The following is a 56,778-nucleotide window of genomic DNA, read 5'->3' on the forward strand; positions in this document are numbered from 1 at the left end:
GGACGAATTACTCCCATGGAACTGGATCGCCCCGAGCGCGCAAGAAGTCTGACGGTTCCGCAAGCAGCTCCATATGACGTCAGTAACGACGCCAATAATGACATAGCTTAAGACATCAGGCCCAACTCAGGCAGGCGGTCCCAATGGAGCCGTTACCTTTGAGCGATTGCAAGACTTATATAAAACGCAACTTCAATACAAAGCGCCGGTCCAACTGTGGGAGCGCAGGTCGGAGAAACACAAACAGAATGCCGATACCTCTTTCAAATTGTTTGTAGGATTGTCTGTCGTAATCATTTTTCTGGCAGCAGTGGTCCCATTCTTTGCCGGGACGTATATAGCTGACAGCTTCTATCAGGTCGTTTGTAGTGGGCCTGACGGCACTGAGTGCAGCCGCGAATTTTCTGCAAGAGGCCCCATAACGGTGTCTGGCTTGCTGATGATTTTTTCCTTGAGTCTGTGGGTTGTCCGACTGCAATACCGTGTCTTTCTAAGTGAACGACACCTCTCACTCGACGCTAGCGAGAAGAAAGCTTTTGCGGAGACGTTCTTGGCCATGAAAGAGGATGCCGATGTCGATGGGGCCAACGAGGCGATTGTACTCGCATCACTATTCCGGCCTACGCAGGATGGTATCATCAAAGACGATGAGAATACTCTGGACCTCTCTGCCGCGGCGATCTTGGCGAAGCAGTTTGGACGGTCCTAACAGGCTGCCTAGACTGCTCTAAATCGACGACTTTCTGAGGAGGCAAGTTGGAGAATCTAACGCGGTTAGATTCTCAGGTTTATTCCTTAAGTGTCTAATAAATATGAATAAATGGAGGCGATGTGCGCCTCCTTTCACTTGCCCTTGGCTACACGCCAAAATCGTCTAATTTGAGTGCACACTTTGTACGAAATTTGTACGAAGCAAATTTCGATCCGCTAAGTCACTGAAAATAAAGAATAATTTTGGAGGCGAGTACCGGAATCGAACCGGTGTACACGGATTTGCAATCCGCTGCGTCACCACTCCGCCAACTCGCCGCCGTGGTGTGGTTCGCGCTGATTAGACGATCCATTCGGGGGGCGCAAGCCCTCATGTTCGATGAAACGACGATACAACCGTTGCCGTGCCTGTGGTAATGTGGCATGACCCCAAAGACCTCACTGAACGAAAGAGTTTAGTCCATGACTGATTTCGCAAATCGCCGCACAATGATGGTGGATACGCAGGTCCGCCCCTCGGACGTGACCAAGTTTAACGTGATCGAAGCGATGCTGGCAGTTCCCCGCGAAGTCTACGTCCCCGAAGCGCGTAAAGAAGCCGCTTATATGGGGGAAAACATTGAACTGGCGGCGGACCGTGTTGTTCTGGAGCCCCGCACAACAGGCAAACTGCTGGACGCGCTAGATATCCAGCCCGATGAACTGGTGCTCGATCTGGGCTGCGCGTATGGCTATTCTGCTGCGGTCATTGCCCATCTGGCCGAGGCTGTTATCGCTGTTGAAACCGAAGATTTCGCCAAAGAAGCCGAAGCCAACCTGAGCCAGAACGGCGTCGATAACGTCGCTGTCGTCGAAGGTGAGTTGGCTGCAGGAGCGGCCAAGCACGGTCCTTATGATGTCATCGTTATCGAAGGCGGCGTCGAAGAGTTGCCGACCGCCATCGCAGATCAGTTGAAAGAGGGCGGTCGAATCGGCTGCATCCTTCAAGAGGGCGCATTAGGCACTGTTAAAATCGGTTACAAACTGGATGGCCTGATCAATTGGCGCTATTCGTTCAATGCCGGCGCTCCGGTGTTAAAAGGATTTGCAAAACAGCCAAGCTTTGCGCTCTGAACCTTGCGGCATGGGTGTTGATTTTTAAAGATGTCCCATGCGTTAGGGGCGAAGGAGTTTGTAAATGGCGGATTTTAAGAAGTACCTGCGGGGCGGCGTAGCGGCTCTCGCGCTCTCGGTTGCGGCAGTACTACCTGCAAGCGCAGATACCCTGGGAGACGCCCTGGTCAAAGCCTACAAGAATAGCGGTCTGCTGGAACAAAACCGTGCGCTGCTGCGCGCGGCGGACGAGGATGTGGCCGGCGCGGTCGCTGAACTGCGTCCCATTCTTGGATATTCGGCTGGCATTACCTCCAGCCGTGATTTCACCGTTACCGGCACAAGCACGAACCGGATTGAGACCGGCGTCGACGAGACCACGCTTGGAACGCTGGGGCTGACCGCGAGCTTGCTCCTTTACGACGGCGGCGCGTCTCGCATGGGGATTGATGTGGCCAAGGAAGCCGTCCTTGCGACCCGTCAAACACTTCGCGCGGCAGAGCAGACGGTTCTGCTAAACGCAGTGGCCGCCTACATGAACGTTCTGGCGTCTGGCCAGATCGTTACCCTGCAGCAAAACAACCTGCGTGTGCTGAGCGAACAGCTTCGCGCTGCACGTGAACGCTTTGACGTGGGCGAAATCACTCGTACTGATGTGGCGCTGTCCGAAGCGGCGCGCGCGAGCTCGAACAGCGATCTCGTGGCAGCACAGGGCGACTTGGCCGACTCGCGCGCCGGTTACATCACCGCCGTGGGCGAGGGCGCAGGCTCCGTGAGCACGCCCGGTGCATTTCCTGTCGCCGTGGACACAGTCGAAGAAGCCCTGCGCATTGCGATGCGCAGCCATCCGACGCTTCTTGCGGCGCAGCACGCAGTCACTCAGGCTGAACTTGGCGTGAAGATTGCTCAGGCGGCACGAAAGCCGGAGGTGACGCTTGGCGCGGAATTGGGACATACGCGTTTCTTGGCAGAAGACACGGATCGCTCCGAGGGGAACTACACAAATAGTGCTTCGGTCGGTTTAAACGTCACTGGCCCCATCTATTATGGCGGCGCAATCAGCTCTGCTGTGCGCCAAGCAATGGCGCGTCGCGATTCGGCGCGCTCTGAACTGTTGCAAACGAAACTGTCGGTCGAAGAGGCCGTGCGTGTCGCGTACTCGGCGCTGACCCAAGCCCGCGCTGCCCGCGACGCGGCCGAAGAATCGATCCGTGCGAATACTGTGGCGTATCGCGGTGTCCGGGAAGAGGCTTCGCTCGGCGCGCGGACCACTCTGGACGTTCTGGATGCAGAGCAGGACCTGCTGGATGCACGTGCATCGAGCATTACTGCGGCTGCCAATGAATATATCGCGGCCTACTCGCTGCTATCCGCTATGGGTCTGCTAAACGTGGAGTATCTGAAGCTCAACGTGCCCACCTATGATCCCGAAGCCTACTACAACACGGTCAAGAACGCGCCTGCGATGATCAACACCCGTGGTGAGAAGCTGGACGACGTCCTGCGCGCGATCGGCAAAAAGTAACAGATCTGCTGGCAAACGGTTGTGAGATCGCGTGCCAGCGGCTACCCTTACCCCAGTGTTTCGTGAGGGTTTCATGTCAGAACCAACCACCAGCGTAGATATCGAGGATGTCCTCACGTCGATCCGGCGGCTTGTGTCGGAAGAGGCGCATGATGCTGTTCTAGATCAAGTGAAGCCTCAGCGTTCTGCAGATCGGCTGGTCTTGACACCTGCGCTGCGGATTGCAGACGCAGAGACGCCGCCCGAGCCTGCTGAGGCCACTGATGACAGCGGACCGGACGTACCCCCAGCCGAGCATGAAAATGTCGCTGAGGCGCCGCTCCTGCTCAATCGTGGGCCCTCTGACAATCTGTCGATCAATCACAAGATTTCGTCACTCAGCGCTGCGGTCAGCCGAGCCGCTGAGGAGTACGAGCCCGAAGAGGGCGACATGTTTGGGGGACTGTCCAAAACACCGTTGCCGTGGGCCGAAACACATCCCAACGACCCGCTGTCCGGCAGGGCCGAAGGAGAAGACGCCTCTAACATGGATGGCGATGCATTTGAGGACGAGACGATCGACGAACATGACGACACGGCGAGCGGCAGTCTCGTTGGCCTGAACGAGGATATGCTGCGCGCTATGGTGGCCCAGATTGTCCGCGAAGAACTGCAGGGCGAGATGGGCGAGCGTATCACGCGCAACGTCCGCAAGTTGATCCGACGCGAAATCAACCGTGCGCTGGCGATACAAGACCTCGCCTGAAGTGACCTGAATTAAAAAAAACGAGAGCGCTCCGGCGCTCTTTTTTTATGGCGTAGATCTTTCAAGGCGGAGCAGGGCGGAACAAAAAAGGGTGCGCCCGGTGCGCACCCTTTTTTTAACGGGGATATCAGAAAGCCGGAGTTATGCGGCGTCCAGATGCATTACGGCAGCGTTGCGACGCTCGCTCTCTTCACGCGACAGCGCGACAGAGGTGCGAACACCCTTGGCAACGAATTCCATCAGTCCAGAGACAACGCGTTCGCTGGGATCGATGCCTGCGCAGGACAACACTTCGCGCCCATCACGCGAACGTGCCCAACGTGCGATTTGCTCGGGCCCATTGCCGTATTTTTTATCATCGGCGATGGCATCATCTAGAGCCGCCAACACAACAGCGGCAAAAAGTTTGCGTGCACGGTTGCCCTGTTCATTACTGTAGGCCGTGCCGTCAACGAAATCTTTCATGATTCGTCCTTGTTGTTTCGATCTTGCGTCTTGGGGCGTGGCGCGCTTTATGACGTAATTATGTCGATTCTGGCAACCTGTTTTTGAATGCCTGCTATGCATTTAATGCATAGCTTCAACATGGGTATTGCGCTGCTACTACGCTTGCTTTGGTCTTGAGCCCCAGATATAGGGATCGAAATCCTAATATCAACCGTCCTGCAAGGTAGTCTTATGCCCAAGATCAACGGTAACGAAATCCGTCCCGGCTATGTTCTGGAACACAATGGCGGCCTCTGGGGCGCTGTCAAAGTCGATCACGTCAAACCCGGCAAGGGCGGCGCATTCGCTCAGGTCGAGATGAAGAACCTGCGCAACGGTTCCAAGCTGAACGAACGTTTCCGCAGCGCCGACAAGGTCGAGCGCGTGCGTCTGGAGCAGAAAGACCAGCAGTTCTTGTATGAGTCCGACGGCATGCTGGTGTTCATGGACGCCGAGACCTATGACCAGATTGAACTACCCGCAGACCTGCTGGGGGACCGTCGTCCCTTCCTTCAGGATGGCATGACCATCGTTGTAGAATTCTACGAAAGCGAAGCGCTGAACGCGACTGTGCCACAGAAGGTCCAGTGCAAAATCGTCGAGACCGAGCCGGTCGTCAAAGGCCAGACGGCAGCGAACAGCTTCAAGCCTGCGATCCTCGACAATGGCGTCAAGGTAATGGTGCCCCCCTTCGTTGGTCAGGACGAAGACATCATCGTCAACACCGAGACCTTTGAATACGTCGAACGCGCATAAGAAAAGCGGCCTGTTTCGGGGCCGCTCTGAACGCATTTAGATAAATGAGGCCCGCCTGAATTGCTCAGGCGGGTCTTTCTTATTTCATCAGCACGATTGGCACTTTGCAGCTGCGGATCATTTCAGTGGTGGTCGAGCCGATGATCATGCTGCGAATGCGCGAGTGGCCATAGGCGCCCATAACCAGCAGGTCGTAGCCTTCGTGGTCGGTCATATCGCCAAGCACGTGGTCAGGGCTGCCCTGTACAATCTTGGTGGTCGCTGTGTGGCCGCCAGCGGCCAGTGTTGCCGCAGCGCTGTCGAGATCGGCGCGCAGGCTATCGCTCTCGGTGCCGACAGTCACGACGGTCACGTCTAGGCCCGCAAACAGTGGGTCGCGCGCAACTGTGTCGATTGCCTTCATCGAGGACACGCCACCATCATAGGCGATCAGGACCTTCTTGGGCTCTGAGTAGGCGCGGTTGGCAACGAAAACTGGCTTCGATGTCGCACGCACGATCCGCTCTAGGTTCGAGCCAAGGTGCAGTTTGGCGAAATCCGCCGCCTCTCCGCGTTTGCCGATTGCCAGCATCGAGGCGCTGGCCTCGCGTTCTGACACGGTATCGATCAGGTCACCGCTACGTAGGCGGGTGCTGACCGTGATCTCTCCGTGCTGTTCCACGATGGCTTTGCCGTCTTCTAAGATGGCGCGGCCCGTGGCTTGTGCCAGCTTGTTGCGCTGCGCGTCCAGCGAGCTCAGCTCTTCGAGCAGGGCAGTGCGGGCCCCCAGACGGATCGAGCCGGACAGGTCCTGCTCGGCGCCGCCCTCGCGGCGGCCAAGCACGTGTGTCAGTTCGACCGAGGCCGCGCTGCGGGCTGCGATCCAACCCACATAGTGGCACAGGCTTTCCGAATAGGCCGAGCCGTCGATCAGGGCGAGGATGTTTGAATTGCTCATCTGGTCCGCTCCTTAGTGCGACATCAACTTGTCCATGCCGCCCGGTTTGTCGTGCAGCGCCAGACGGTCAACGATGGTTTGCGAGGCGTCATTCAGGCCAAGGATTTCGACCTCTGCCCCCTCACGGCGGAACTTGAGCACAGCCATGTCCAGCACCGCAACCGACGAAATGTCCCAGATGTGGGCATGAGTAACGTCGATGGTGACTTTTTCCAGTGCTTCGCGGAAGTCGAACGCCTTCATGAAGTCTTCGGCAGAGGCAAAGAACAGCTGTCCTTCGACGTGGTAGGTGCGGGCGCGGCCATCTGCGGATAGCTCGGAGCGAACGCGGAACAGCTGCGAAATCTTCCACGCAAAGAAGATGCCCGACAGCAGCACACCGGTCAGCACGCCAATCGCCAAGTTGTGGGTCCAGACCACGACAACGACGGTCGCGACCATAACGATCGAGGATGAAGCAGGGTGTTCCCGCAGATCCTTGATCGAGGACCAGCTGAACGTACCAACCGACACCATGATCATGATCGCGACAAGTGCGGGCATCGGAATTAGGCCGACCCAGTCTCCAAGCACCACACAGAAGATCAGCAGCATCACACCGGCGAAGGCACAGGACAGACGGCCACGGCCACCGGATTTGACGTTGATCATTGACTGGCCGATCATCGCACACCCTGCCATGCCGCCGATAAAGCCGGTGCAGAAGTTCGCGACGCCTTGGCCGATGCATTCCTGATTGCGGTCCGAGGTGGTGTCGGTCAGATCGTCCACCAAGTTCTGGGTCATGAGCGATTCCAGCAGGCCCACAGCGGCCACCGCGGCAGCGTAGGGGAATACTATCTGCAAAGTCTCTAGGTTCAGCGGAACATCAGGCAGCAGGAACACGGGCAGGGTGTCGGGCAGAGCGCCCATGTCGGACACGGTACGCACGTCCCAGCCAAAGAGGATCGCGGCTGCTGTCAGAACCAAAATGTTCACCAGCGGCGACGGCACCGCTTTGGTTACATACGGGAACAGGTAGATGATCGCGAGGCCCGCAACGACCAGCGGGAAGGTCAGGAAGGGCACGTTGGACGGATCCAACTCGGGCAACTGCGCGAGGAAGATCAGGATCGCCAGCGCGTTCACAAAGCCCGTCATCACAGATCGCGACACAAACCGCATCACAAAACCCAGCCGGGCAAAGCCTGCGATCACCTGCAGCACACCGGCCAAGATTGTTGCGGCCAGCAGGTACTCAAGACCGTGATCGCGGACCAGCGTAACCATCAGAACCGCAGTCGCGGCGGTGGCGGCGCTGATCATGCCGGGGCGTCCGCCGACGATGGCGGTCAGAACGGCGATCGAGAAAGAGGCATAGAGACCCACCTTGGGGTCGACGCCTGCGATAATGGAAAATGCGATGGCTTCGGGGATCAGCGCAAGGGCAACGACAAGGCCCGACAAAAGGTCGGCGCGCACATTGCCGAACCATTGCTGGCGATAGGCGGTCAAGTTCATCTCGTGTCCGATTGTTCTGGTCCGGCCCCGCTGCGGGGGCCAGAACGGTGGCAGTTGATTGGCGCTAACGGGCCAAGGCACTTGCCGCGCGTTATAGAGACTTAAGACAAAGGAACAACCGCCCCGAACTTTATCCCACGGACTGTGGCATAGAAATCCGTGCAGAGTTGGCGCTCAAGGCGCCATTTGCACGGTCAAAGCGCAGATATGCGATGGCTTGGCTGCCTGACTGGGTAAACAGCGTGCCCGCTGTTTTGCCGTCCTCGGTTTTGATTTCGGAGCCAACAGGGGCGCTGCCGTCGACGTCCACGGTCACCAGACCTTTGCGCAGTTCTGTTTTGTGCTTCATGCGGGCGGTGACCTCTTGGCCCACATAGCATCCCTTTTTGAAGTCGACGCCGTTCAGACGCTCGAAACCCGCTTCGAGGATAAAGGTATCGCCAGTCAGTTCGATCCCGCTCTCCGGGATGCAGTGCGCCACGCGGATTGCGTCCCAGTCCGAGCCATCGTCGCCATCGGTCTCGTTATAGAGACGCCAGCCAAGAGCAGGGTGGCGGGGATCCTCGACGGCGCCCTCTGGCGCGTCGCCAGTGCCACGCTGTACCTTGAGAGGGCTCTCGCTGATCTGCGCATCGGCCCGCAGTTTGTACATGTTCAGTCGCTGAACCAAGCCCGCCGCCAGAGGCTCTGCCACGTCGAGCAGGATCGCGTCGCCGTGGGCCACCAGCAGGAAGTCGGCCAGATATTTCCCCTGCGGGGTCAGAATAGCTGTGTACATCGCACCGTCCTTTAGCCGGGCCATGTCATTGGTCACAATGTTCTGCAGAAAATCGCGGGCGTCGGGGCCGGTGATCTCGTAAATCTTGCGGGCGTGCTCTGGCATGGGAACTCCTTTGCGCCAGAGGTAGGCGCAAAGATGCCCGAGTAAAAGACCTTAGCGCTCGAACATTGGCGTTGCGTTGAACTTCTTTTGCAAGCCTTTGTAGTCGTAGTCCGTCTGCACCCACTCGCGGAAGGGGATTTGCCCTTTGGTGTTGATCCGCTCTTCGTAAGCGTCCAGCACGTGATCCAGGATGCCGGTCTTGGTGTAGCGCTGGTGGAAGTACTTCCACGCCAGCATCTTCTTGGCTTCGGCGACAGGCGCGTTTTCCTGATCCAGTAGGTAGATCGCACTGGCAAAGCCTGCGCGGTCTGCACCGGATTTGCAGTGCATCACGAAAGGCTTTTCGATCGTATCAAACGTTTCCAGCACTTCCATGATCCGCTCGGGGCGCGGGGCCTTGCGGGCATAGAGTTTGCGGTCGATCAGAGTCATCCCCAGTGCGTCGGTCGCTTCTTTCTCAAAGAGGTAGTGGGCATAGGTGTCCACCCCGCGCAGGTTCAGGACCGTATTGATGCCGCGTTTCTTGAACTTCTTCAGGCGGTAGGGGTCCGGTTGGTTAGAACGCCACACGCCGGGCGCGATTTCGAACTCGTTGGTCCACAGGTAGCGCAGGAACATATGGTCGATGAACTGCAGGTGCATGTGCGCCGTGAACCGCTTGTACGGCGTCGAGATGTCGTCCCCGAAGGAATTGCGGAACCGCACTTCGAGGTCGAAGATCCAGTCTTTGATCTTTTTCAACATTCTTTACCGTCCTGAATTTCAAGCCACGTTGCCCTACCGCCTAACATGTGTCGAGGCAAGAGGTTGGGGGGAATTGACGTTGCCGCGACTGAGACTAAGGTCGCGGGACAATATAAACGGAGCCTGTCATGAGTCTTGCGAACGGTCGTTCCCACCTTGCTATCCCTGGTCCTTCGATCATGCCGGACCGTGTGTTGCAGGCGATGCACCAACCAGCTCCGAATATTTACGAAGGCGCGCTGGTCGAACTGACCGCCGGATTGGTCCCCGATCTGAAGTGGGTCGCCGGCACCGAGCACCACGTTGCCATGTATATATGTAACGGTCATGGCGTTTGGGAGGCCGCGCTCGCGAATACTGTCGCACCGGGGGAAAAGGTGCTGGTGCCGTCCTGCGGACGCTTTGGTCACGGTTGGGCAGAATTCGCGACGCGCATGGGGATTGAGGTCGAATTGATCGATTTCGGCAAACGCGCGCCTATGGACCTAGAGGTCGTGGGCCGCGCGCTCGAAGCGGACAAGGATCACAAGATCAAAGCCGTTCTCGCGACCCACGTTGATACTTCGTCCTCTGTGCTGAATGATATTCCGGCTCTGCGCAAACTGATGGACGATCTGAGCCATCCGGCGATGCTTTGGGCTGACTGTGTCGCGTCTATGGGTTGTGACCGTTTCGAGATGGACGCATGGGGCGTCGATCTGGCCATCACCGCCAGCCAGAAGGGCCTGATGACCCCGCCGGGTATGGCTTTCATCTTCTTCTCGCCCAAGGCGCAGGCCGCCCGCGAGGGGATGAAGATGGTCTCGCCCCATTGGGACTGGAACGCACGCGCCTTCCCGCAGATGTTCTACGAATTCTTTGGGGGCACCGCGCCGACCCATCACTTGTTCGCCCTGCGAGAAGCCCTGAACATGATGCGCGAGGAAGGGCTCGAGTCGATTTGGAAGCGTCACGACGTTCTGGCTCGCGCCCTTTGGGCCGCTGCGGACGTCTGGGGGCAGGATGGTCCGATGGAGTTGAACATCGCCGATCCCGCCTGCCGGAGCCGCGCGGTGACCTCTTTGCGTCTGGAAAGCCCGAACGCGACTGCGTTGCGCGACTGGGTCTCCGCGAACGCGGGTGTGACGCTTGGGATCGGCCTTGGGATGGTCGAGATGGGCGATCCGGCGTGGCACGGGTTCTTCCGCGTCGGCCACATGGGTCACCTGAACGCCCACGGGATGATGGGTGTGATCGGCGTGATGGAAGCAGGCCTTCAGGCCCTACAAATTCCGCACACTGGCGGGGCCGTGGCCGCCGCCGCGGGCGTCATCGCCAAAGGATAAAGGAGTGGGTTATTCCCACTCCATCTCCTCATAGACGCGGCCCGCGTTCTTGGTGGCCAGCTCTTCGAACGTGTCGAGGTGCTTCCACCGCTCTTGATCCACGTAGTAGGCGCCCGCCAAATCGCCGCCCTCATCAATATGCGCACCGATCTTGTCCCGCAGGTCGACCAGATAATTGCGGGTGTAGCGGCGCACTTGGTCAAAGTTGGTCGGGTGCCCATGACCCGGGATCACGTAGGTCGGCGCCAGTGGCTCTAGCTTTTCGTCCCACGTTTCGATCCAGCATTTGGTGCAAGTGCCTTGGAAAATCGGCAGCATGCGCTCATGGAACGCGATGTCGCCCGCGATTATTATGCCCCACTGAGGAATCCAAACCTGCGTATCGCCCGGATCGTGTGAGGGGCCAAGGTGCAGAACCTCAATATCGACACCGCCCAAAGACACGACTTCACGGTCAGTGAAGCTGCGCGTGGGCAGGGCGATGGTGGTGCCTTCGGCCTTGTCCCGATTATACCGCTGCATTCCCTGAAGAATGAAATCGGCCTCCTCCTCAAACGCTGCAATCGCGTCCACGTGGGCTAAAATCTCGATGCCTTGCTCCGCCCAATAGGAATTGCCGAGCATCGCGTGCCCTTGGCCATTCTCGTTGATCACCAGTACAACAGGTTGGTCCGTAACGGCCCTGATTTCTTCGTGCAGGGCTGCCGCCAGTCGATAGGACGCGCCACCATTGATCACCACCACGCCTTCGTATGTCACAATGAAAGACAGATTATTATTGTGGCCGGAGTTTTCGTAGGTCGGTGGCGCGGTCGCGCCGATGGCGGAAAAGACATGTGGGATGACTTCGACCGGTTTGGCGTAGAGTTCGGATTGCGGATATTGGTCCGGGATGTCTTCGCTTGCGGTGGCAAAGGTTGCGCTCACACTTAGAAGCGCGGCGATGAAAAATCTGGTCATGTGAAATCCTCCCGAGACAAATAAATACATATGAATGTATATCGGTAAAGCCGAGAATGTTCTGTACCTGTCAGAAAGGGGTTGCCGAGTTAAGTGAACATCTGTTCAATTAAGGCGATCCGGACCGCTCGGGGAGGGGCAGTATGGAACAGGTAGAGATTTTTGAGGTCGGTCCAAGGGACGGTCTGCAAAACGAAAAGCGATTGATCCCAACCGCTGACAAAGTGGCATTGGTCGATCTGCTAAGCACAGCAGGCTTCCGGCGGATTGAGGTCGCCAGCTTTGTGAGCCCTAAATGGGTTCCGCAGATGGCAGATAGTGCCGTAGTGTTGGGGGGGATCAGGCGAGGGCAGGGGATTTCCTATGCCGCATTGACCCCGAACATGCGGGGATTAGAAGGTGCGATCGCAGCCAAAGCAGATGAGATCGCGATTTTCGCCTCGGCATCCGAGGGGTTTTCCAAGGCCAACCTGAATTGCACCATCGACGAAAGCTTTGACCGCTTTGCCCCCGTTGCGGAGGCCGCGCGGGAGGCCGGTCTGCCGGTACGAGGCTATGTCAGCTGCGTGACTGACTGCCCTTATGACGGACAAATTGACCCTGCCGATGCAGCGCGGGTGGTCGAGCGGCTTGTGACCTTGGGCTGTTACGAGGTGTCCTTGGGCGACACGATTGGTCAAGCGCAGCCAGAGAGATTGGCAACCATGCTGGACGCAGTCTTGGCCGTGATACCCGCCGGCAAACTGGCGGGCCATTATCATGACACCGCCGGTAGGGCGCTGAGGAACATCGAGGTCTCCTTGGACAAAGGTCTGCGGGTTTTCGATGCCGCCGTCGGTGGATTGGGGGGCTGCCCTTATGCGCCCGGCGCAGCTGGCAACGTCGCAACAGAGGCTGTCCACCGGCGATTGACACAGTTGGGGCTGAGCACTGGCCTCGACCCTGACATTCTTGACAAAGCGGCGGCACTTGCTCGCCAGATCAGAGGGGCGAACGATGCCTGATACCATCCGCATTGACCAGGACGACCGCGGTGTCGCAACCCTTTGGCTGACCCGCACTGAAAAGCATAATGCCATGTCAGCACTCATGATGGATGAATTGCGTCATGCGGCCGAAACGCTTGGCTCTGATGATTCCGTCCGTGTGGTGATTCTGGCAGCCGAAGGAAAAACCTTTTGCGCTGGCGGGGATCTGGCGTGGATGCGGGACCAATTCGAAGCAGACTCTGCCACTCGAATGAGCGAAGCCCGTAGACTAGCAGAGATGTTACTGGCGCTGGATCGTCTGCCAAAGCCCCTGATCGGCCGACTTCAGGGCAATGCGCTGGGGGGCGGCGTGGGTCTTGCATCGGTCTGCGACTGCGCCATCGGGGCGGACCAAATTCAAATGGGACTTACGGAAGTCAAGCTCGGTTTGATCCCCGCGACCATTGGTCCGTATGTTATCGCTCGCATGGGAGCGGCACGCGCGCGGCAAGTTTTTTTTCAGGGGCGTGTTTTCGACGCACCCGAGGCAGAGAGGCTGGGACTCCTGTCGCGTGTGGTTTCCCCTGAAAATCTGGACGAAGCGGTCGAGGCCGAGGTCGCTCCCTACCTGAAGACAGCCCCCGGCGCTGTTGCACGTGCGAAGGCGCTGGTGCGTCAGTTGGGCGGGGGGGCTGACGCCGCGCAAATCGATGTTTCTGTTACAGCTTTGGCTGAAATCTGGGCAGGTGACGAGTCGTCTGAGGGAATCGCAGCCTTCTTTGAGCGCCGCCCTGCAGCATGGACAAAGTGACCACATCCGTAGCGTGCAGAAAAAAATCCGGTGTACTTATGTACACAAAGGATTTTTTCAACATTCCACTTTGTGAATAAGTGCCTGTCTGTGTTGACCCTTTGAGGGGTCAGGCGTAAGAAGCAGGCCAAGCATAGCAGCCAGTGAATGCGTCTATCGCAGGAAAGGAGCCACGCGTGGAAGAGATGCTACGGGAATACCTCCCCATTATCATCTTTCTGGCGGTCGCAATCGGCCTCGGGATCGTGCTGATCCTAGCAGCAGCCATTATCGCCGTCCGCAACCCCGACCCCGAAAAGGTCAGCGCATATGAGTGTGGCTTTAACGCCTTTGACGATGCGCGCATGAAGTTCGACGTCCGGTTCTACCTCGTGTCGATCCTGTTCATCATTTTCGACCTCGAAATCGCCTTCCTGTTCCCTTGGGCCGTTGCGTTCAAGGACCTCAGCATGGTCGGCTTCTGGTCCATGATGTTGTTCCTTGGCGTGCTGACCGTCGGCTTTGCCTATGAATGGAAGAAGGGAGCACTCGAATGGGAGTGATGACCGGAGCCAACACCGCAGGTTTCGACCGTGAGGTCGCAACCCAGCAGTTGAACAAAGAGCTGCAGGACAAAGGTTTCCTGCTGACCTCGACCGAGGATATCATCAACTGGGCACGTACCGGCTCGCTGCACTGGATGACCTTTGGTCTTGCGTGCTGCGCGGTCGAGATGATGCACACCTCGATGCCCCGTTACGATCTGGAACGTTTCGGTACCGCACCGCGTGCGTCCCCGCGTCAGTCGGACCTGATGATCGTTGCCGGCACCCTGACCAACAAGATGGCGCCCGCGCTCCGCAAGGTTTATGACCAGATGCCCGAGCCGCGTTACGTGATCTCGATGGGCTCCTGCGCGAATGGCGGCGGCTACTATCACTACAGCTATTCGGTTGTGCGTGGCTGTGACCGAGTTGTGCCTGTGGACGTTTATGTTCCCGGCTGCCCTCCGACCGCAGAAGCGCTGGTTTACGGCATCCTTCAGCTGCAGCGTAAAATACGCCGCACCGGTACGATCGAAAGGTAAGGCCCCATGTCCGACGCTTTGAAAGAACTTGGTGCACACATCGAAATGCAGCGTCCTGACTGTGTCATCGGTTGGGATGTCGCTTACGGTGAGCTGAACGTTGATGTGGCGCTGTCTAACATCGTCGCTTTCGTCGATTGGCTGAAGACCGACGCGACCTGCAAATTCAACTCGCTGGTCGACATCACGGCTGTGGACTACCCCGAGCGCGCCAAGCGCTTCGACGTGGTCTACCACTTCCTGTCGATGTACCAGAACCACCGTATTCGTGTGCGCGTTGCGACCCGTGAAGAGGACGTTGTGCCTTCGATCACGCCGGTTCACCCCAGCGCGAACTGGTTCGAGCGCGAAGTTTTCGACATGTTCGGGATCCTGTTCTCGGGTCACCCCGACCTGCGCCGCCTGCTGACGGACTACGGTTTCCGTGGCCACCCGCTGCGCAAGGACTTCCCGACCACCGGTTACACCGAAGTCCGCTACGACGAAGAGCAGAAGCGTGTCGTCTATGAACCGGTGAAACTGGTTCAGGAATACCGCCAGTTCGACTTTATGTCTCCTTGGGAGGGTGCCGAATACATCCTGCCCGGCGACGAGAAGTCCAAGGCGAACGGTTAAGGGAAGGCTTGTGACATGATGGATGGCGCAAAATTCGACGACGCCCTGACCGGCGAACAGAAGATCCGCAATTTCAACCTGAACTTCGGCCCGCAGCACCCTGCGGCGCACGGCGTTCTGCGTCTGGTTCTGGAATTGGATGGCGAGATTGTGGAGCGTGTTGACCCGCACATCGGCCTGCTGCACCGTGGCACCGAAAAGCTGATGGAAAGCCGCACCTACCTGCAGAACCTGCCGTATCTGGACCGCCTCGACTACGTGGCGCCCATGAACCAGGAACACGCTTGGTGTCTGGCGATCGAAAAGCTGACCGGCACCGTGGTGCCTCGCCGTGCGAGCCTGATCCGCGTTCTGTTCTCGGAAATCGGCCGCATTCTGAACCACCTCTTGAATGTTACCACGCAGGCGATGGACGTTGGCGCGCTGACTCCGCCGCTGTGGGGCTTTGAAGAGCGTGAAAAGCTCATGATCTTCTACGAGCGCGCCTGTGGTGCCCGTCTGCACGCTGCGTACTTCCGCCCCGGTGGTGTTCACCAGGATCTGCCGCCCGCGCTGATCGACGACATCGAGGATTGGGCCAAGAACGAATTCCCCCAGTTTATGGAGGATCTCGACGGCCTGCTGACCGAGAACCGTATCTTCAAACAGCGTAACGCCGACATCGGCGTTGTGACCGAAGAAGACATCCAGGAATGGGGTTTCTCGGGCGTGATGGTCCGTGGCACAGGTCTGGCTTGGGACTTGCGCCGCGCGCAGCCCTATGAGTGCTACGACGAATTCGACTTCCAGATCCCTGTTGGCAAAAACGGCGACTGCTACGACCGCTATCTCGTCCGTATGGAAGAGATGCGCCAGTCGATCCGCATCATCCTGCAAGCCGTTGAAAAACTGCGGATGCCGGAAAACCAAGGCGACGTGTTGGCACGTGGCAAGATGACTCCGCCGAAGCGTGGCGAGATGAAGACCTCGATGGAGGCTCTGATCCACCACTTCAAACTCTACACCGAAGGCTTCCACGTGCCCGAAGGTGAGGTTTACGCGGCTGTCGAAGCGCCCAAAGGCGAGTTTGGCGTCTACATCAAGTCCGACGGTTCCAACAAACCCTACCGCGCCAAGCTGCGCGCGCCGGGGTACCTGCACCTGCAGGCGATGGATCACCTGACCCGCGGCCACCAGCTGGCTGACGTTGCGGCGATCATCGGAACCATGGACGTCGTTTTCGGCGAAATCGACCGCTGACCTAATTTCGCGCCTGCCCCGACGGGGCGGGCGACATACTGCTACATCGCGGCCCCAGCGCTGGCGCGCCGCAAGACCCGTAAGGACCGTAAAGATATGCTTCGCCGTCTGCATCCTGAACAACCCGAGAGCTTTGCGTTCACGCCTGACAACCAGAAGTGGGCCGAAGCGCAGATCCAGAAGTATCCCGACGGCCGTGCGGCCAGTGCCATTATCCCTCTGCTGTGGCGTGCTCAGGAGCAAGAAGGCTGGCTGAGCCGTCCCGCGATCGAACACGTTGCCGAGATGCTGGGGATGGCCTACATCCGCGCGCTTGAGGTTGCGACCTTCTACTTTATGTTTCAGCTGCAACCCGTTGGTTCTGTTGCACACTTCCAGATTTGCGGCACCACAAGCTGCATGATCATGGGCGCAGAAGATCTGGTGTCGGTCTGCAAAAAGAAGATCGCAGCCAAAGCGCATCAGGTGTCCGAAGACGGCAAGTTCAGCTGGGAAGAGGTCGAGTGCCTTGGTGCCTGCACCAACGCGCCCATGGCCCAGATCGGCAAAGACTACTACGAAGACCTGACCCCTGCGGGTCTGGAAAAGATGATTGACGATATGGCCAAAGGCGAGGTTCCGCTGCCCGGTCCCGCGAATGGCCGCTACACGTCGGAACCCAAGGGCGGTCTGACCGCGCTGACCGAAGGTGACCGCGAGCACGAGTACAACGGCTCGGTTCAGCTGGCGCACGACATCGGCGACACTCTGAAGCGCATCGACGGGACCGAAGTTCCGTTCTCGGCGCCTTGGCTCGACAAGGCGGCCGATCACGGCTCGCGTCAGGCCGGTGGACCGCAGACCCAGCGCGAAGCAGCAGCCGAAGCCCCTGCGACGAAACCGGTCGCAGATGATAGTGCGGCCAAGCCCGAGACCGACACCACCAAGCCGGTCGCCACAGAGAGCAAAGACGAGCCTGTTGCAGCCGAGGCAGACAAGCCCGCGACTTTGGACGCGGCACGTGACGGTCAAGCCGACGATCTGAAACTGATCAAAGGTGTCGGTCCCAAGCTCGAAGAAATGCTGAATGGCATGGGCTTCTACCACTTTGACCAGATCGCTGCCTGGACCGACAAGGAACTGGCATGGGTCGATCAGAACCTCGAAGGGTTCAAAGGCCGCGCGAGCCGTGACGAGTGGGTCTCTCAGGCCAAGCAACTCGCCTCAGGCGAGGAAACCGAGTTCGCCGCACGTGCCAAGAAAGACGGCATTTACGACAACTAATCGACTGACCGGGACACAGCCTTCGCAATGACCACCGAAACCGACAAGATGGACCATACCGCCGCATGCTGGGGCATTGCGGGTGTGTTGGCTGTGATTGTGTTCGGTATGTCCCTGGGGATGGCGGAATTCTCGGTCATCGTGTCGCTCGCATGGTCTGGCATCATGTTCCTGAGCGCGGGGCTCTACCTGATGTGGATGCTTTGCCCCGAGGAGTTGGGCGTCGGCGTTGCTGAGTTGTCCAATGTCTCCCAGTCGGTTGTGCTGGGATCTGAAATGTCACCCGTCTCGCCGGTTGGCTCCACGTTCCGCGAAGGCGCGGAGCAGGGGACCGGCGCAGAGGGGTAAGTCGCGTCGCAGGACTGTCTGCGGCACAGGTGTGGGGGTAGGGCCCCCGAGCAAGGAGTAGATGGGCGCATGAGCAGCCATCAAGACCAACATACCGCCCGTCAGGGCCGGACCCTGGCCTTGGTTGTTGCCGGCACCATGCTGGTTTGGATGGCGGCGCAGTGGCTTGGTCCCCGTTTGGGATTGCCGGTGCGATACGTCTTCTTGTTTGATTTCGCTGCGTTGGCGGCCTTTGTCTGGGCCATCGTCGTGGCATTCCGGATCTGGCGTACCAACCGTCACGACAATGAAAGGTGATCTCTCATGCTGAAGGATCAGGACCGCATCTTTACCAACATCTACGGGATGCAAGACCGTAGCCTGAAGGGCGCAATAAAGCGCGGCCATTGGGACAAAACTGCTGATTTGATCGCGCTGGGTCGCGACGAGATTATCGAGCGCATGAAGGCATCCGGCCTGCGCGGTCGCGGCGGTGCGGGCTTTCCCACCGGTCTGAAGTGGTCGTTCATGCCCAAGCAGAGCGACGGCCGCCCTGCCTATCTGGTTATCAACGCGGACGAATCCGAGCCCGGAACCTGTAAAGACCGCGAAATCATGCGTCACGATCCGCATACCCTGATCGAGGGTGCGCTGATTGCGTCGTTCGCCATGAACGCCAACACCTGCTACATCTACATCCGCGGCGAATACATCCGCGAGCGCGAGGCGCTGCAGGCGGCGATCGACGAATGCTACGACGCGGGGCTTCTGGGCAAGAATGCAGCGAAGTCGGGCTACGACTTCGACCTCTACCTGCACCACGGCGCGGGCGCATACATCTGCGGCGAAGAGACGGCTCTGATCGAAAGCCTCGAAGGCAAAAAGGGCATGCCCCGCATGAAGCCGCCGTTCCCCGCGATGGCCGGTCTCTATGGGTGCCCGACCACCGTGAACAACGTTGAATCGATCGCAGTTGTGCCGACCATTCTGCGTCGTGGCCCCGAGTGGTTCGCTGGCTTTGGCCGTCCCAACAACGCGGGCACCAAGCTGTTCGCGATTTCTGGTCACGTCAACAACCCCTGCGTCGTCGAAGAAGCGATGTCGATCTCGTTCGAAGAATTGATCGAAAAGCATTGCGGCGGCATCCGTGGCGGCTGGGACAACCTGCTGGCGGTTATTCCCGGCGGTTCGTCCGTGCCTTGTGTGCGCGGCGAAAAGATGCGCGATGCGGTCATGGACTTTGACTATCTGCGGGGCGAATTGGGCTCGGGCCTCGGCACTGCAGCGGTCATCGTCATGGACAAGCAGACCGACATCGTCAAAGCGATCTGGCGCCTGTCGAAGTTCTACAAGCACGAGAGCTGTGGCCAGTGTACCCCTTGCCGCGAAGGCACGGGCTGGATGATGCGCGTCATGGACCGTCTGGTTCGCGGCGAAGCCGAGCTCGAAGAAATCGACATGCTGTTCCAAGTGACCAAGCAGGTCGAAGGCCACACAATCTGTGCTCTGGGTGACGCGGCTGCATGGCCGATCCAGGGTCTGATCCGCAACTTCCGCGAGGAGATCGAGGATCGTATCAAGGCTCAGAAGGCTGGCAAAATCAGTGCAGCGGTTGCGGCGGAGTAAGACCCAGTGCAGCAGCCCCTCAACCACCATCTGGCAGAGCTGAACGTCGGGCGCCTTGTTGCGCCGACCGACGATCCGCGCGTGGCCGAGTTCATTGGTGCGATTGACCGCATCAATGGCCTTGGCAAGCGGATGCCCGGCTTTGTCTGGATGATGGAAGGGTCGGGTGAGCCCGGCACCGGCAATACCGAAGCCAAGATCGGCGGCGATCCCCTGCACGTCAGTAACCTGACGGTTTGGGAAAATGTAGAGACGCTGGAAAACTTTGTCTGGAACACCGTGCACCGCCAGTTTTACGAGCGTCGGACCGAGTGGTTCGAAGTTCTTGGCGAGATGTATTTCGTGATGTGGTGGGTGCCCGAAGGACACCAGCCGACACTCGAAGAAGGCCTCGAAAAGCTGGCGCATTTGCGCGAGCACGGCTCCAGTGACTTTGCGTTTGATTGGGCGTGGCTCGAACAGGCGAAACTATACAAGGCAGGGCGCTGCGGCGCCATTGCTGCGGAGTGATTGGTATGCGTGGTCTGACAGCAACTCTTCTGATCTCGGCGCTGGCTCTGTCGGCTTGCGGCAAGGATCCTTATGAATATGCGGGCTCGAACCACCGCGCAAAGGTCAAGTCAGCTCGGTCCGACCGTGCTGTGATGGTCATCCCTACCAAGCGCGTGTCTGATGGCCTAGAAGGCGCAAAGGCTGCGGCGGAATTCGAAGCGACCCGACACTGCATCCACTACTTTGGAACGTCGGACATCATCTGGACCGTGGGTCCGGAGACCCCGGACGACCAGTTGCCGATTGACGGCGAAGTCGTGACCTTCTCTGGGGAGTGCGCCGCGTGAGAGCAGCAATCCTCATAGCAACGCTTTTCGCGGCAGGGACGGCGCAGGCCAAAGTCCCGCTTAGCGATGTGAAGCCGATCAATGATGGGCTGACCGCTGTTGCGATCGCGGACCATATCCGTGTGAACTGTGACGATATCTCGGCCCGTCTCGTTGTGGCGTGGCGCTATATCGGTCAGCTTGAAGATCAGGCCAAGGCAATGGGATATTCGGAAGACGAGATCGAAGATTTCGTCACCGATAAGTCCGAGAAGAAGCGTGTGGCTGGTTTGGCGGCGGACTACATTCGCGCCCACAACGCGCAGCCCAAGGACGCCAAGACCCTGTGTGCCCTCGGCCGTGCCGAGATCGCCGCAAACTCGCCAATCGGCCAACTTCTGAGGGAGAATTGAGAATGCGCAAGCTGATCCTGATCTCCGCCGCCGTTCTGATGCCCCTGGCCGCTCAGGCGCGGGACATCACAGCGGACGAGAGTGTTCGCGGGTTCGTAACAACTTCGGTTCTGGCGGCGAAGGTCGCGCAGGGCTGTAAAAAGATTTCTGTTTCGACAGAGGGGCTTCTGGCCTTGCAGCTGGATGTGACCGCGCATATCGAAGCGGAAAATTATACCGTCGAAGAAGCAGCGCCTCTGCAGGACGCTGCCTTCAACGCAGAGATCGAAGAGGCCGCTGTGGCCCAGATCAAGGAACGTGGCTTCGACCCGCAAAAGGCCAAGGACCTTTGCGCGTTCGGGACCGAAGAGATGACGAAGGGCAGCCCCGTGGGCGCTGTTCTGGAAAGCAGGTGAGAAGATGACGGAACTTCGCAAGATCATCATTGACGACAAAGAGATCGAGGTCGATCCCGCCATGACCTTGATTCAGGCCTGTGAAGAGGCCGGGGTCGAAATTCCGCGCTTCTGCTATCACGAGCGCCTGACCATCGCGGGCAACTGCCGCATGTGCCTTGTTGAGGTTGTTGGCGGTCCGCCGAAGCCCGCAGCAAGCTGTGCAATGCAGGTCCGCGACCTGCGCCCTGGCCCCGAAGGCCAGCCGCCCGTCGTGAAAACCAACTCGCCCATGGTCAAAAAGGCCCGCGAAGGCGTGATGGAATTCCTGCTGATCAACCACCCGCTGGATTGCCCGATCTGCGATCAGGGCGGCGAGTGTGACCTTCAGGATCAGGCGATGGCCTATGGGGTGGACTTCTCGCGCTACCGCGAGCCCAAACGCGCCGTGGACAATCTGAACCTCGGTCCGCTTGTCGGAACCGCGATGACCCGCTGCATCAGCTGCACCCGCTGCGTTCGCTTCACCACCGAAGTCGCCGGCATCACCCAGATGGGCCAGACCGGTCGCGGCGAAGATGCAGAGATCACCAGCTACCTGAACGAGACGCTGGACAGCGAGCTGCAGGGCAACATCATCGACCTGTGCCCCGTTGGCGCGCTGACCTCGAAGCCCTACGCGTTTACCGCGCGTCCGTGGGAACTGACCAAGACCGAAACCATCGACGTGATGGACGCTCTGGGGTCGAACATCCGCGTTGACACCAAAGGTCGCGAAGTTATGCGCATTATCCCGCGCAACAACGATGGTGTGAACGAAGAGTGGCTGTCGGATAAATCGCGTTTCGTCTGGGACGGCCTGCGCCGCCAGCGTCTGGATCGCCCCTACGTCCGTGAGAACGGCAAGCTGCGCCCCGCATCGTGGGAAGAAGCGCTGAGCGCTGCGGCCGCAGCGATGAAGGGCAAGAAGGTCGCTGGTCTGATCGGTGATCTGGTTCCCGTCGAAGCTGCTTACGCTCTGAAGCAATTGATCGAAGGTCTGGGTGGCAACGTTGAATGCCGCACCGATGGCGCGAAGCTGCCCGCAGGCGTTCGCGGCGCCTACGCTGGTACTGTAGCAATCGAGGATCTGGATGACGCGGCAGAGATCCTGCTGGTTGGCACCAACCCCCGCGCCGAAGCCCCGGTTCTGAACGCACGCATCCGCAAGGCATGGCTGCGCGGCGCGAACGTGTCGGTCATCGGCGAAGGTGTCGACCTGACCTATGACTACACCCATCTCGGCACCGACCGCGCAGCTCTGGCCGGTGCGTCTGTCAACGGTGGCGTGATCATCGTGGGGCAGGGCGCTCTGAACGAGCTGGACGGCGAAGCGGTTCTGGCGACTGTCTTCAAGATGGCCGCAGCGTCGGGCGCTAAGGTTCTGGTTCTGCACACCGCTGCATCGCGCGTAGGTGCGATGGACGTCAACGCAGTGACCGAGGGCGGCCTGAAGGCGGCCTTGGAAGGTGCGGATGTGATCTACAACCTTGGCGCGGACGAAGTCGAAATCGACGCGGGCGCGACCGTGATCTATCAGGGCAGCCACGGCGACCGCGGGGCGCACCGCGCGGACATCATTCTGCCGAGCGCAGCCTATGTCGAAGAGCAGGGCCTGTTCGTGAACACCGAAGGTCGTCCGCAACTGGCGCTGCGCGCTGCCTTCCCTCCGGGTGATGCCAAAGAAAACTGGGCCATCCTGCGTGCGCTGTCCGCACATCTGGACGCCACCCAGCCGTGGGACACACTGATCCAGCTGCGTCAAGCGCTGGTCGGTGATGTCGCGCACCTCGCGATGGTGGATCAGGTGATCGAAAACGAAGCGCCGAGCCTCGAGGACAAACCTCTGGGCAAGGGCGAAGCAAGCTTCGTTAACGCGGTCAAGGATCACTACCTGACCAACCCGATTGCCCGCGCAAGCGCACTGATGGCCGAACTGTCGGCCAATGCCAAAGCGCGCCGCGACCAGAAGATCGCCGCCGAGTAATGCGCGGCTCGGTTGCCATATCCTGCGGCCTGATGGCCCTTTCGGTCGCGGCCTGTGCCTCGACCGATGCGGCTGAACCTGTGCCCTTTACCCCCGAGTACAGCGGTGTTCGCACCGCATTGCTCGAGGGCGACTTGGTGAATTTCCTCGTCGAAATGAAGGGCGCACGGGGCGCGGAGGATCTGGAAGCCTATGCAGAGTGTGCGGCCGCGCAATATGCGTTGATCCGCGGATACGGTTTTGCCCGCCATGTGCGGACGAATGTAGATAATCAGGGTAGCCTTTGGCGAGCAGATGCGGTTTACACCATCTCGCCGGCGCTGCCGCGCGGCCTTAGCACGATTGACGCCGAAGTCACCGTGCAGAACTGCGCAGAAAACGGAATACCGACGGTGTGAGGACCTATGGCTGACTTTTTCACCACCCCCTTGGGCGTCTTCGTCATCATCCTAGCTCAGTGCCTTGCCGTGCTGGGGTTCGTGATGGTTTCGCTGCTCTTTCTCGTTTACGGCGACCGTAAAATCTGGGCTGCGGTCCAGATGCGTCGTGGCCCCAACGTGGTGGGCGTCTTTGGCTTGCTGCAGTCGGTGGCTGACGCGCTGAAATACGTCACCAAAGAGATCGTCATCCCGGCGGGCTCGGACAAGGTCGTCTTTATGATGGCCCCGCTGACCAGCTTTGTTCTGGCGGTGATTGCTTGGGCGGTGATCCCGTTCGCAGATGGCTGGGTCGTTTCGGACATCAACGTCGCGATCCTTTACGTCTTCGCCGTTAGCTCGCTCGAAGTTTATGGCGTGATTATGGGCGGTTGGGCGTCGAACTCAAAGTACCCGTTCCTTGGCTCGCTGCGCTCGGCGGCGCAGATGATCTCTTATGAGGTTTCGATCGGTCTGATCATCATCGGTGTGATCATCTCGACCGGTTCGATGAACTTCGGTGACATCGTTGCTGCTCAGGATGGACGCTTTGGTTTCTTCAGCTGGTACTGGCTGCCGCACCTGCCGATGGTCTTCTTGTTCTTCATCTCGGCGCTGGCCGAAACCAACCGTCCCCCGTTCGACCTTCCCGAAGCGGAATCCGAACTGGTTGCTGGCTATCAGGTGGAATACAGCTCGACCCCGTTCCTGCTGTTCATGGCCGGTGAATACATCGCGATCTTCCTGATGTGTGCGTTGACCTCGCTGCTGTTCTTTGGTGGCTGGCTGTCGCCGATCCCCGGTCTGCCCGATGGCGTTCTGTGGATGGTTGCGAAGATGGCGTTCTTCTTCTTCCTGTTCGCAATGGTCAAAGCGATCACTCCGCGTTACCGCTATGACCAGCTGATGCGCCTAGGTTGGAAAGTATTCCTGCCGCTGTCGCTGGGTTGGGTCGTGATCGTCTCCTTCTTTGCCAAGTTCGAACTGTTCTGGGGCGCATATGCTCGCTGGACGGTAGGGGGCTAAGATGGACCTGCGCGGCGCCATTCTGGACGCGAAATACAAAGACATGATCTCGCTCGCCGATTTCATTGTCACAGATTGCAACCTTCCGGCTGAGGATGCGGATGGACATCCGCTCCCCCAGCAATCGGAACTCGCCGCTGCCATCTTCCGGTGGGCAGCGATGACCGGAACTCACGGAGAGAGCTAATGGCTGAGATCGACTATACCCGCGCGGCCAAGTACTTCCTGCTCGCGGACTTCTTCAAAGGCTTCAAGCTTGGCATGAAGTATTTCTTCGCGCCCAAGCCGACCGTGAACTATCCGCACGAAAAGGGCCCGCTGTCGCCTCGTTTCCGTGGCGAACACGCCCTGCGCCGCTATCCCAACGGCGAAGAGCGCTGCATCGCCTGCAAACTCTGCGAAGCGATCTGCCCCGCTCAGGCCATCACCATCGACGCCGAGCCCCGTGACGACGGCAGCCGCCGCACCACGCGCTACGACATCGACATGACCAAGTGCATCTACTGCGGTTTCTGTCAGGAAGCCTGCCCGGTGGACGCCATTGTCGAGGGCCCGAACTTCGAATTTGCGACCGAAACCCGCGAGGAATTGTTCTACAACAAGGAAAAGCTCCTTGAGAACGGTGCACGCTGGGAAGCAGAGATCGCCCGTAACCTCGAGCTGGATGCACCTTACCGATGACCGACGCCAAGAACATCTTCGAGCAGATGATGGCTCAATCGCTGGAAATGGCGAAGGCCATCAACCCCGCGCTTGAGAACTTCTCGCCCAAAGACTTCGAGGCAATGTGGCCGACGGTCCCGCGGGATATGATGGAACTTGCTTTTGGCAAGACCATGAATCCCGAAGGTCTGGACAGCAAGACGCGGCTGCTTTTGACGCTGGCAGGTCTGACCTGTCAGGGCGCAGTGGCCGAACCCCAAATTCGTCTGACCGTGCGCCACGCGCTCGAGGCAGGCGCAACCAAACAGGAGATCGCCGAGGCTATTGGCCAGATGGCGATGTTCGCGGGTATTCCCGCCATGTCCAAAGCGGCGTCCATCGCCCAAGAGGTCATGGCAGAGACAAAGGACGAACCGAAATGAGCGTAGCTGAACTTTCCTTCTACCTCTTCGCGCTAAGCACCGTGATCGGCGGTCTGATGACCGTGCTTGGACGCAACCCTGTTCACTCGGTGCTCTGGCTCATTCTGGCGTTCATTTCGTCGGCGGGTCTGTTTGTACTGATGGGCGCTGAATTTGTGGCGATGCTGTTGGTCATCGTTTATGTGGGCGCGGTCGCTGTGCTCTTCCTCTTTGTGGTCATGATGCTGGACGTTGACTTTGCAGAGCTGAAGGCCGGCATGGCCAAGTATCTGCCGGTCGCGCTTTTGATTGCTGTGATCCTGATGATGCAATTCGCGATGGCGTTCGGCGCATGGGACAGCAGCGAACTGGCCGAAGGTCTGCGCGCTGCACCTGTTGCTGCGGATGTTCAGAACACCGCTCAGCTGGGTGGGCTGATCTACGACAAATACTTCCTGCTGTTCCAACTTGCGGGTCTGATCCTGCTGGTCGCGATGATCGGTGCGATTGTGCTGACTCTGCGCCACCGTCCGGACGTCAAGCGCCAGAACGTTCTGGCCCAGATGTACCGCGACCCTGCAAAGGCGATGGAACTGAAGGACGTGAAGCCCGGCCAAGGGCTCTGATAGATGCACGAGCTTGCGCTGCTGCTCGAGCGCTTTTGGGCCACGGTTTGGCGTGGTTGGTGTAGCAGCGATGTGGGCTTTGAAAGCGGGCGCAACATGGATTGGTTTGCGCTGGTTTAGAAATAGACGGCGCGTCGGCTGAGGCCGGCGCCCGACCCAAGAACTGAAACGTCCGCCGCAACGAACGGCGGGCACCACCAAGGACAAGACCCGAGGGACGACATGATTGGTTTGGAACATTACCTGGTGGTCGCGGCGACGCTGTTCGTCATTGGCATCTTCGGCCTCTTCCTCAACCGGAAGAACGTCATCATTCTGCTGATGTCGATCGAACTGATGCTGCTGGCCGTGAACATCAACATGGTGGCTTTCTCCAGCCACTTGGGCGATCTCGTCGGACAGGTCTTCACACTCTTCATCCTCACGGTTGCTGCAGCCGAGGCCGCGATTGGTCTGGCCATTCTGGTCTGCTTCTTCCGGAACCGCGGCACCATCGCCGTGGAAGACGTCAACGTGATGAAAGGCTAAGGGGCCAATGGAAACCATCATTCTCTTTGCCCCGCTAGTGGGGGCGATTGTCGCCGGCTTCGGCTGGCGCATCATCGGCGAGCAGATCGCCTGTTATTTCGCAACGGGCATGCTGTTCTTTACCGCACTCCTGTCGTGGATCGTATTTCTTAGCTTCGATGGCACCACCGAGACCATCAATGTGCTGCGCTGGATCCAGTCCGGCTCGCTCGATACATCTTGGGCCATCCGTCTGGACCGCCTGACCGCGATCATGCTGATCGTGATCACCAGCGTCTCGTCGCTCGTGCACCTTTATAGCCTTGGCTACATGGCGCATGACGAGAACTTCCATCACGAGCATTACAAGGCGCGCTTCTTTGCGTACCTGTCCTTGTTCACCTTTGCGATGCTGATGCTCGTCACCGCCTCGAACCTCGTTCAGATGTTCTTTGGCTGGGAAGGCGTAGGTCTGGCCTCGTACTTGCTGATCGGTTTCTACTTCCGCAAGCCTTCGGCGAACGCGGCAGCGATGAAAGCGTTCGTTGTGAACCGTGTCGGTGACTTTGGTTTCGCACTGGGCATCTTCGCTCTGTTCATGCTGACCGATAGCATCAACTTTAACGACATCTTCGCTAACGCCGAGACCATCTCGCAGACCACGATCACCTTCCTCTGGCAGGACTGGAACGCGGCCGAGATCATTGCTTTCCTGCTGTTCATCGGCGCGATGGGTAAGTCGGCTCAGTTGCTGCTGCACACTTGGCTGCCTGACGCGATGGAAGGCCCGACCCCCGTGTCGGCCCTGATCCACGCGGCAACCATGGTTACCGCGGGTGTTTTCCTGGTCTGCCGTATGTCGCCGATCATGGAATTCGCGCCCAACGCGACCACTTTCATCACTTTCCTTGGTGGCACAACCGCGTTCTTTGCGGCGACCATCGGTCTGGTTCAAACCGACATCAAGCGCGTGATTGCGTACTCGACCTGTTCGCAGCTCGGCTACATGTTCGTTGCCGCTGGTGTAGGCGCCTACGGTCCGGCGATGTTCCACCTGTTCACACACGCCTTCTTCAAAGCGATGCTGTTCCTTGGCGCCGGCTCGGTCATCCACGCGATGCACCACGAGCAGGACATGATGAACTACGGTGGTCTGCGTAAGAAGATCCCCATGACCTTCTACGCGATGATGATCGGTACGTTGGCGATCACCGGCGTTGGTATCCCGCTGACCCACATCGGTTTCGCTGGCTTCCTGTCCAAAGACGCAATCATCGAAAGCGCATTCGCAGGCGGCAACATGTATGCCTTCTGGATGCTGGTCATCGCTGCTGCGTTCACCTCGTTCTACAGCTGGCGTCTGATGTTCCTGACCTTTTACGGCAAGCCTCGCGGCGATAAGCACACCCACGACCACGCTCACGAGAGCCCCATGGTCATGCTGGTGCCGCTCGGCGTCCTGAGCCTTGGTGCGGTCTTTGCTGGTATGCTCTGGTACAACAGCTTCTTCGGCCATGCCGATCAGGTTGGTAAGTTCTTTGGCATCCCCGTCGCAGAGGCTTCGGCACATGCTGCCGAGGGTGAGCACGAGATGGATGGCCACACGGACGAAACCCACGCTGCGGATGATCACGCCGCCGAAGCCGAAGAACATCATGGCGACGCGGCTGAGGGCGAGCATCACTATGCATTCACCGGTCAACCGGGCGAGGGCGCGATCTACATCGGTGCAGACAACACGGTGCTGGATGACGCGCACGCTGTTCCGGCCTGGGTCAAGGTTAGCCCCTTTGTCGCAATGCTCGGTGGTCTGCTGATGGCGATCTGGTTCTACCTGATCAACCCGTCGCTACCTGGCCGTTTGGCTGCAAACCAGCGCCCGCTCTACCAGTTCTTGCTGAACAAATGGTACTTCGACGAAATCTACGATTTCATCTTCGTTCAGCCTGCCAAAGCCATCGGCCGCTTCTTCTGGAAGAAGGGTGACGGGACGGTCATCGACGGGGCCATCAATGGTCTGGCGATGGGTATCATTCCCTTCTTCACCCGCCTCGCTGGCCGTGCGCAGTCTGGCTACATCTTCGGCTATGCCTTCGCCATGGTGCTGGGTATCGCCGTACTAATCACCTGGATGACGCTCACCGGGGGAGCGAACTAATGGGAAACCTACTCTCAATCGTAACCTTCTTGCCTCTGGTGGCGGCAATTGTTCTCGCCGTCTTCCTCAGGGGCAATGACGAGGCTGCGCAGCGCAACGCCAAATGGCTCGCGCTCGTCGCCACCGCTGTCACTTTCCTGATCTCGCTCTTCATTCTGGCCGAATTCGACCCTGCGAACACTGGCTTCCAGTATGTCGAAGAGCGGGACTGGCTCTTGGGCCTGAAATACAAAGTGGGCGTGGACGGGATCTCGGTTCTATTTGTGCTGCTGACCACTTTTATCATGCCGCTGGTTATTGCCTGCAGCTGGGACGTCTCCAAGCGCGTCAAGGAATACATGATTGCGTTCCTTGCGCTGGAAACCCTGATGATCGGCGTGTTCGTTTCGCTGGACTTGGTTCTGTTCTACCTGTTCTTCGAAGCCTCGCTGATCCCTATGTTCCTGATCATCGGGATTTGGGGTGGCGCGAACCGCATCTACGCATCGTTCAAGTTCTTCCTCTACACCTTTTTCGGCTCGGTGCTGATGCTGGTGGCGATGGTTGCGATGTATACCGACGCGGGTACCACCGACATTCCGACCCTGCTGAACCACACCTTTGCCTCGGAAACGCTGAACCTCTTTGGCTTCCAGATCATCGGCGGCATGCAGACTTTGATGTTCATCGCCTTCTTCGCGTCCTTTGCGGTGAAGATGCCGATGTGGCCCGTCCACACATGGCTGCCCGACGCACACGTTCAAGCGCCGACTGCTGGCTCGGTTGTGCTGGCGGCAATCCTGCTGAAGATGGGCGGCTACGGCTTCCTGCGCTTCAGCCTGCCGATGTTCCCCGTTGGTGCTGAAATCCTGACGCCTGTGGTGTTCTGGATGTCCGCCATCGCGATCGTCTACACCTCGCTGGTTGCGCTGGTGCAGGAAGACATGAAGAAGCTGATCGCTTATTCGTCCGTCGCGCACATGGGCTATGTGACCATGGGTATCTTTGCTGCGAACCAGCAGGGTATCGACGGCGCGATCTTCCAGATGCTGTCGCACGGCTTCATCTCGGGCGCTCTCTTCCTCTGCGTTGGTGTGATCTACGACCGTATGCACACCCGCGAGATCGACGCTTACGGTGGTCTGGTAAACCGTATGCCCAAATACGCGCTGGTGTTCATGCTGTTCACCATGGCGAACGTGGGTCTGCCGGGCACTTCGGGCTTTATTGGTGAATTCCTGGTCCTGATGGGCATTTTCCAAGAGAACACCTGGGTTGCGGCAGTTGCGGCATCGGGCGTGATCTTCTCGGCGGCTTATGCGCTGTGGCTGTATCGCCGCGTTGTCATGGGTGCGCTGATCAAGGAAAGCCTGAAGGCGATCACCGACATGTCGACCCGCGAGCGAGCCATTTTCGCGCCGCTGATCATCATGACGATCTTGCTGGGTGTGTACCCCGCACTGATCACAGACATCATCGGGCCGAGCGTTTCGGCTCTGATCGACAACTACGACACGGCACTGGCAGCGGTTTCCCACGAAACCGCCGGCCAAGTGGCCCAACACTGAGGAGGGTGGCCCGATGCAGGCTGACCTAGCAATCCTTCTGCCCGAAATCCTCTTGTCGCTGTTCGCTCTGGCTGCACTGCTCGCTGCCGTCTACACCGGCAAGGACAAAATGGCATCCGCACTGGTCTGGCTGACCAGCGCCGTGATGCTGGTGCTGGCCGCGTGGATCGGTCTGGGGGACGCAACCACCCAGATCGCGTTCGACGGCACTTTCATCAATGACGGCTTTGCCCGTTTCTCCAAAGTCGTGATCCTGATCTCAGCGGCCATCGTTCTGGTCATGAGCCAGGAATACATGAAGCGTCGGGATATCCTGCGCTTCGAATACCCGATCCTCGTGTCGCTCTCTGCGGTGGGCATGATGGTGATGGTCTCTGCTGGCGACCTGATTGCGCTTTACATGGGTCTCGAGCTGCAATCGCTGGCGCTGTACGTTGTGGCATCGCTGCGCCGCGACAGCGCAAAGTCGACCGAAGCGGGTATGAAGTACTTTGTCCTCGGCGCGCTTAGCTCCGGTCTGCTGCTCTACGGTGCATCGCTGACCTATGGCTTCTCTGGCACGACATCGTTCTCGGGCATCATTCAGGCGGTGCAGGGCGATCACCTGTCGCTCGGCGTACTGTTCGGTCTGGTGTTCATCACCTCGGGTCTGGCTTTCAAGGTGTCGGCAGTTCCGTTCCACATGTGGACCCCCGACGTCTACGAAGGTTCGCCGACCCCCGTCACCGCGTTCTTCGCGACCGCGCCCAAGATGGCTGCGATGGGTCTGTTCGCGCGCGTTATGCACGATGCCTTTGGCGGTGCTGTAGGCGACTGGCAGCAGGTCATCGCGTTCCTCGCGGTTCTGTCGATGTTCCTTGGCTCGATCGCTGCGATCGGTCAGAGCAACATCAAGCGTCTGATGGCCTACTCGTCGATCGCTCATATGGGCTATGCTCTGATGGGACTGGCGTCGGGCACCGCGCTGGGTGTTGAATCGATGCTGGTCTACATGGCGATCTACGTCACCATGAACGTTGGCACCTTTGCCTTCATCCTGTCGATGGAACGCAATGGCACCCCCGTGACCGACATCAAGTCGCTCAGCAACCTGTCCAGCTATGCACCGGGCCGAGCGTTCTCGTTGCTCGTGCTGATGTTCAGCTTGGCCGGCGTGCCTCCGATGCTCGGCTTCTTCGGTAAGCTTTACGTGCTGCGTGCTGCTTACGAAGGTGGGCTGGCTTGGCTGGCCGTGGCCGGTGTGGTCGCATCGGTGATCGGTGCCTACTACTACCTGCGCATCGTGTTCTTCATGTACTTTGGCGAAGAAGCCGAAGAGCTGGACGCCCCCCGCAACCCCATTCTGTCGGGTCTGCTGGTTGGTTCGGCTGTTGTGATGATCGCCGCTGTCCTGCTGAACATGTTTGGCATCGACGGTGCAGCAGCGGCAGCAGCCGCGTCGCTGGTCAACTAATGATCGCGGGCCAGAGTGCATGAGCGGCTGGCCCGTTGAATACGCAAGGCGGGTGCTGTCCACAGTAGACAGCACCAACGCCGAAGCGGCGCGCATTGCGCCCGAAACGACCCAACCCACATGGATCCTTGCGCTAGAACAGACCGCCGGACGCGGTCGGCGGGGCAGGGTGTGGGCCAATCCTCCTGGAAATTTCGCAGCGACCCTGCTGCTGCGTCCGACTGAGGCCCCGCATCTGACGGCCCTGCGGTCCTTTGTTGCGGCACTGGCGCTGCACGAGGCTTTCGTGACGGTCAGCGGTCGGCCCGAGGCATTCTCGCTGAAATGGCCCAATGATGTGCTGCTGAATGGCGGCAAAGTCGCTGGTATCTTGCTCGAGTCGTTGGGGGTCTTTCACGGCGTGAGTTACTTGGCGGTGGGTATCGGTGTGAACTTGATTGCCGCGCCCGATCCCGCACAACTTGAGGAACGCGCTATCCGTCCTGTGTCTCTGATGTCAGAGACCGGCGCGCACGTAACCCCTGAAGAATTCCTTGAGGCGCTGGCCATAGCCTATGCCGCCTATGAGACCCAATTTCAGACCTATGGCTTCGAGCCCATCCGCCAAGCGTGGCTGGCCCGCGCGGCGAAGCTTGGCGAAGTCATTTCCGCCCGCACCGGCAATACCGAGCGAGTCGGCACATTCGAGACTTTGGACGAACACGGCAACTTGGTTCTAAGGACCGCACAGGGGCGCGAAGCGATCCCCGCTGCCGACGTCTTTTTCTAAGAGGACCAGCGTATGCTCCTTGCGATTGACTGCGGAAACACAAACACCGTGTTTTCGATCTGGGACGGTAGCGAATTCATCGCCACATGGCGCACTGCCACCGAACACCAACGCACCGCCGACCAGTACTATGTCTGGCTGACCACACTCATGAAGCATCGTGGGATCGAGGCTGACATCACCGATGTGATTATCTCGACCACTGTGCCGCGCGTTGTTTTCAACTTGCGTGTCTTTGCAGACCGGTATTTCAACACCCGCCCGCTGGTTGTCGGTAAGCCGGGATGTGAGTTGCCGGTTGAAGCTCGCGTGGACGCCGGCACCCAAGTCGGTCCCGACCGTCTGGTAAATACGGTTGCGGGCTATGACCGCTACGGCGGCGATCTGATCGTGGTGGATTTCGGGACGGCGACGACTTTCGACGTTGTTGACAGTGATGGTGCCTATATCGGCGGTGTGATTGCGCCCGGCGTGAACCTGAGCCTTGAAGCCCTGCACCAAGCCGCCGCAGCACTGCCCCATGTGGATGTCAGCAAGCCGGATCGTGTTATTGGAACGAACACAGTAGCGTGTATGCAATCCGGCGTGTTTTGGGGCTATATTGGTCTGGTGAGCGGCATAACCAGCCGGATCAAGGCAGAAAGAGCACGCCCGATGAAAGTAATTGCCACGGGTGGGCTTGCACCCTTGTTCCAGCAGGGTGATACCCTATTTGACGTGTTTGACGAATTTCTGACGATGCACGGCTTGACCGTCATCCATGACTACAACAAGGATAAAACGCTTGAGCAGTGAGAGACTGATCTATCTTCCCCTCGGTGGCGCGGGGGAGATCGGGATGAACGCCTATGTGTATGGCTACGGCCCCAAGGACAACGAGCGCCTGATCCTCGTTGACCTGGGTGTGACCTTTCCGGACATGGACAGCACCCCCGGTGTCGACCTGATCATGCCCGACATCCAGTGGCTCGAAGAACGCAAGAACCAGCTGGACGCGATCTTTATCACTCACGCGCACGAAGACCACGTGGGCGCCGTGGGCCACCTGTACAGCCGCCTCGGCGCGCCGATCTATGCGCGTGCATTTACTGCGGCGATTGCACGTCACAAGCTGGCGGAATACGGCGTGCACGAAGGTGCGGTTCGCACCGTGTCCGCCTATCCCGAAACGACCGAGATTGGCCCGTTCAAGGTCAGCTTTGCCCCGATTTCACACTCGATCCCCGAAAGCTCGGGGCTGGTGATTGACACTCCCGCGGGCCGGATCGTGCATTCGGGTGACTTCAAGATCGACACCACACCGGTCATCGGCGAACCCTTTGATCATCAGATGTGGGCCGAAATCGGTTCGTCTGGCGTCAAGGCGCTGATGTGTGACAGCACCAACGTGTTCAGTGACAATCCTGGCCGTTCCGAAGCAACCTTGAAGCCGAACCTCGAAGAGTTGATTGCGGCGCAGAAAGGCATGGTCGTTGCGACCACTTTTGCGTCGAACATCGCGCGTCTCCAGTCGCTTGCGACAGCGGGGCAGGCTGCGGGGCGTTCGATTTGTTTGCTGGGGCGCGCCATGCGCCGCATGGTCGAAACGGGCGTGCAAACCGGTATCCTGACGGACTTCCCCAAGACCGTAAGCGCCGAGGATGCCAACAGCATTCCGCGCGAGAACCTGATGCTGATCGTGACCGGATCGCAGGGCGAACGCCGCGCCGCGACCGCGCAACTGGCGCAGGGCAAGTATCTGGGCCTGACTATGAAAGAGGGCGATACCTTCCTCTTCTCGTCCAAAGTCATTCCGGGCAATGAGCGCGGCGTGATCCGCATCATGAACCAGTTCTCAGAAATGGGTGTGGACATCGTGGACGACGCCGGAGGTCTTTATCACGTGTCAGGCCATGCGAACCGCCCCGATCTGGTGACCATGCATGATCTGGTGAAACCCCAGATGCTGGTTCCGATGCACGGTGAGCACCGCCACCTGCGAGAGCATGTGAAGGTCGCCGCCGAGCGTGGCCTGCAAGGTATCGTCGCGGTCAATGGCATGATGCTCGACCTCACTGGCGACGCGCCCAAGGTTGCTGAATACATCGACACTGGCCGCACTTACTTGGACGGCTCGGTTCAGATTGGCGCGATGGACGGGATCGTTCGTGATCGTATCCGCATGGCGTTGAACGGACATGTCACTGTGACGGTGATCATGGACGAAGAGGATGAACCTCTTGGCGAACCTTGGTGCGAAGTCAAGGGTTTGCCGCAGATGGGTCGCAGCGGCGCGCCGCTTGTGGACGTTCTGGAAGAAGACCTTTCGCAAGCCATCGGACGGGCAGGGAACAAAACCTTGGTTGACGATGACGCATTAGAAGAGGCGTTGCGCCGAGCCGCCCGCAAGTCCGCTCTGGATGAGATTGGCAAGAAGCCCGAAGTCACCGTGGTCATCAGCCGCCTCGCATAAGATTAGAAAAGGTCGCCTCTGGCGGCCTTTTTCATGAGCTTCGTGTCAGAGACACGGACAAGAAAAAAGCGCCTCCCGAGACGGGGGCGCTTTCTGCGTTTCACTTTGGTGGCTTGATCAGAGGCCGGCTGCGCGGCGTTCGTCAAAGCTCATGGCGATGAAGCTCGGCATGTGGTCGCCCATGCCAACGATCACGCCGCGGCCTCTGTTGCTCTCGGCCACTTGATCGGCAGGGCTGCCGCCACGCTTGCGCGACTTGCTGCTGCGCGGGTTGCGCTTGGGCTGCTCTTCGGGTGCGGCCTCTGCCGCTGCCTTGGGACGATCATCCGAGCGCGACTTGGAGCGGCTGTTGCGCGGCTCTTTGGTTTGCTCTTCTGGTTCGTCCGCGAGCGGGTTTTCCAGACGGGGAATTTCTTTTTGCAGCAGCGCTTCGATTGCAGCCAAGTTCTTGTCGTCGCGGGGCTCGCTGATCATGACAGCTTTGCCATCACGGCCTGCGCGGCCAGTCCGGCCGATGCGGTGGACATAGTCCTCTGCGTGGGTCGGAACGTCAAAATTGAACACATGGGTCACGCTTGGAACGTCGAGACCGCGCGCAGCCACGTCAGAGGCTACAAGGAATTTGATCTTGCCTTCGCGGAAATCATCCAGCGTACGGTTCCGTTGCGACTGGTCCAGATCACCGTGGATCGGCGCGGCGTCGTAACCATACTTTTTGAGCGATTTCGAAACGATATCCACGTCCGACTTGCGGTTGCAGAAGATCACGGCATTGTCGACGCTTTCGCCTTCGGCATCGATCAGTTTGCGCAGCAGGGCGCGTTTGCGGGTGCCGGAACGGTCGCGCTTGGCCCCTTCAAAGATGCAGACGTTCTGCGCAATCCGCTCGGACGCAGTGGCCTGACGGGCCACCTCAACCTTGGCAGGGGCCGAGAGGAAGGTGTTGGTGATCCGTTCGATTTCGGGCGCCATCGTCGCCGAGAAGAACAGGGTCTGGCGGGTGAAAGGCGTCAGGCTGAAAATGCGTTCGATGTCGGGGATGAAACCCATGTCGAGCATACGGTCAGCTTCGTCCACCACCATGATTTGCACGCCGGTCAACAGCAGCTTGCCACGCTCGAAATGGTCGAGCAGACGGCCGGGGGTCGCGATCAGAACGTCGACGCCCTTGTCGATCAGGGCTTCTTGTTCCTTAAACGATACGCCACCAATCAGCAGAGCTTTGGTCAGCTTCATGTGCTTGGTGTAGGTGTCGAAGTTCTCGGCCACCTGTGCCGCCAGTTCGCGGGTTGGCGCCAGAACCAAGGAACGGGGCATGCGTGCACGTGCGCGGCCCTTGCCAAGCAAGGTGATCATCGGCAGCGTGAAGCTGGCGGTCTTGCCTGTGCCTGTTTGGGCGATCCCAAGAACGTCGCGCCCTTCGAGAGCGGGCGGAATCGCTCCGGCCTGAATCGGGGTCGGCGTTTCGTAGCCGGCTTCTTCAATAGCTTTCAGGACTTTCGGGTCGAGCGACAGGTCAGAAAATTTCGTCATGTGTATCCGTGGTTTACGGACGCGTCTCGGCCCGTAGCGGTTTCAGGAGGCGCGATTTGCGCCAAACGCCCTCCGGTGAGGGCTGTTTCCGAGGGCGGCATAGCGGAAAAAGCGTTTGCGGTCAATCAGACAGGCATTTTACGCCCATTGGGGGCCGAATTGGCGCTCTCGGGCGCCCTGTAGGTCCAGATTTCGCATCTTTAATCGGCCAAAGCGGTCCAACCGCGCGCGTAAATCCGGCGTGGCGAGGCACACCTCGGTATAGAATTCCTTGAGTCCGTCTTCGCCGGCGCCAGCTTCGATTTCTTCGAATAGGCGATTCAGGTTTGGGGCGTCGGGATCAGGTTTCGTGCCGGGCGGGGCAACAGGGGGGGCGAGTTCTGCGCGATAAGACCCTTTGCGGCGGCGATAGGTCAGCGATTTGCGCCATTGGTCCCACGTGTGGGCATGCAGGTGACAGAGGGTCAGATCCGGCAATTCCGCTTCGCCTGGATTCTGTGTGCCGTTCTGGATCACGTTGTGGATGCGGACCATCATGTCAGGCTGGTGGGTCCGCACGGCCATCTTTCCCGCCAAGTGGGACAGGAAGCCGCCGTTCAGAAATTCGCCATAGGTTGGGTAAATCTCGCGGGTTTCTTTGCGCCTTTGATCCCATTCAAGCGCGGCGGATTTGAAGGGCGTCAGGCCGTCAGTGATGTCTTGCCCGTCGGTCGAGAGCGCTTCGAGCGGGCGGATGCGGGCGCAGAGTGCATCCTGAGGGAGCGCATCCAACTGGCTTCGTACGTCCTGTTCGGCCCAAAGGAATTCATCCACGTCGATGTGGATCAGCCAGTCGACGTTGTTGTGCATATAAGACCATTTGGCATTCGCGAATTGGCGAGCCTGGTGCATCGGCGGACGCTGATGTTCCTCGCGCGGGCGGCGCATCCGCCAGTATTTGTCGTCAGTCTGGATGAGTTTAACGCGGGGGTGGTCCGCGAGCGCAGCCTCTGCGCGGGGGCAGGGGGCGTCCAGATAAAGGTGCAGTTCGTCGACGCCGAGTTCCAGATGGTAAGCGACAAAGCTGATGATCTCTTTGGCGGTGGCTTTGACGGTCGCCACAATCCCCCAACGTGTCATGCGCCGCGCTCCTCTCGGCGCGCGATGCGCTCTCTCATGGTTTGGATGCGGTGAAAGAGCGTGCCGGGATCGCGGTTCAACATATCCAGCAAGTGATGTGCCAATGGGGCGATGACTGGATCAGAGCTCGCGTCGCGCCACAGCGGAGCGAGGGTGTTGTAGTCCAGACCGCCGGATTTGAGCGAGAAGTCGTCCATTTCCATGGGCAGGGGGACTTTGGCGCGTTTGCCCAAACGATAGGGCTCTTCGGGCGGAGTGCCGCTGAAGGTGCGCTCGAATTCGTAGAGCTTCATCATCGAAAAAAGCAGGCCAAGGCTGGCACCAACACGTCGTTGCGTCTCTGTTTGGCCATGGTCGGCGAAGGTCTGAAGAGACGACACCAACCATCTGGCATTTAGCTCTTGCAACAGGGTTGCTGCGTGCTCCTCCCAGATACGACAGAAAAGGGCGGGGGCATGATCGGGCCATGCACGGCGGCGCAGGTGCGCGATGAGCAGCGCGTTCAGATGTGCAAGGCGAGAGGCTCCGGCGAGCTCGGTTGCCAGTGCATGGGCCTTGAAGGCATAGCTTGACGCTGGCTTGATTAAGGGCTCCGGCGGATCAGGCATCGTGCCTGTCGCCAAAGCATCCAGATCGCAATCCAGCTGTGGCAAACCTTCGCCCTCGCGCGCAGTCAGTGGATCGCGGCGCTCTTCCCAGCGGGCAATAATCCCTTCGAATCCATCAGGATATGTAAGCTCTTTGACCATATCGGTATGGTGGTCTGCCGTGTCTCGTGACGCAAGGGGCAATCGGATGGCAGTCGATTTTCAGCGCGCTAAACCAGTGACACCAACATTTCACAAAAGTTCGTCGCATCGTAGCGCTTGCCTGTTTCATCGGCCAAGGGCAGGGGCACGCAGGGAATGCCGAACCGTTCGATGACAGCATTACATTCCGAGGCCGGCACAGAGCTGTCGCAGATCACGTGGGTCATGAGCGCGGTCGCTGGCACCCCTGGGCCCGCATCTGACCAAAGAATGTCGAGCAGCGCACCCACCTGTTCGCACAGGCTCATACCATAGCTTTCGGGATCGCAGCCCAAGCTGGGGACGTATACCTTGGGCACTTGCGTTGCGGCGATCTCTTGGCCGACACGTGCAGGCAAAAGGTTCGCGCCCACCGAGGAAAACAGGCTGCCCGGAGGATAGCAGATCAGATCGGCCTTCTGGATCAAGCGGCGATTGCGCTTTGGCAGGATGATCTCAGATCTGGGCACTTCGGTCGTGCCGTCGGACAGAAACAGGCGCTGGATGCGTTCTTCGGGCGGGGGCAGCTCTTTGCCGGTGATCTCTTTTTGACCGATGACCACGCGCCCATCTGCGTACTCCGCTCCGATATGCAGGTTGACGTCCACGACCGACCGGACCGTGCCAAGCACATCCATCATTTTGGACATCATGAAAAGAACGGGCTCGAGCAGGCGTTCGTTTGCCAGATAGCCCCCCGCTATGACCAGATTGCCAACACTGCCGCCAGCATAGTCAAAGTCTACGGGCGCCTGTTGGGCAAAGGACTGCAGGTGTGACACAACAAGCATCCGCATGGGCTGCGGCACAGCGCGGACCAAGGGGTGTTCGCCCGCCAGCACTTGCTCCACCTCGCTCTCCAGAACAGCAGGGGCGGCGTCTACGGGAAAGCGATGGGAAAAGAGCCGCACGATATCTGGCTGACCCAGATCTGTTTCCTCGGCCAAGGCCATGAGGCGGCTGCGCAGGTCACCAACGGCGGGCATGGCAAAGGCGTTGCGCAGCACTTCGGAACTGCCGCCACTGTCAAACGGGGTAATCAGGTGGGCCGAGTTGTGGGTGTACCGCTTTAATCGGCGCGAGATGCCGTTCAGCGCACTGCCACCACTGAAAAACACCAGTCTTGGGCCACGGTGCGGGGCACTCAGACAGCGCGCAACGCGCAGTTCATCGGGAACCGAAGCGCTGCGTTGTATGGTGAGAGGCGCCATATGGGAAATGACCTAAGACAAAATAAACCAATGCAAAAGTTCTAGGCAGGTGGTCACACCAGTGCAAGCGTCATCGGAATGGCCAGTGATTTCCGGCAGGTCTTGGGGAATTTGGGGCGTGCCAGTCGGAATCGTAGGGGGCCGTGTACGGACCCTGGCTGTCGTAAAGAGCAGCATCGGCGACCGCGAGGTTTGGAAATCTGGACCAAGTGATTAAAAAACAATCTCAGACCAAAGTGGGAGATTTCTCAGGCACTGGGCAAATCTTCTTTTTGTATCAATGCGGTAGCGCTAACATCTCTGGTGGAACGATGGTCGTACATCAAAAGATATTTTGTTATCAATGAGATGAGGTTGGTAGTTTGGCGAAACTATCTCGCGATTTTGCCGTTAAGACTTTTGTAAGTGATGCGAAACTATCGGACCTAGATGCTACATCATGTATACAAAACTAAGATAGGCCAGAAGGTCTACATACAATATGGGCACGAAATTGGCCCCAACTGAACTGTGCCGTCCTTGGTGGAATTGGATCACTCCCGAACCCGCCGATGACATTCTCCCCTCACTGCCCAGTGCTGACTGTGCTGCCTTTCCCTCAAGTGGGCTGTCCTGAACATAACTTAAAAGCCGGATTGCCCGCCGCACCGCCAGAATGCGCTGTGGTTGAACAAGTATAAAAGTATGAAGACGCATAAACTCCTCAAGCGTATGTCTACGCAGCAGAACAATCTGTTCTGGTCTTTTATGATTTTTGTGATTGCGATTTCCCAATACCTCGAAATCTGGCGCGCGCAGATTGAGACGGTTCTTCCTTTCTTTGCGCGTGTTGAACGAACCGAGGCCACTGCCGCCGTACTCTTGATCGTGCTGTGCACGTTGATGTACCGCCCGACTGCCGTGCTGTTGCAAAAATTGCAGCGATGTGCGGGAAATGCACTGATCGCGATCTCGATGATCGTGGTGCTGTTCCAGCTCTCCAATGTCTTTCTCAGCCACTTTGCGTTCACCCAGTTGTCGGATCGCGCAGGCGTTGCTTTGCCCGGCGTGCCGACTTTGGAAACTGGTTTTGCAATGATCGTCGCGGTCCGGTTGGCAGGCTTCCGTCAGGACTTTGCGCAGCCAGCGCGGTTTTTCATCGTGCTTGGGCTGACCCTCTATGGCGTGATCGACCTGATGATGGAGGACGAACACATTCTGCAATTGACCGTTGGCAATGGGATGGGGATCGCGACGATCCTGACATTTGCGGCCGTGCTATGGGTCGTGGCGGTGCGCCAAACGCGCCTGATCCTGAAGGATTGGCAGCATTACCTAGCGGCGCCTGTGGCAGTCCTTTTGCTGCTGAGTTGGTTCTCGAACGTGCCGCACCCCGACAATGTGCTTGAATGCCTTGTTGTCTTTGGGATGTTCACGCTGCTGGTGATGGGCCTGACCCGTGTCCTGCAGTTCGGGGCAGAGAATGCGGCCCTTGCGCATAAAAATGAATTGCAGGCCAAGATGATCGAGCGGCAAAACGCGGACCAGTCTTTGCTGGTCAGTTCGCTCTCTCATGATTTGAAAGCGCCGATCCGCAATGCGCGCACTCTGATCACCATGCGAGAGGGCTATAAGCAAGCCAAAGGCATGACCGACGAGGCTGTTGATGAATTGCTGCTCAAAACGCTGAAACGGGTCGAGGACCTGAGCCGCAGCTTCGTCCACTTCATCCACAGTCATAGCGAACCGATGGACTTTACCCCCGTCAAAGTCGGTCAGCTGATCAAAGGTGTGGCTGAACAGTTCAAGGGCCGCGCCGCAGTGCAGGTGGTTGGACTGGATCAGGTCGAAGTCTCTGCCGATCCGCAGGCGCTCAAGAGGGTGGTCGAGAATATGATCGAGAACTCGATCCAGCATGGCCAGCGCGAGGATATCTCTCTGCTGTTCACGGGTGAAGACAAGGCAGACGGGATCGAAATCCTGTTCGAGGACAACGGCCGCGGCATTGCGCCAGAACAGCGCCGCAAAGTCTTTTTGCCGTTCGAGACTTCAGAGCCCAAGCATGTATCGGGGTCCAGCGGTCTTGGCCTGTCGATCATCAAACGGTTGGTCGAGCGGATGAACGGGACAATTGCTGCTGAATGCCCGCGCACGTTGGGCGGGGCCTGTTTCGTCATCCGGATCAAGAAGGATCAGCCGCCACTGCGAGCCTCTGTCTGATCCCAGCGATTGTGTGTCACGAGTGTCTGTTTGCGTGTGGTCATTGGTGGCCTTGGTAAACCGCCAGCACAACCTCCTCTGGCGGCAAAAGGGGGGAGCGGGTCACCGCTTCCTCCTGCATCCGTTTGGTCTGCGCACAGCTCCGTGAGGTCCGCGTTTCATTGACCGAAATCAAGGCGGCACCCTTTGGCCCGCCTATCGTCACCGCAAAGACTGCGACAGGACCAGAAGCGAGCCTCTGCCGTTTCCGAGGAGTATGTGACATGCGCGACCACCAAGACATTCGCCCCCAAGAAGAGAAACAATCAGCCGAAACTGCCGCCGACCGCCATCCCTATGCCGATCTGGATCGAATGTCCCGCGCGGTTCTGGCGCGGAATACGGGCGGGGTCTCTCCGTTTTCGATCTATCAGGCGTGGAATGACTGGGCGCTCCATATGAGCCGTGCGCCGGGGCGGCAGTTGGAATTGGGCGAGAGGGCCGTGATAAACGCGTTCAAAGTGATGGCGGACGCCGCGCGCAATGCCTTTGAACCAACCGATCCTCCGCCTTTTAAACCGATGGCCTATGATCACCGCTTTACCCATGCGGGCTGGGCCAAGATGCCTTTCCGGTTTTGGCAGCAGTCCTTTTTGGCCACGCAGGACTGGTGGAACCACGCGACCGAAGAGCTTCGGGGCCTTAGCGAGGCGGATTCCGACCGAGTGCGGTTTATGGTGCGTCAGGCTCTGGATGTGGTGTCGCCGTCGAACCTGCCGATCAGCAACCCAGAGATCATCGAGCAGACCCGCAAATGCGGCGGGCGCAATATCATCGAAGGGGCGCGGCACCTGACCGAGGATATGATCCACACCATGACCCAAGCACGTCCCGAAGCGCCCGAAGGGTTTCGCGTGGGCGAGGATTTGGCCTGCACGCCGGGGCAAGTGGTCTACCGCAATGACCTGTTCGAACTGATCCAATACTCGCCGACCACCGCCAAGGTGCAGGCAGAGCCGATCTTAATCGTGCCCGCTTGGATCATGAAATACTATATCCTCGACCTGTCGCCTCACAACTCAATGATCCGCTATCTGGTATCCCAAGGGTTTACGGTCTTTGCGATATCTTGGTGCAATCCGGACCGCGATCATGCGGACCTGACGCTGGAAAACTATCGCAAAGACGGGGTTATGGCGGCGATTGATGCGATCAGTGCCATCGTCCCCGATCAGAAGATTCAGGCGGTCGGCTACTGTCTGGGCGGTACGATCCTGTCCATCACAGCGGCCACCATGGCGCGGGACGAGGATGATCGCCTTGCCTCTGTGACCTTGTTGGCCGCGCAAACCGATTTCTCCGAGGCGGGGGAACTTCTGCTCTTCCTAGATGAAAGTCAGGTCGCCTTCCTAGAGGATCTAATGTGGGCCCAAGGCTACTTGGACCGCCCGCAAATGAGCCGAACCTTCGCGACCATTCGGGCCGAGGATCTGATCTACACCCGTGCGGTCAAACGCTACTGGCTGGGCAAAGAGGATCTGCCCTCGGACCTGACGGTCTGGAACAACGATACCACGCGGATGCCTGCCAAGATGCATTCTGAATACCTGCGCGGTCTGTTCTTGGAAAACCGGCTGACCGCGGGGCGGTTTGCCGTAGAGGGCCGCGTGATCGCGCTCAAGGATATTTCGGTGCCGCTCTATGTCGTGGGGACAGAAAGCGACCACATCGCACCGTGGAAGTCCGTCTACAAAATCCGCCTGTTCAGTGACTGCGATCTCACATTTGCCCTGACCAGCTCTGGCCATAATGGCGGCATCATCAGCGAGCCTGGCCACCCGCGTCGCCACTACCGTGTGGGGCATCGCGGGGAGGGGGAACGCTATGTTGATCCAGATACTTGGTTCGCCTCGGAGCCACCGATCGAGGGATCTTGGTGGACGCACTGGGCCAAATGGCTGGCCGGACGATCGTCGGGACAAACAGATGCCCCCCAGATGGGAGCCCCCAAAGCGGGTTATCCCGTTCATGGGGCTGCGCCGGGGACGTATGTGTTCCAAACCTGATCAGGGACTATGCCGTGATGGCCTGCTAGCCGTATCCATAATCCGTTGACGTCTGGCCGGAAGCAATTCCGGCCAGACATGGTTTTAGATGAACTCTTCCACCATGAAGGGACGCATCATGTCGTTATCTTCGTGGCTTAGAATGTGGCAGTGCCAGACATACTCACCGGGCTTGTCGTAAGTGGCTGCGACCCGCACCATCTCTTTGGGCCCGACGGTGGTGGTGTCTTGCCATCCGCGATCTTCGGTACGGAAAGACAAGCTCTTTTTGTCAAAGATCATCACATCGCAATCCGCGCCAAGGGTATCGCCCTTTTTCTGGTAGCCGTAGGTGATCTCGCCATCCCCATCCAGATCGTCGGGAATGCCATCTTCGTCCTCGTCTTCATAGTCGATGGCGTATTTCCGGACATTTTGGAACTGCACGAGGTGGATGTGAACGGGGTGTGCATCCTCGGTGAAATTGAAGATATCCCAGTACTCAGAGTCGCCGAGTTTCACCTTCTCGGTTGTCTCTGCCATCCAGCCCAAAGGACCAAAGGCGCCGTCGGGCGTCATGTCATCGGTGTGCAGCTTGCCCTCCTCGGCGGTGCCGAGCTGCGGCTTGATGCGGCCATACTCGTCGGACCCTTCGAACAGACCCAGTTTGCGGACATTGTCGATGTCGCGCTTCTTGATGGTGCTGAAGTCGTAGTCGAGCTTGGTGTTGTGCTTGACGAGCAGGTTCTCCATCTCGATGCTATCGTCCGCGACAAACTGCATAACTGCGCCGACGGGATCGTCGATGGTCGCGGCCTCTGCAACGTTCAACTCGCCGGTGTTGTAGCTCACGCCTTTGTAGGGCTCATAGGCGGCACCGGTGTTTAGCAGGGTGACCTTTTCACCGTCCTTGAGCTTCGAGAAGTCGAACACAACCTCGACCCGTTCTGAGGGGGCCAGCAAAATGAATTCGTTGGCTTCGAACTTACCGTCCCCGTCAAAGACTTTGCGCGCGTTGGGCAGGAGACCTCCCTCGGTGCCGACCAGCGTGGCGCGGACGTTCGCGTTGTCCAATTCCAGCTTGTAGAAACGCGAGTCCGACCCGTTCAGGAACGTCATCTGGACTTCGCCTGTGCCCACATCCATCTTGGGCCAAGCCATGCCGTTGGCCAAAATAACGTCACCGAAATATTCGGGCAGGATCGAGACAGCATCATCGCCATTGTCGTCGTAGAACTCCTGCGGGATTTCATCCATGACCATCGTGTCAGGATCGCCGGGCAGGACGTCGTGCCCATGGCCGGGGTAATACAGGTTGCCTTCGTCATCAAAGGAGTAGTCCTGCAGAACCACGTCCACCACATCCTTGGTGTCCGCGAGGATGCCCTTCTTTTCCAGCAGTTTCCGCTCGTTGTCCTTGACGATATACATGCCCGCAAGGCCCGCGTAGACGTTCAGGCGCGTCAGGCCCAAGGCGTGGTCGTGGTACCACAGCGGCGCAGACTCTTGATCATTGTCGTAGATAAAGGTGTTGCCGGAATAATCCTCTCCGGTGTCACCAGGATTGGTCTCTGGTGTGTCCTTGCCACTGTTATTGTACCAAGATTTCTTGAAAGAGAACCAGTGGCCGACGTTCTTGAGCACATCGCCAAGGATGGGCAGGCCGCCAAAGAGAGAGCCCGACAGGAGCTTGGCCGAGTAGCCCGAGCTGGTTTCTACATCCTGCGTATACCATTGCTCTGGGCTGCCGTCATAGATCGAGTCTGTGTGACCGCCGTGCAAGTGGGCGACCAACGGAATGACACCATCGTCAATGGTGCCGTTCGACGGGCGCGCTTGGTGAATTGTGTCATCCACAGGCAAAAGGTGACCGTCCACATCCAGCGCGTTTTCGTAAGTGATCGCGAGCTTTCTGTTTTCATAAGCAATGATCGTCGGGCCATGAAAACCGGGCGTCATGCCAGGCATCGAATAGCCCCACACGGACGTCATCAGCTTATTGCCATCCTCGTCATACATGCCAAGGAATTGCTCAGTCTCCTGCATTTGTAAGGTCAGAGACTTTGTCCACTTGGTGTCGATCTGGGGGTTAATTGGTAAGTCATTGGTAAAGGCATAATCGTCATAAACGCGCTGGCCAATAGCGGTCATCTCTGTGATCCTCGTGAAAAGTTGAACTAATTAAACTCAGGTTTATAAAGCACCGTGCGTACAACTTTAGATTGATTCTGGCGGTTTATGGAAACAATAACCCAATAAAATAAGGATTTTTTCGACAGATTGGCGCTCGTCCAAGTTCGACAATAAATTCTGCAAGAGTAGAATTGCGATCAGGTGGGGTTCGCAAAAGCCCTGCTGAAATTCTAGAGGCTGCGCCGGAATTGCGTCGCGCGTCCAAGCCTGCGTCGATGATGTACGGCATACGTAACGAGTGAGCGCTCGTTTGCGGTGGTTGTGAATGCAAGGATTACAATTTAATGAGGCTGAGGGGGATTATACCAACCTGAACCTACCCGTGGATTGGCTGGGATTTTCAAATCGATCTGACAGAAGTGATCAAGAATGGTGAAATCACTGACAAACCTCTGCGAACCTTCGAAATTCTGAAATCAACAAATCAAGTCCGGAAAACCTGTTAGTCGGTTGCCTTAATCCAAATAGAATTTTTCGCGGCTTTGCGATAGAAAGAGATATTCTTTCTTTCTATAGCTCTGGAGATTTCATCTCATGACGACGGTTATTCAAATCCGCTCGCTCGACCCAAGTTTGAGTGTCAGCACGACATCCGGTTTCATCTTTGACGCGTTTGCGGATCAGAGTTGGAGCGTGCTCACCACGGGCGGGGCCAATGCCTTTGCGGTCTTGGGTGTTGATCCGACAATCGTCAATTATACGCCGGTCGATGGCGCAACCTCCTACACCTTTACCGGCAGCTTTCCCGCGCGGATCGATCCGGCCCAAGAGTTTGACACTGATGACATCGACGCGTGGCACGCTGCAGCGGCTGACAGTCGGCTCTCTGAATTTCTGTATCACGATATCAGCACGGGCACCCTGACCCAGAGCGTCGAGTTCCAGTTCGCCGAAGACGTGGATCTGAGCATTGGTTTGCTCGAGTTCTTTAACTTCGGGGACATCTTGGATCAGATCAACGGCCAGTCCGGCGAGGGGGTCGAAATCCGCCTGACCCTGCCAGATATGGACCGAGCCGCGACTGTAGAGATCGCGGGATCGGCTTATGGGGACAGCCTGTATGGCAGTCAGAACAACGACACCTTAGATGCCGGCGATGGCGACGATTTTATCAAAGGCGGGGCAGGGCACGACAAGCTCTTTGGCCGTGCGGGCAACGATACTTTGCTCGGCAATAATGGGCGGGACAAACTTCATGGGGATGGAGGGCAGGATCTCTTGTGCGGTGCTGCTGGGAACGACAAACTCTACGGGGGCGCGGGCTTTGACGTTTTGAGAGGCAACGCCGGAAAAGACCTGCTCAAGGGGGGCGGTGGCACTGACGTCTTGCGCGGTGGCGCTGGCGGCGACTCTGTCGATGGCGGCGCGGGACACGATAGCTTGTGGCTCGATGCCGGTCATGACTTCGGGAAAGGCGGTGCAGGCAACGACACTATCAAAGGCGCCAAGGGCAACGACAGCCTATGGGGCGAAAAGGGCAATGACGTGCTGGACGGCGGCACGGCAAACGACTCGTTGGTTGGCATGTCCGGCAACGACACGCTTTTAGGGGGTAAAGGGTCGGATACTCTGTTCGGCGGTGCGGGAAACGACCGTTTGGACGCCGGTCACGGGGAAGACACCCTAGGTGGCGGTGATGGCGACGACGTCTTTGTGTTTTCGACCTTTTGGGGGCAGGACACTGTCCTCGATTATGAACTGGGTGTCGATATGTTGCGCATTGACGACTTTGCCACGGACGGCATCACCGACCAAGACGCACTGGTCGAGGCTTATGGCGGAGTGAACGCCCAAGGCGATGTGGTTTTTGACCTTGGTAATGACAACATCATCACGCTGCTTGGCGTGACAGAGGCGGCGCTGGATGTGATCGCCGAAGACATCGTGATCTTCTAACCGGCCACCCGACCGGTAAGGTTAAGCGCTGACAGGGGCCCTGTCAGCGCGTCCATCAATCGGTGATCACGATTTGATCTGGTGTAATGCCTGGCGTGCCATCCAGACGAATGACAGCTACGCCGCCTTTGATGCCTTGGTACGCTTTGTATTTGACCATGACGTCTGTGTAGGTTCCATCCTCTGCTTCGACAATGTCGATGCTTTTGACCGCGTTGTGCGAAGAGAATACGCCGACCTGCAAGACATCTTCGTCTGGATTGAAATCTGTGATGCGCATGTAGATGTCGTCGGTTTCACCGCGATAGGCGTTCCGCACTTGGGCATCAAATGTGTCCGCGCCTTCGCCGCCGGTGACTGTGGCTGCACCGTCTTCGTCGCGGAAAAAGTTCCACACGGTAAACAGATCATCGCCCGCGCCGCCAACGCCCGTGCTGCCACTATCGACACTCAGGTGGTCATCGCCGGTTCCGCCATAGCCTTTCGCGCCGTTGTTGACGCTAACGAAATCTGCGCCGCCGCCACCGCGCGCGACGGCGCCGATCCCCGAAACATTAAGGTTATCATCACCGGTTTCCCCGTAAATGAGAGCGTCGTCTGTATCGTAGGCACTGATCGTATCGTCTCCGGCACCGCCATGGGCCAAAATCTCTCCTCCAGAGAAGCGCGCACTGTCGTCGCCCGCTCCAAGAGAGAACGTGCCGCCCAAGGCTGTAACTTGGTCGTCGCCAGCGCCGCTATCTATCACGGTATCAACGCCGGTCACGTCAATCCGGTCATCGCCGGCGCCGCCGATGATAGACGCATGGTCCCCGGCGCTTTCTAGAATGTCGTCGCCACCGGCACCGTCAATCGTCAGGCCGTCCGTCTCTGCGTAAAACCATTCCGCGAAGTCCGATCCGGTGGTGTCCTCGGTCACGGTTTCTTGTGCCAGACCATCACGGAGTTCCACGTAGTCCTCTGGCAAAAAGGACCCGAGGTTGTCGCCATCAGTAACGGCTTCCAGATAGTAGCCTTCGATCGGGACATTCGATGTAATCCCGCCAAGCCGGTCGGCAGGGCTCTCGACCTCGTCTGAAACGCCTTTGAGGTCGACAGTCGCGATCAGCTCCAGACCGAAATGCTCTTCGAACCTTGGCAGATTATAATTGTACAGGGTCTGAGTCCCCTCTGGAACGGGGCCTGCATCGGGCATCTCCACTTGGGTCTCCCAAGAAACGCTGGACCAATCCACATCTTCTGGGACCAGATAGAATCGTGCTTCGTCTGTCTTTACAAAGTCATCGGGGTCGTCCTGCGTGTCCTTAAAATAGATCACAGCAAGCGAACGCGTCTCGTCCTCTGGCACTTGGATATCGACACCGTCGTTCTGGCTTATGTTGACGACAGTGCTGGCCGCCGGCGTTTCTGCGGTCTCTTGGTCGGTGTCAGGGACCGGGTCCGCGCCGTCATCGTCGCCTCCGTCATTGTCCTGATCCATAAAAAACGTCCCGAGCGAAAGCCCAGCCATGAGAGCGAGTAATCCAAGTTCAACCAATGCACCGTTCCTGAAACAAAAGTTCTTGTTGTTATGTAAGCGAAACAACCGTGAGTATAACGAGAGCCCTACTCGAAAGAATAGAGGTTTTCCGGAGTAATCGAATTTTTATCCGCTTTTTCATGTATTTCTTCTGCGCCGCGAGTAAGATGGATTGGCCTGCAGGATGATATTTCTCGAAAGCCAAACCTTCGCCCCACTGGCCAGAGAGTAAGCGCGGCCCGCATGGCAACCAGAGCCTCCGCGTGGGGCGGCGCGATTGGGTCTGAGCCCGTGGGTGCCATCCATCTGGCCCAAAGAAATTAAGGCGCTTTGCAAGATTTCAGGGAACAAAGGGTCCTGCTTTTCTCTTGGGTCCCCATACGGAAAGAGGATTGTTTCATGGCAGAGCGGGCACCCGTCTGGGTCGAGTATTTGATGCGGGCAGGATATGCTGCACGTGGTGTAGTTTACCTTTTGACCGGCGGTCTGGCGCTGTTGTCTGCGTGGCACGGCGGGTCGGGCGAGGACAAGAAGGGCGCTCTGAGTTCCTTGTTTGGACAGCCCTTTGGCCAATCTATCATTCTGGCGATTGCAACGGGGCTCTTGTGCTACGGCATATGGCGTCTGGTCTGCGGCTACATGGATTTAGAAGACGAGGGCAACGAGACCAAGGGCGTGATCGCGCGGATCGGCCAAGGTCTGAGCGGCGCTGTGAACGTCGCCCTGTCGCTATCCATTGCGCGACTTGCCCTTGGAAGTAGTGGCGGCGGTGGTGGAAAAGAGGCTTTGACCTCCAAGCTGCTCGCCATGCCTTTCGGACAGATCATTGTGGGAGCCGTGGGGTTGGGTGTGATCGGCGCTGGCCTCGCGTACCTGTACAAAGGCTGGTCCGAGAAATACCGTGAAAACCTGCGCTGGTCGCCCATTTTGGAGAAACTCTCGACCCCGATCCGGCTGGGCTTGATGGCGCGCGGCGTCGTCGTGGCCATCATCGGCGGTTTCTTCTTGTTTGCTGCAATGCAAGCCGATGCGGACCAAGCGGGTGGCCTGTCTCAAGCCTTTGAACTTGTGCGGAGCCAAGCCTACGGTCGATACCTGTTGGGATTTTTGGCTGCGGGGATGTTCGCCTTTGGCATCTATTGCTGGATCGAGACAATCTACCGTGTCCTGCCGACGCGCCAGAGCAAGGGGACGAAGACCATTGCTCAGCATCTCAAAGCACATGCCTGAGTTTGGGGGCGCCGCAGCGCGGTATGATCTGCGCGTGAGCCAGAGAACATGAGAGCAGGGGCGCATTTTCAGCGCCCCTTTCGCTACCTGCACAGGTGACCTGACCCATAGCTTGGCGGTAGATAGGCCTAAGAGCCAAATCTGGCCGAAGCAGCAGGAGATCCGCCATGAGCACATTCGACGAAGACCTGTTCCTCAAGGGGCTAGAGCAACGCAAAGCGACCCTGGGCGCGGATTACGTTGAGAAGAACTTGGCCGCCGCGGATGATTTCACCCGCCCGTTCCAAGAGGCCATGACCGCATGGTGCTGGGGCTTTGGCTGGGGCGACGATGTGATCGATCCCAAGACGCGGTCCATGATGAACCTGTCGATGATAGGTGCCTTGGGCAAAATGCATGAATGGGAAATCCATTGCCGTGGCGCAATCAACAACGGCGTCTCGCCTGATGAAATTCGCGCCATTATCCACGTGGTGGGCATCTATTGCGGTGTCCCGCAGGCGCTAGAGTGTTTCCGCGTGGCGCGCAAAGTCCTAAGCGAAACCGACTGAGACATTTGTGGCTCTTGTGAACGCGCCGGTACGCCGCCTAAGTATGGCATTTGGCCGGATTTGAAATTCGAGTAAAGGAATGTGATGGATACGACGTCGCAAGTGCTCTTTGTGTTTGTGGGGGAATTCACCCACCTTGCGTTCTCGAACGCCCTTGAACCTTTGCGCATTGCGAACCGCATGTCGGGTGAGCGTCTGTACTCTTGGTCCTTCATGTCTGCGGACGGGGCGCCTGTTACGGCCTCGAACGAGGTGCGGATGATGGTGGATCACAGCTTTGCTGACGTGGTGAAGTACGACTACCTGTTTCTGGTGCCCGGCAACGACCTACGCGACCATATCGACAAACCTTTGCTCTCGCTCTTGCGGCGTGCCCGCTACCAAGGCGCGACCATCGCAACCTTCTGTTCCGGCGCCTTTGCCTTTGCAGAGGCTGGCCTACTGGATGATCAAGAGGCTGCGCTGCACTGGGAATTTCACGCGCCCTTCAAAGAAGAATTCCCACAGGTCCATCTCAGTAATGCGGTGTTCATCAAAAACGGACCGGTCATGACCGCGGCCGGCGGGCAAGCTGCGGCGGATCTGGTGCTGTCGCTGATTCAGGACACCCATGGGCGGGCCTTGGCAGAGACCGTCTCTGATCAGATGCTGTACAACACCGTGCGGCAGGGTGGTGCGCCACAGCGCGTATCCTTTCAGGCGCGCTACGGCATTCGATCAGAGAAGCTCTCGCAAGCTATTCGGATTATGGAGCGGGATCTGGACCAGATCATCACTATGACCGACGTGGCCGAGGAATCCGGCGTTTCGAACCGGCAGTTGGAGCGGCTGTTCAAACGGTATCTGGATGTGACGCCCAAGAAGTATCTCATGTCCCTGAGGTTGGCCAAGGGGCGTCAATTGCTCCAGGAAACCGAGATGTCGGTGACCGAAGTGACGTTGGCCTGCGGATTTGAAAACCCCAGCCATTTCAGCAGGCTATACCGTCAAACCTTTGGCGTCACCCCACGGGAACAACGCGCCATTTAAGTCAGGCGCGGCAAACGTTTGAATGCCGCGCCCCTCGGATGCTTAGACCAGCTGCAGTATCAGCGCTGGGACGGCCAGCATGCCGCCACAAATCAGGGTCATCGCAAGGCCAAGACCTTTGAACATCGTTTCTCCTCCTGTTCGCATTGTAGCGTGATGAGCGAACTAGAACGCGGCGGCGGCGCGTCCATGCGCTGACCGGTCGCGCCGGTCACGATTTCAGGGATATACGATCGGGTCCTTTCTTTGGCCGCCACAACGGGGCAAGGTTTGCCCCAGCGAATAGGCCAAACTCATCGAAGGGGAGGATGATGCGCGCAATCACATACAACCGTTTCGGCGCTGCAGCCGAGGTACTGGAACTGCAAGAGGTCGAAACGCCGGCCCCTGCAGCCGGCGAAGTTCTGGTCCGACTGAAAGTGTCGGGGGTGAATCCCTCGGACGTCAAGGCACGGGCAGGCACGCGGCCTGGCGTCACAGAGCCGCCCTTTCCGCTGATCATCCCCCATAGCGACGGCGCGGGTGTAATCGAGGCGGTGGGAGAGGGCGTCGACACCGCCCGCGTGGGTCAGAGGGTCTGGATCTGGAACGGTCAATGGCAGCGCGCCTTTGGCACGGCGGCCGAATACATTGCGGTGCCGTCGTTACAGGCGGTCCCGCTGCCTGATGTCACCAGCTTTGAAGAGGGCGCTATTCTGGGGATCCCCGGGATGACCGCCGTCCAGAGCGTGCTGGGCGGTGGCGATGTCAGGGGCAAAACCGTGCTGGTCTCTGGCGGGGCAGGGACAGTCGGCAACTTGGCGGTCCAAGTCGCTGCGGCTTCGGGGGCCCGTGTTTTTGCCACAGCACGAGGCGAGGCAGGCATCGCCGCGGCCAAGGTTGCAGGGGCCGAGCAGGTCTTTGACTACAGCGCGTCCGATCTGGCCGAGCAGGTGCTAGATGCCACCGATGGCGAATTGATTGACCGGATTGTAGAGGTCGAGTTTGGCGCAAATGCCGAAACCAACACCAAGCTAATCGCAGAGCGTGGCACCATTGCGGCCTATGGCTCGGCCAAGGATATGTCGCCTGTCGTGCCGTTTTATCCGCTGATGTTCAAAGCTGTGACGCTTGAGTTGGTGCTGGTTTATATCCTGAGCGCGGACCAGCGGGCCAATTGCGCAGTGCAATTGACCGACCTGCTAGAGCGCAAGGCGCTAGCAATGCGGGTGGCCGAGGTGATGCCGCTTGCGGACTGTCCCAAAGCACACGATATCGTGGCCTCTGGCCAGCGCGCTGGAGCGGTTTTGCTAGAGGTCTAAAAACGCGCGGGGCCTGCCCCGCGCAGTTCGCAATCAAAAGATGAAGTCCGAGGCCGTCAGGTCCGATAGATCCACGTCGTTCAGCCGGATTTCCAGACCATCCGCCACGATCACTGTATCTGATCCCTTTTGCGAGGCGCTCAAATCGCTGGATTTCAGCCCGTTGAACTGCAGCCGGTCAAAGCCTGCTTCGTAATCCGTGATCACGTCTTTGCCGTTCCCTTCGGCAAAGACAAACACATCCGGACCTGTGCCGCCCGTCAGCGTGTCGTTCCCCGCGCCGCCAATCAAGGTGTCCATGTAGGCTCCGCCATGCAGGGTGTCATTGCCGCTGTCGCCGCGTAGGAAATCTGCGCCATTTTCGCCCTTTAGCACATCATTTCCCGCGCCGCCGGCCATGCGGTCCGCGCCTGTGCCACCATAGAGCCGGTCGTTGCCCTCATCTGCCACGAGCCGGTCGCTCCCGTCGGCTCCGTACAGGCTATCATGACCGTCTCCGCCTTTGATCCAGTCGTTCCCATCTTCGCCGTATAGCCGGTCGTTGCCGCCATAGCCCACTACGTTGTCGTGCCCGCGTCCGCCGCGCATCTGGTCCGATCCATCTCCGCCGAGCAGGCTGTCGTTCCCTGTGTCGCCGAACATGGTGTCGTTCCCGCCACCACCAACGAGCTTGTCATTGCCAGAGCCACCGCGCAGCAGATCGCCATCATCTCCTCCGTCCAGACGGTCGTGCCCGTTTTGGCCAAAGAGACGGTCTTTGCCACTTCCGCCGTCCAGAGCATCATCACCGTGAAAGCCAATGAGCGTGTCATCGCCAGACCCGCCCCAGAGCCAGTCATTTTGCTCTCCGCCGTCCAGCTTGTCGTGTCCGTAGCCCCCATGCATCCGGTCCGAGCCTTTGTCCCCGTACACAGTGTCGTTGCCCGTCCCGCCCGACAACAAATCATTACCGCCGCGCCCCTTTAGGGCGTCGTTGCCTTCGCGGCCCAAGATAAAGTCTTTGACGTTGGTGCCGGTCAAAGTCCGGCTCCCGCTATCATTCGCGCTGGGGTCATCAGCGTCCGATCCTGTTGCCTCGACGTTGTCGCCATCCGCGTCTGCGCCGTTCCCCATGATCGCCTTGGACCACGTGAAATAGTGCGCCAGCGGGTCAGTTGCGATGGCATAGGCGTTTTCGTAGTAGAGCTTGCTTTCGTGCTGCAGTCCGACAGCATAGTTTGTTGACTGCCAATTCACACCGCTGGGCAGGCGAGCCAGATTGGGCAGCTTGAAAACAAACTCAACGCCATCGGGATGGGCATTGTTCAACAGGACGGTGGTCGGCAGCCACCACTTCGCCAGTTCAGGTTGGACCACCAGATCGCCGTCATGCGAGACGAGCGTATAGCCACTTAGATCCACATCCTTGATCATATCTGGGTGCAAGCCTGCCGACCCGATCGCCACCGCCTCAAGGTCTACCTTAGAGGAAACACGATCCCGATCCGACATCATGAAGGCATCGACCATGGACCCACCCAAGCTGTGGCCCGTCACCACCAGACGGTCGATGCCGTTACCGCTCTGGTTTACATAAGTCACCACGGCATCAATCAGCGCGTCGAAGCCTGCGTAATATGCTTGCAGCCCACTTTTGGTAAAGGCTTGGCCCTGCACAGCGTTCGCGATGTCATCAGTGCCGCGAAAGCTGAGCATGACGGTCCTGGACCCATCAGGCATCACCGTCTCCGCGACCAAGGCCTGCGCATCCGCGTCGCCTTGGTCCGCGCCACCGCTGTAGAGCCCGCCGGTTTTATAGCTTGCCGCGTTGCCCGAGAGCGGCAGTTCCAAAACGTCCCAACCCAGCGTGCTTAGGTAGCTGTCGTACCTATCGTCCATGCCGTTGTCGCCAGACCCACGGTAGGACGCAGGAAGGCGGTCTTCGCCATAGACAAGATGAGAGAAAAGGCTCGCCTGAGCCAAGACAGTCGGACTGACCATTCCAGATAACCTGTTAACCAATGAAACAAACAAAAACTGGCGCATCGAAGCGATACGCCGCGATATGGTTCATGGATTTTCCGTGCCGTGGAAGGGGGAAATTGGGGGAGTTTGCGCTGAAACCAGAAGAATGAGGCGAGAAAATCAGCGTATCCACCGAATGACAGGCTGGCCCCGCTCGGCGGCGTGTCGCTGCCGTAGGCGCAGAGTTAAGCGTCTATTACTAGTCGAATCGTGATCAATAGATGGATCATCTGAGTATTGTGTCGGCTTTTGCTCGAGGAAGCCTTGTCCGCGCTTTGGTTCAAAGATGCCGTGGCACCATTGGATGGAAGTAGGACCCTGAGATCCCGCGCGGCGAGCTATCTAAATAGCTTACCACCTTTTCGAAGAAAATTTTCTCCAAAGATATAACACTTTGTAACTGCAGTCCGTTGATTAGAACGTATCCTTTTTTGCAATACGCAGAGGGTGGGGGAGAGAAAATGACACATCAGGCAATATTGGGACCCTCCGCGAAGGCGGACTACCCTCAGCACTGGGGAGAGGGGAATACCCCGCTTTGGGCTGATATGCAGATACCGGGCGGCATAATCGGGCCGCGTCCGAACTATGATTACCACACACTGATTGCGCATCCCGTCCCGACCAAAGTTCGCAACGAACGTCGGAAATTCCCGCGTATGCGTGTTGCGGGGACGCTCGTGTTTGGCGGATATAACCTGCCAGTCAAGGACATAAGCGGAACGGGGATGAAGTTAGCCCACGGCTGCACGCGGTCCGATATTAGCTTGCGCCCGTTTCCAGCCGAACTCTTCTTTGTCGCCGAAGGGCGTTTGTTCAAGCAGCGACTCGTCGTCGAGTTTGTCGATAGGGACTCGCCATCACCGAGCCGTTTGCACATACGCGTTGTGCTCGATAATGCCGAGCCTGTACGCGCTGTCATCTGACGCAGCCCCGAGGGGCCGCGCCAAAAC

At 58.4% G+C, this 56,778-nt stretch carries 55 protein-coding genes and 1 tRNA gene; 42 read left to right on the top strand and 14 right to left on the bottom strand.

Annotated elements, in window-relative coordinates; translation table 11 throughout:
* The first annotated feature begins 166 nt into the window (after positions 1–166).
* Positions 167–709, top strand: a complete 543-nt coding sequence (locus N4A58_RS03705) for a DUF6161 domain-containing protein (protein ID WP_293707973.1) — start codon at positions 167–169, stop codon at positions 707–709.
* A gap of 246 nt (positions 710–955) precedes the next feature.
* Here N4A58_RS03705 and N4A58_RS03710 read toward each other — a convergent pair.
* Positions 956–1,029, bottom strand: a tRNA-Cys gene (locus N4A58_RS03710).
* 144 nt (positions 1,030–1,173) lie between these two features.
* Here N4A58_RS03710 and N4A58_RS03715 point away from each other — a divergent pair.
* The 3 genes from N4A58_RS03715 (at position 1,174) to N4A58_RS03725 (ending at position 4,073) form a co-directional block, all read left to right on the top strand.
* Positions 1,174–1,824 (top strand): protein-L-isoaspartate O-methyltransferase, encoded by a 651-nt coding sequence (locus N4A58_RS03715; RefSeq protein ID WP_293707975.1) that lies wholly within the window; start codon positions 1,174–1,176, stop codon positions 1,822–1,824.
* Between the two features lie 64 nt (positions 1,825–1,888).
* Positions 1,889–3,328 (top strand): TolC family outer membrane protein, encoded by a 1,440-nt coding sequence (locus N4A58_RS03720; protein WP_293707977.1) that lies wholly within the window; start codon positions 1,889–1,891, stop codon positions 3,326–3,328.
* A 73-nt stretch (positions 3,329–3,401) separates the two neighbouring features.
* Positions 3,402–4,073: a hypothetical protein gene (locus N4A58_RS03725; RefSeq protein ID WP_293707979.1), complete on the top strand. Its 672-nt coding sequence runs from the start codon at positions 3,402–3,404 to the stop codon at positions 4,071–4,073.
* Between the two features lie 141 nt (positions 4,074–4,214).
* Here N4A58_RS03725 and N4A58_RS03730 read toward each other — a convergent pair whose 3' ends face one another.
* Positions 4,215–4,538, bottom strand: a complete 324-nt coding sequence (locus N4A58_RS03730) for a DUF6280 family protein (RefSeq protein WP_072706075.1) — start codon at positions 4,536–4,538, stop codon at positions 4,215–4,217.
* A gap of 213 nt (positions 4,539–4,751) precedes the next feature.
* On the opposite strand from N4A58_RS03730, the gene efp reads away from it, so the two are divergent.
* A complete protein-coding gene (efp, locus tag N4A58_RS03735) occupies positions 4,752–5,315 on the top strand; it encodes an elongation factor P (protein ID WP_293707982.1) in 564 nt (187 codons plus the stop codon).
* Positions 5,316–5,394: 79 nt separating this feature from the next.
* Here efp and N4A58_RS03740 read toward each other — a convergent pair whose 3' ends face one another.
* From N4A58_RS03740 to N4A58_RS03755, 4 genes are all read right to left on the bottom strand, one after another.
* Entirely contained in the window at positions 5,395–6,252 is an 858-nt protein-coding gene (locus N4A58_RS03740) for a universal stress protein (protein WP_072706077.1), read from the bottom strand.
* A gap of 12 nt (positions 6,253–6,264) precedes the next feature.
* The gene (locus N4A58_RS03745) at positions 6,265–7,752 is read right to left on the bottom strand and encodes a SulP family inorganic anion transporter (RefSeq protein ID WP_072706078.1); all 1,488 of its coding nucleotides are present in this window, start codon (positions 7,750–7,752) and stop codon (positions 6,265–6,267) included.
* Between the two features lie 130 nt (positions 7,753–7,882).
* Positions 7,883–8,635 (bottom strand): folate-binding protein, encoded by a 753-nt coding sequence (locus N4A58_RS03750; RefSeq protein WP_293707989.1) that lies wholly within the window; start codon positions 8,633–8,635, stop codon positions 7,883–7,885.
* Between the two features lie 51 nt (positions 8,636–8,686).
* Positions 8,687–9,379 carry a tyrosine-protein phosphatase gene (locus N4A58_RS03755; RefSeq protein ID WP_293707991.1) on the bottom strand — a complete coding sequence of 231 codons (693 nt, stop codon included), beginning with the start codon at positions 9,377–9,379 and terminating at the stop codon, positions 8,687–8,689.
* A gap of 128 nt (positions 9,380–9,507) precedes the next feature.
* Here N4A58_RS03755 and N4A58_RS03760 point away from each other — a divergent pair, with 128 nt between their 5' ends.
* On the top strand, positions 9,508–10,704 hold the full coding sequence (locus N4A58_RS03760) for an aminotransferase class V-fold PLP-dependent enzyme (RefSeq protein ID WP_293707993.1): 1,197 nt from the start codon (positions 9,508–9,510) through the stop codon (positions 10,702–10,704).
* A 9-nt stretch (positions 10,705–10,713) separates the two neighbouring features.
* On the opposite strand, the gene N4A58_RS03765 is transcribed toward N4A58_RS03760, so the two are convergent.
* Positions 10,714–11,664 carry an MBL fold metallo-hydrolase gene (locus N4A58_RS03765; protein WP_293707995.1) on the bottom strand — a complete coding sequence of 317 codons (951 nt, stop codon included), beginning with the start codon at positions 11,662–11,664 and terminating at the stop codon, positions 10,714–10,716.
* Positions 11,665–11,807: 143 nt separating this feature from the next.
* On the opposite strand from N4A58_RS03765, the gene N4A58_RS03770 reads away from it, so the two are divergent.
* The 28 genes from N4A58_RS03770 (at position 11,808) to N4A58_RS03905 (ending at position 35,228) form a co-directional block, all read left to right on the top strand.
* Entirely contained in the window at positions 11,808–12,668 is an 861-nt protein-coding gene (locus N4A58_RS03770; RefSeq protein ID WP_293707997.1) for a hydroxymethylglutaryl-CoA lyase, read from the top strand.
* On the top strand, positions 12,661–13,443 hold the full coding sequence (locus N4A58_RS03775) for a crotonase/enoyl-CoA hydratase family protein (protein WP_293707999.1): 783 nt from the start codon (positions 12,661–12,663) through the stop codon (positions 13,441–13,443). The genes N4A58_RS03770 and N4A58_RS03775 overlap by 8 nt, the downstream gene beginning before the upstream one ends.
* Positions 13,444–13,619: 176 nt before the next feature.
* Positions 13,620–13,985: an NADH-quinone oxidoreductase subunit A gene (locus N4A58_RS03780; RefSeq protein ID WP_293708001.1), complete on the top strand. Its 366-nt coding sequence runs from the start codon at positions 13,620–13,622 to the stop codon at positions 13,983–13,985.
* A complete protein-coding gene (locus N4A58_RS03785) occupies positions 13,976–14,509 on the top strand; it encodes an NADH-quinone oxidoreductase subunit B family protein (protein ID WP_177218551.1) in 534 nt (177 codons plus the stop codon). Before N4A58_RS03780 ends, N4A58_RS03785 begins: the two co-directional genes overlap by 10 nt.
* 6 nt (positions 14,510–14,515) lie before the next feature.
* On the top strand, positions 14,516–15,124 hold the full coding sequence (locus N4A58_RS03790; protein WP_072706086.1) for an NADH-quinone oxidoreductase subunit C: 609 nt from the start codon (positions 14,516–14,518) through the stop codon (positions 15,122–15,124).
* A gap of 18 nt (positions 15,125–15,142) precedes the next feature.
* The gene (locus N4A58_RS03795) at positions 15,143–16,363 is read left to right on the top strand and encodes an NADH-quinone oxidoreductase subunit D (RefSeq protein ID WP_293708183.1); all 1,221 of its coding nucleotides are present in this window, start codon (positions 15,143–15,145) and stop codon (positions 16,361–16,363) included.
* 96 nt (positions 16,364–16,459) lie between these two features.
* Positions 16,460–17,626: an NADH-quinone oxidoreductase subunit E gene (locus tag N4A58_RS03800; protein WP_293708005.1), complete on the top strand. Its 1,167-nt coding sequence runs from the start codon at positions 16,460–16,462 to the stop codon at positions 17,624–17,626.
* Between the two features lie 27 nt (positions 17,627–17,653).
* Positions 17,654–17,974, top strand: coding sequence for a hypothetical protein (locus tag N4A58_RS03805; protein ID WP_293708007.1), 321 nt, complete (start codon positions 17,654–17,656; stop codon positions 17,972–17,974).
* Positions 17,975–18,043: 69 nt separating this feature from the next.
* Positions 18,044–18,271: a DUF5337 domain-containing protein gene (locus tag N4A58_RS03810; protein ID WP_072706090.1), complete on the top strand. Its 228-nt coding sequence runs from the start codon at positions 18,044–18,046 to the stop codon at positions 18,269–18,271.
* A 6-nt stretch (positions 18,272–18,277) separates the two neighbouring features.
* Positions 18,278–19,579 (top strand): NADH-quinone oxidoreductase subunit NuoF, encoded by a 1,302-nt coding sequence (gene nuoF, locus N4A58_RS03815; protein WP_293708011.1) that lies wholly within the window; start codon positions 18,278–18,280, stop codon positions 19,577–19,579.
* Between the two features lie 6 nt (positions 19,580–19,585).
* Positions 19,586–20,089 carry a DUF3291 domain-containing protein gene (locus N4A58_RS03820; protein ID WP_293708013.1) on the top strand — a complete coding sequence of 168 codons (504 nt, stop codon included), beginning with the start codon at positions 19,586–19,588 and terminating at the stop codon, positions 20,087–20,089.
* Between the two features lie 5 nt (positions 20,090–20,094).
* A complete protein-coding gene (locus N4A58_RS03825) occupies positions 20,095–20,418 on the top strand; it encodes a hypothetical protein (protein ID WP_293708015.1) in 324 nt (107 codons plus the stop codon).
* Entirely contained in the window at positions 20,415–20,810 is a 396-nt protein-coding gene (locus tag N4A58_RS03830) for a DUF5333 domain-containing protein (protein ID WP_293708017.1), read from the top strand. Before N4A58_RS03825 ends, N4A58_RS03830 begins: the two co-directional genes overlap by 4 nt.
* 2 nt (positions 20,811–20,812) lie before the next feature.
* Positions 20,813–21,205: a DUF5333 family protein gene (locus N4A58_RS03835; RefSeq protein WP_293708019.1), complete on the top strand. Its 393-nt coding sequence runs from the start codon at positions 20,813–20,815 to the stop codon at positions 21,203–21,205.
* 4 nt (positions 21,206–21,209) lie between these two features.
* Positions 21,210–23,210, top strand: coding sequence for an NADH-quinone oxidoreductase subunit NuoG (gene nuoG, locus N4A58_RS03840; RefSeq protein WP_293708021.1), 2,001 nt, complete (start codon positions 21,210–21,212; stop codon positions 23,208–23,210).
* Positions 23,211–23,242: 32 nt separating this feature from the next.
* Positions 23,243–23,608 carry a hypothetical protein gene (locus N4A58_RS03845; RefSeq protein ID WP_293708184.1) on the top strand — a complete coding sequence of 122 codons (366 nt, stop codon included), beginning with the start codon at positions 23,243–23,245 and terminating at the stop codon, positions 23,606–23,608.
* Positions 23,609–23,614: 6 nt separating this feature from the next.
* Entirely contained in the window at positions 23,615–24,652 is a 1,038-nt protein-coding gene (gene nuoH / locus N4A58_RS03850) for an NADH-quinone oxidoreductase subunit NuoH (protein WP_293708023.1), read from the top strand.
* Between the two features lies 1 nt (position 24,653).
* Positions 24,654–24,839: a hypothetical protein gene (locus tag N4A58_RS03855; protein WP_293708025.1), complete on the top strand. Its 186-nt coding sequence runs from the start codon at positions 24,654–24,656 to the stop codon at positions 24,837–24,839.
* Positions 24,839–25,333: an NADH-quinone oxidoreductase subunit NuoI gene (gene nuoI / locus N4A58_RS03860; protein ID WP_293708026.1), complete on the top strand. Its 495-nt coding sequence runs from the start codon at positions 24,839–24,841 to the stop codon at positions 25,331–25,333. Before N4A58_RS03855 ends, nuoI begins: the two co-directional genes overlap by 1 nt.
* Positions 25,330–25,737 (top strand): carboxymuconolactone decarboxylase family protein, encoded by a 408-nt coding sequence (locus N4A58_RS03865; RefSeq protein ID WP_072706101.1) that lies wholly within the window; start codon positions 25,330–25,332, stop codon positions 25,735–25,737. The genes nuoI and N4A58_RS03865 overlap by 4 nt, the downstream gene beginning before the upstream one ends.
* Positions 25,734–26,342 carry an NADH-quinone oxidoreductase subunit J gene (locus tag N4A58_RS03870; RefSeq protein WP_072706102.1) on the top strand — a complete coding sequence of 203 codons (609 nt, stop codon included), beginning with the start codon at positions 25,734–25,736 and terminating at the stop codon, positions 26,340–26,342. Before N4A58_RS03865 ends, N4A58_RS03870 begins: the two co-directional genes overlap by 4 nt.
* 222 nt (positions 26,343–26,564) lie before the next feature.
* A complete protein-coding gene (gene nuoK / locus N4A58_RS03875) occupies positions 26,565–26,870 on the top strand; it encodes an NADH-quinone oxidoreductase subunit NuoK (protein ID WP_072706103.1) in 306 nt (101 codons plus the stop codon).
* A 7-nt stretch (positions 26,871–26,877) separates the two neighbouring features.
* On the top strand, positions 26,878–29,007 hold the full coding sequence (nuoL, locus tag N4A58_RS03880; RefSeq protein WP_293708027.1) for an NADH-quinone oxidoreductase subunit L: 2,130 nt from the start codon (positions 26,878–26,880) through the stop codon (positions 29,005–29,007).
* A complete protein-coding gene (locus N4A58_RS03885) occupies positions 29,007–30,554 on the top strand; it encodes an NADH-quinone oxidoreductase subunit M (protein ID WP_072706105.1) in 1,548 nt (515 codons plus the stop codon). The genes nuoL and N4A58_RS03885 overlap by 1 nt, the downstream gene beginning before the upstream one ends.
* A 13-nt stretch (positions 30,555–30,567) precedes the next feature.
* The gene (gene nuoN, locus N4A58_RS03890; protein WP_293708028.1) at positions 30,568–32,007 is read left to right on the top strand and encodes an NADH-quinone oxidoreductase subunit NuoN; all 1,440 of its coding nucleotides are present in this window, start codon (positions 30,568–30,570) and stop codon (positions 32,005–32,007) included.
* A 19-nt stretch (positions 32,008–32,026) separates the two neighbouring features.
* Entirely contained in the window at positions 32,027–32,776 is a 750-nt protein-coding gene (locus N4A58_RS03895; RefSeq protein WP_293708029.1) for a biotin--[acetyl-CoA-carboxylase] ligase, read from the top strand.
* 12 nt (positions 32,777–32,788) lie between these two features.
* Positions 32,789–33,571, top strand: coding sequence for a type III pantothenate kinase (locus N4A58_RS03900; RefSeq protein WP_293708030.1), 783 nt, complete (start codon positions 32,789–32,791; stop codon positions 33,569–33,571).
* Entirely contained in the window at positions 33,561–35,228 is a 1,668-nt protein-coding gene (locus N4A58_RS03905) for a ribonuclease J (RefSeq protein WP_293708031.1), read from the top strand. Before N4A58_RS03900 ends, N4A58_RS03905 begins: the two co-directional genes overlap by 11 nt.
* A 117-nt stretch (positions 35,229–35,345) precedes the next feature.
* Here N4A58_RS03905 and N4A58_RS03910 read toward each other — a convergent pair whose 3' ends face one another.
* From N4A58_RS03910 to N4A58_RS03925, 4 genes are all read right to left on the bottom strand, one after another.
* Positions 35,346–36,761, bottom strand: coding sequence for a DEAD/DEAH box helicase (locus N4A58_RS03910; RefSeq protein WP_293708032.1), 1,416 nt, complete (start codon positions 36,759–36,761; stop codon positions 35,346–35,348).
* A gap of 138 nt (positions 36,762–36,899) precedes the next feature.
* Positions 36,900–37,880 carry a glycosyltransferase family 2 protein gene (locus N4A58_RS03915; RefSeq protein ID WP_293708033.1) on the bottom strand — a complete coding sequence of 327 codons (981 nt, stop codon included), beginning with the start codon at positions 37,878–37,880 and terminating at the stop codon, positions 36,900–36,902.
* On the bottom strand, positions 37,877–38,629 hold the full coding sequence (locus N4A58_RS03920; protein WP_293708034.1) for a hypothetical protein: 753 nt from the start codon (positions 38,627–38,629) through the stop codon (positions 37,877–37,879). Before N4A58_RS03920 ends, N4A58_RS03915 begins: the two co-directional genes overlap by 4 nt.
* 68 nt (positions 38,630–38,697) lie before the next feature.
* Positions 38,698–39,879: a GAK system CofD-like protein gene (locus N4A58_RS03925; RefSeq protein ID WP_293708035.1), complete on the bottom strand. Its 1,182-nt coding sequence runs from the start codon at positions 39,877–39,879 to the stop codon at positions 38,698–38,700.
* A gap of 684 nt (positions 39,880–40,563) precedes the next feature.
* Here N4A58_RS03925 and N4A58_RS03930 point away from each other — a divergent pair.
* Together N4A58_RS03930 and N4A58_RS03935 are read left to right on the top strand one after the other, a co-directional pair.
* Complete coding sequence (locus tag N4A58_RS03930; protein ID WP_293708036.1) at positions 40,564–42,078, top strand: HAMP domain-containing sensor histidine kinase; 1,515 nt, start codon at positions 40,564–40,566, stop codon at positions 42,076–42,078.
* A gap of 263 nt (positions 42,079–42,341) precedes the next feature.
* Positions 42,342–44,123, top strand: coding sequence for an alpha/beta fold hydrolase (locus tag N4A58_RS03935; RefSeq protein ID WP_293708037.1), 1,782 nt, complete (start codon positions 42,342–42,344; stop codon positions 44,121–44,123).
* An 84-nt stretch (positions 44,124–44,207) separates the two neighbouring features.
* Here N4A58_RS03935 and N4A58_RS03940 read toward each other — a convergent pair whose 3' ends face one another.
* Positions 44,208–46,253 carry a multicopper oxidase family protein gene (locus tag N4A58_RS03940; protein ID WP_293708038.1) on the bottom strand — a complete coding sequence of 682 codons (2,046 nt, stop codon included), beginning with the start codon at positions 46,251–46,253 and terminating at the stop codon, positions 44,208–44,210.
* Positions 46,254–46,829: 576 nt separating this feature from the next.
* Here N4A58_RS03940 and N4A58_RS03945 point away from each other — a divergent pair.
* On the top strand, positions 46,830–48,191 hold the full coding sequence (locus N4A58_RS03945) for a calcium-binding protein (protein ID WP_293708039.1): 1,362 nt from the start codon (positions 46,830–46,832) through the stop codon (positions 48,189–48,191).
* A gap of 55 nt (positions 48,192–48,246) precedes the next feature.
* On the opposite strand, the gene N4A58_RS03950 is transcribed toward N4A58_RS03945, so the two are convergent.
* The gene (locus tag N4A58_RS03950; protein ID WP_293708040.1) at positions 48,247–49,671 is read right to left on the bottom strand and encodes a hypothetical protein; all 1,425 of its coding nucleotides are present in this window, start codon (positions 49,669–49,671) and stop codon (positions 48,247–48,249) included.
* A 438-nt stretch (positions 49,672–50,109) separates the two neighbouring features.
* Between N4A58_RS03950 and N4A58_RS03955 the strand changes: the two genes are divergently transcribed.
* From N4A58_RS03955 to N4A58_RS03970, 4 genes are all read left to right on the top strand, one after another.
* Positions 50,110–50,940, top strand: a complete 831-nt coding sequence (locus tag N4A58_RS03955) for a DUF1206 domain-containing protein (RefSeq protein WP_293708041.1) — start codon at positions 50,110–50,112, stop codon at positions 50,938–50,940.
* Between the two features lie 167 nt (positions 50,941–51,107).
* Positions 51,108–51,491 carry a carboxymuconolactone decarboxylase family protein gene (locus N4A58_RS03960; RefSeq protein ID WP_293708042.1) on the top strand — a complete coding sequence of 128 codons (384 nt, stop codon included), beginning with the start codon at positions 51,108–51,110 and terminating at the stop codon, positions 51,489–51,491.
* An 84-nt stretch (positions 51,492–51,575) separates the two neighbouring features.
* Complete coding sequence (locus N4A58_RS03965; protein WP_293708043.1) at positions 51,576–52,520, top strand: GlxA family transcriptional regulator; 945 nt, start codon at positions 51,576–51,578, stop codon at positions 52,518–52,520.
* A gap of 311 nt (positions 52,521–52,831) precedes the next feature.
* Positions 52,832–53,821 carry an NADPH:quinone reductase gene (locus N4A58_RS03970; protein WP_293708044.1) on the top strand — a complete coding sequence of 330 codons (990 nt, stop codon included), beginning with the start codon at positions 52,832–52,834 and terminating at the stop codon, positions 53,819–53,821.
* 33 nt (positions 53,822–53,854) lie between these two features.
* Here N4A58_RS03970 and N4A58_RS03975 read toward each other — a convergent pair whose 3' ends face one another.
* Positions 53,855–55,801, bottom strand: a complete 1,947-nt coding sequence (locus tag N4A58_RS03975; protein ID WP_293708045.1) for a hypothetical protein — start codon at positions 55,799–55,801, stop codon at positions 53,855–53,857.
* Positions 55,802–56,286: 485 nt separating this feature from the next.
* On the opposite strand from N4A58_RS03975, the gene N4A58_RS03980 reads away from it, so the two are divergent.
* Positions 56,287–56,751 carry a hypothetical protein gene (locus N4A58_RS03980; RefSeq protein WP_293708046.1) on the top strand — a complete coding sequence of 155 codons (465 nt, stop codon included), beginning with the start codon at positions 56,287–56,289 and terminating at the stop codon, positions 56,749–56,751.
* Positions 56,752–56,778: the final 27 nt, after the last annotated feature.

This window comes from Donghicola sp., from assembly GCF_025210255.1.
GTDB lineage: Bacteria > Pseudomonadota > Alphaproteobacteria > Rhodobacterales > Rhodobacteraceae > Donghicola > Donghicola eburneus.

Bases quoted from the DNA above. Each gene is read 5' to 3' on its own strand.
- N4A58_RS03715 (WP_293707975.1), top strand. From the start codon at position 1,174: ATGACTGATTTCGCAAATCGCCGCACAATGATGGTGGATACGCAGGTC.
- N4A58_RS03720 (WP_293707977.1), top strand. From the start codon at position 1,889: ATGGCGGATTTTAAGAAGTACCTGCGGGGCGGCGTAGCGGCTCTCGCG.
- N4A58_RS03725 (WP_293707979.1), top strand. From the start codon at position 3,402: ATGTCAGAACCAACCACCAGCGTAGATATCGAGGATGTCCTCACGTCG.
- N4A58_RS03730 (WP_072706075.1), bottom strand. From the start codon at position 4,538: ATGAAAGATTTCGTTGACGGCACGGCCTACAGTAATGAACAGGGCAAC.
- efp (WP_293707982.1), top strand. From the start codon at position 4,752: ATGCCCAAGATCAACGGTAACGAAATCCGTCCCGGCTATGTTCTGGAA.
- N4A58_RS03740 (WP_072706077.1), bottom strand. From the start codon at position 6,252: ATGAGCAATTCAAACATCCTCGCCCTGATCGACGGCTCGGCCTATTCG.
- N4A58_RS03745 (WP_072706078.1), bottom strand. From the start codon at position 7,752: ATGAACTTGACCGCCTATCGCCAGCAATGGTTCGGCAATGTGCGCGCC.
- N4A58_RS03750 (WP_293707989.1), bottom strand. From the start codon at position 8,635: ATGCCAGAGCACGCCCGCAAGATTTACGAGATCACCGGCCCCGACGCC.
- N4A58_RS03755 (WP_293707991.1), bottom strand. From the start codon at position 9,379: ATGTTGAAAAAGATCAAAGACTGGATCTTCGACCTCGAAGTGCGGTTC.
- N4A58_RS03760 (WP_293707993.1), top strand. From the start codon at position 9,508: ATGAGTCTTGCGAACGGTCGTTCCCACCTTGCTATCCCTGGTCCTTCG.
- N4A58_RS03765 (WP_293707995.1), bottom strand. From the start codon at position 11,664: ATGACCAGATTTTTCATCGCCGCGCTTCTAAGTGTGAGCGCAACCTTT.
- N4A58_RS03770 (WP_293707997.1), top strand. From the start codon at position 11,808: ATGGAACAGGTAGAGATTTTTGAGGTCGGTCCAAGGGACGGTCTGCAA.
- N4A58_RS03775 (WP_293707999.1), top strand. From the start codon at position 12,661: ATGCCTGATACCATCCGCATTGACCAGGACGACCGCGGTGTCGCAACC.
- N4A58_RS03785 (WP_177218551.1), top strand. From the start codon at position 13,976: ATGGGAGTGATGACCGGAGCCAACACCGCAGGTTTCGACCGTGAGGTC.
- N4A58_RS03790 (WP_072706086.1), top strand. From the start codon at position 14,516: ATGTCCGACGCTTTGAAAGAACTTGGTGCACACATCGAAATGCAGCGT.
- N4A58_RS03795 (WP_293708183.1), top strand. From the start codon at position 15,143: ATGGATGGCGCAAAATTCGACGACGCCCTGACCGGCGAACAGAAGATC.
- N4A58_RS03800 (WP_293708005.1), top strand. From the start codon at position 16,460: ATGCTTCGCCGTCTGCATCCTGAACAACCCGAGAGCTTTGCGTTCACG.
- N4A58_RS03805 (WP_293708007.1), top strand. From the start codon at position 17,654: ATGACCACCGAAACCGACAAGATGGACCATACCGCCGCATGCTGGGGC.
- N4A58_RS03810 (WP_072706090.1), top strand. From the start codon at position 18,044: ATGAGCAGCCATCAAGACCAACATACCGCCCGTCAGGGCCGGACCCTG.
- nuoF (WP_293708011.1), top strand. From the start codon at position 18,278: ATGCTGAAGGATCAGGACCGCATCTTTACCAACATCTACGGGATGCAA.
- N4A58_RS03825 (WP_293708015.1), top strand. From the start codon at position 20,095: ATGCGTGGTCTGACAGCAACTCTTCTGATCTCGGCGCTGGCTCTGTCG.
- N4A58_RS03835 (WP_293708019.1), top strand. From the start codon at position 20,813: ATGCGCAAGCTGATCCTGATCTCCGCCGCCGTTCTGATGCCCCTGGCC.
- nuoG (WP_293708021.1), top strand. From the start codon at position 21,210: ATGACGGAACTTCGCAAGATCATCATTGACGACAAAGAGATCGAGGTC.
- N4A58_RS03845 (WP_293708184.1), top strand. From the start codon at position 23,243: ATGGCCCTTTCGGTCGCGGCCTGTGCCTCGACCGATGCGGCTGAACCT.
- nuoH (WP_293708023.1), top strand. From the start codon at position 23,615: ATGGCTGACTTTTTCACCACCCCCTTGGGCGTCTTCGTCATCATCCTA.
- N4A58_RS03855 (WP_293708025.1), top strand. From the start codon at position 24,654: ATGGACCTGCGCGGCGCCATTCTGGACGCGAAATACAAAGACATGATC.
- nuoI (WP_293708026.1), top strand. From the start codon at position 24,839: ATGGCTGAGATCGACTATACCCGCGCGGCCAAGTACTTCCTGCTCGCG.
- N4A58_RS03865 (WP_072706101.1), top strand. From the start codon at position 25,330: ATGACCGACGCCAAGAACATCTTCGAGCAGATGATGGCTCAATCGCTG.
- N4A58_RS03870 (WP_072706102.1), top strand. From the start codon at position 25,734: ATGAGCGTAGCTGAACTTTCCTTCTACCTCTTCGCGCTAAGCACCGTG.
- nuoK (WP_072706103.1), top strand. From the start codon at position 26,565: ATGATTGGTTTGGAACATTACCTGGTGGTCGCGGCGACGCTGTTCGTC.
- nuoL (WP_293708027.1), top strand. From the start codon at position 26,878: ATGGAAACCATCATTCTCTTTGCCCCGCTAGTGGGGGCGATTGTCGCC.
- N4A58_RS03885 (WP_072706105.1), top strand. From the start codon at position 29,007: ATGGGAAACCTACTCTCAATCGTAACCTTCTTGCCTCTGGTGGCGGCA.
- nuoN (WP_293708028.1), top strand. From the start codon at position 30,568: ATGCAGGCTGACCTAGCAATCCTTCTGCCCGAAATCCTCTTGTCGCTG.
- N4A58_RS03895 (WP_293708029.1), top strand. From the start codon at position 32,027: ATGAGCGGCTGGCCCGTTGAATACGCAAGGCGGGTGCTGTCCACAGTA.
- N4A58_RS03900 (WP_293708030.1), top strand. From the start codon at position 32,789: ATGCTCCTTGCGATTGACTGCGGAAACACAAACACCGTGTTTTCGATC.
- N4A58_RS03910 (WP_293708032.1), bottom strand. From the start codon at position 36,761: ATGACGAAATTTTCTGACCTGTCGCTCGACCCGAAAGTCCTGAAAGCT.
- N4A58_RS03915 (WP_293708033.1), bottom strand. From the start codon at position 37,880: ATGACACGTTGGGGGATTGTGGCGACCGTCAAAGCCACCGCCAAAGAG.
- N4A58_RS03920 (WP_293708034.1), bottom strand. From the start codon at position 38,629: ATGGTCAAAGAGCTTACATATCCTGATGGATTCGAAGGGATTATTGCC.
- N4A58_RS03925 (WP_293708035.1), bottom strand. From the start codon at position 39,879: ATGGCGCCTCTCACCATACAACGCAGCGCTTCGGTTCCCGATGAACTG.
- N4A58_RS03930 (WP_293708036.1), top strand. From the start codon at position 40,564: ATGAAGACGCATAAACTCCTCAAGCGTATGTCTACGCAGCAGAACAAT.
- N4A58_RS03935 (WP_293708037.1), top strand. From the start codon at position 42,342: ATGCGCGACCACCAAGACATTCGCCCCCAAGAAGAGAAACAATCAGCC.
- N4A58_RS03940 (WP_293708038.1), bottom strand. From the start codon at position 46,253: ATGACCGCTATTGGCCAGCGCGTTTATGACGATTATGCCTTTACCAAT.
- N4A58_RS03945 (WP_293708039.1), top strand. From the start codon at position 46,830: ATGACGACGGTTATTCAAATCCGCTCGCTCGACCCAAGTTTGAGTGTC.
- N4A58_RS03950 (WP_293708040.1), bottom strand. From the start codon at position 49,671: ATGGATCAGGACAATGACGGAGGCGACGATGACGGCGCGGACCCGGTC.
- N4A58_RS03955 (WP_293708041.1), top strand. From the start codon at position 50,110: ATGGCAGAGCGGGCACCCGTCTGGGTCGAGTATTTGATGCGGGCAGGA.
- N4A58_RS03960 (WP_293708042.1), top strand. From the start codon at position 51,108: ATGAGCACATTCGACGAAGACCTGTTCCTCAAGGGGCTAGAGCAACGC.
- N4A58_RS03965 (WP_293708043.1), top strand. From the start codon at position 51,576: ATGGATACGACGTCGCAAGTGCTCTTTGTGTTTGTGGGGGAATTCACC.
- N4A58_RS03970 (WP_293708044.1), top strand. From the start codon at position 52,832: ATGCGCGCAATCACATACAACCGTTTCGGCGCTGCAGCCGAGGTACTG.
- N4A58_RS03975 (WP_293708045.1), bottom strand. From the start codon at position 55,801: ATGGTCAGTCCGACTGTCTTGGCTCAGGCGAGCCTTTTCTCTCATCTT.
- N4A58_RS03980 (WP_293708046.1), top strand. From the start codon at position 56,287: ATGACACATCAGGCAATATTGGGACCCTCCGCGAAGGCGGACTACCCT.